This is a genomic window from Paenibacillus sp. O199, assembly GCF_001636635.1.
Lineage (GTDB): Bacteria > Bacillota > Bacilli > Paenibacillales > Paenibacillaceae > Paenibacillus > Paenibacillus marchantiae.
This window is the reverse complement of record NZ_LGRP01000007.1, coordinates 293,789-351,459: the sequence shown is the minus strand read 5'-3', so window position 1 is coordinate 351,459 and position 57,671 is coordinate 293,789. Positions and strand designations below refer to the sequence as shown.

Here is a 57,671-nt window from a genome sequence, read left to right as displayed (position 1 = left end):
ACATTTTTACAGAAAAAGTTATCGCTTCAACGATTAAAGAAGTAAATACGATCATTTCGGATGTACAGGATAACGGAGTGAAAATGACGGTATCTTTACCGCGTTTGAACGATGGATATACATTAACGATTCAAGATGTTCTGAACCAAGGACTACTTGGTAAGGTGACTTATGTTCGTGTGCGTTTATCGCATAACGGTGCGATTGGCAATTGGCTGCCTGAGCATTTTTATCATCTGGAAGATTGTCAGGGCGGGGCATTAATTGACCTCGGTTGTCATCCGATGTATCTGACGAATCTGTTCCTAGGTCAAGAAGTGACTGGGGTTAATGCTAATTTCGGATATGTTACTGGAAAAGAAGTGGAAGATAACGCGGTTGCTACGTTATTTACGGATTCCGGAGCAATCGGTGTAGTCGAGGCTGGGTTTGTGAACAGTCATTCGCCGTTTGCGATAGAGGTTCATGGTACGGAAGGCACACTTTTATACGGAACACCAGAGGATAAGCTGCTAATCCGCACGAATGTTGGTTCAGATCAACAGAAGGAATGGACAGAGATTCCTTTGCTGGACAGAAGAGAAAGCGCATTCAGCCAGTGGGTATCCCATATTCAGAATGATACGATTGCTACCGAGAATTTGCAGACGGCTACTCAATTGACTCGCCTGATGGAGGCTGCCAACCTTTCTGCGAAGGAAGGGCGCAAAATCTCCTTGAAAGAGTTACAGGGATAGGGTTTGGGAGGTGCCGCATTGAGCCGATATCCTTTTGAGAAGATGCTTGAACGACAGGATATCCTGGAAAGACTGGATGTCTCGATCCTGTGGGGACACTACGAGATACGAGTTCTGCGATTTCATCTGACTTCTTTTCCAGCAGGCAGAATCGTTGATTTTCATAACCATGCGGAATTCGAGTTACATTTCATCCCGAGAGGGAAAGGAAAAGTCATTCTGGGGGATGAGATGCATCCGCTCTCTGAAGGCATGCTGTATTTAACGGGTCCGGGTCTTGTTCATTATCAGGAGGCGGATTCCCAAGAGGCCATGGATGAACTATGCCTGCATGTGGATATCATTGAACATCCCAGAGAGGGTGTAGATCCGTGGGAGGCAGCAGAGTCAGAGGAAACGATCGAAAAGCTTAGAACACTTCCTCTTGCTCCGGTACATGATTATCATCGCGCCATGAACTGTTTCCTGGAAGCTTATGAGGCTTGTGACCGTAAACTGATTGGATATTACACGTCCATTAAGCAGCAGGTGATCAGTATTCTGCTGAAAACCGTCCGAGCCTACGATATCGGGGGGAATCGGGCGGAGGCTCCTGTGCGAGACATGTCTGTGTACAGGTACGATTATGCCATTCAGTATATGGAGGCAAATCATCCCTCAGCAGTAACGCTGGAGAATGTAGCGGAGAAGCTACATATTAGCAGCAGACAACTGCAACGAATCTTTTATCAGGTTCAGCCGGAAATGCCTTTCAGCCGTGTGTTGGAGGATATCCGCCTGCGCGCGGTGTGCCGCAATCTGGAAGAAAGTCATGTTTCCATCGAACAAATTGCCCTGGCTTCAGGGTTTACCAATGCTAATTATTTACATGCTGTTTTTCGCAAGCGTCTGGGGATGACCCCATCGGCTTTCCGTAAAATGAAACAACCAAACCAAAAGTGAGGGTGATTAGATATGAGTAAAACGTATCGTGTAGGGATTATTGGCTGTGGCGGGATTGCAAACGGCAAACATCTGCCAAGTTTGAGCAAGCTTGATAATGTAGAACTGGTTGCTTTCTGTGATATCGTTCAGGAACGTGCAGAAGAAGCCAAAGAAAAGTATGGTAGTTCCGAAGCACAGGTATACACGGATTATCAAGAATTACTTCAGGATGAAACGATTGATATTGTTCATGTTCTTACGCCAAATATCTCTCACGCAGAGATTTCTATTGCTGCACTGGAAGCCGGAAAACACGTCATGTGTGAAAAACCAATGGCCAAGACATCTGCTGAAGCGCAAAAAATGCTTGAAGCAGCCGAGCGTACTGGTAAAAAACTGACCATCGGATACAATAACCGTTTCAGAGAAGACAGCTTGTACCTGAAGCAGCTGTGTGAAGCTGGCGAACTGGGTTCGATTTACTTTGCCAAAGCACATGCGATCAGAAGAAGAGCGGTACCTACTTGGGGTGTTTTCCTTGATGAGGAGAAACAAGGTGGCGGACCGTTGATTGACATCGGTACACATGCACTTGACCTGACGCTGTGGATGATGGATAACTATCAACCAAAGGTTGTTCTGGGCACAACTCATCACGAGCTTTCACAAAGAGAAAATGCAGCGAATGCATGGGGCCCGTGGGACCCGAAAAAATTCTCGGTTGAAGATTCCGCTTTTGGTATGATTGTAATGGAGAATGGCGCGACGATCATGCTGGAATCCAGCTGGGCGCTCAATTCACTGGACGTGGATGAAGCGAAATGCAGCTTGAGCGGAAGCGAAGCGGGCGCTGATATGAAGAATGGCCTGCGCATCAATGGAGAGAAATTCAGCCGTTTGTACACCAACGAAATTGAACTGAGTGCAGGCGGGGTCGCTTTCTACGATGGAAAAAGTGAAAGTGCACCGGATGTAGAGATGAGAAAATGGATTGAAGCGATCGATAAAGATCTGGAGCCAGTTGTAACTCCTAAACAGGCTTTGGTGGTTTCACAGATCCTGGAGGCACTCTATGAGTCCGCTCGTACAGGTAAAGCCGTTTACATGAACGAATCCAATTAAGCCTAAAATACATTCCAGAAACCTTTATCCTCATCAGGAGGATAAAGGTTTTTGTTCTTTTATACGCTATCCATTTGTCTATACCGTGCCTTACTTCTGTACGTATATAGAGAGAATAATCCAAATTAAAAAGATGTTTCTGTCTAATGCAGATGCATCTTTTTTTATTTGGAAAACGGGTCGAGTTGAAAACTATTTTTAAATATATTCAAAAAAGTATTGCATATCTGTTTAGTCGGAATTATATTAATGGTATAAGGTCTAGACCATTTACAGATCGGAGTGTTTGCATGTCCAGTACGTTTTCATTTCGTTTTGAAAAAGTATCTACCAAAAAGGTCAGTGAATTTATTAGAGAACAACTGGAAGAAGCCATCATACTCAAAGAATTAATGAGTGAAGAACAGCTTCCGTCGGAACGAGAACTGGCCGAGATTTTTAATGCAAGTCGCATTACGGTACGTGAGGCGTTATCTACGTTGGAAGACAAAGGTCTGATAGAGAAGCGCGTGGGGGCTAAGGGTGGAACGTTTGTCTTGCCTCTGACAGCCAATTCTCATAAACGCACAAGAGAAGAAATTAAAAGGGATTGGGAACAGATGCTGAAAGTGTTTGAATACCGGACCATTATTGAGCCGGAAGCGGCTTTTCTGGCTGCTGAGCGGATTACCGCAGGCGAGCTGGAGCTGCTGGAAGCTTATATGGAGCAAAGCATTGAACCTCATTGTACAAGGGAATGGTTTCGGGCTCTGGATGTGAAGTTCCATCTAACCATTGCCAAGGCATCCGGGAATCCATACTGCGAGGCGGCCGTGAGACAGATCCGAACAAAAATTAATCCGGCATTGGACCTAATGCCATATGATGACCGAATCCGCTCCGTCAATCATGGGATACATATGGAGATTCTTGCAGCACTGAAAGCACATGACAGCATCAAGTCCCGGGAGACTATGAAAAGACACATCGAATTCTCGGCTGATGCGATCTATGCCCGACTGGTATCAGAATCGGATGACAAAGAAGGGAATGAGAACTAATGGACCAATCACAACTATATCAACGTGCACAAGCATTGCAGCCCCAACTCATTGCCTGGCGGAGAGATTTCCATCGCCATCCGGAAATCGGCTATGAAGAATTCAGAACGTCAGAGATCGTAGCCAAACACTTGGAAAGTCTGGGTCTTGAAGTGACGCGTAATGTCGGAAAAACCGGAGTTGTAGGCTTGTTGAGAGGAGAGACAGAGGGCCCCACTTTTGCACTTCGGGCAGATATGGACGCATTGCCTATACAAGATCAGAAGTCGGCTGAGTACAGTTCGCAAGTAGAAGGCAAGGCGCATCTGTGCGGGCATGATGCACATACAACCATTCTGATGGGAGCGGCGGAGCTGCTAACGAGCCTCGGCCGACCGAAAGCGGGCAACATCAAATTTGTGTTTCAGCCTGCGGAGGAAGGATTGGCAGGTGCACGTGCCATGATTCAGGATGGGGTACTGGAGAATCCGAAAGTGGACGCGATTGCAGGATTGCATATGACTCCGGGACAAGATACGGGTACCGTCGGGGTAAGCAAAGGTGTGGCGTTTGCCTCGGCAGATCGTCTGGTGATTCGGGTACTTGGCAAGGGTGGACATGCTGCGAGGCCGCATGAAGGTATCGATGCCATTGCCGTATCTGCTCAGGTCATCACTGCACTACAGAACCTGGCTAGTCGTATGGTAGACCCGCTGGAGCCGGTTGTGGTAACGATCGGTAAAATAACTGGAGGCTACATGGGAACCGCCATTGCACCAGAGGTTGAGATGATCGGCACGGTTCGAACACTCTCCCCTGCCATTCGTGAACGCATGCCAGCCTTGATTGAACAGGTCGTAAGTGGTGTGTGCAGTTCGTTCGGGGCGGGCCATGAAGTCATCTATGGTGATGGCTACCCCGTTGTGGTTAACGATCTGGGCATGGTGGACCTGCTTGCGGAGACCGTTGATGGACTCGAATGGGCGAAGGGATGGAGTAGTATTCCGCCATCTACGGGTGGCGAAGATTTCGCATTCTATTGTGAACAGATTCCGGGTGTTTTCTTCCGATTGGGTTCAGGGAACGAGGAAGAGCGAACCCGTTACCCGCTTCACCATCCGATGTTCGATCTGGATGAGACGGTCATGCCTTATGGTGTAGGCATGCTGTCCGCCGTAGCGCTTGAATATTTGGCAAGACATACAACTTCTTAGGGGGAGCATGGAAAATGAAAAAAAGACAATGGACTAGCATGTGGATCACATTATTGGCTGTAGTACTGGTACTGAGCGCTTGCGGTGGTAAGAGTACGGATAGCAATTCGGCATCCAGTGAATCTGGCAGCGGTACTGTTGCCAGCACTACACTTACAATCGCAGCTGCTACGGATATTGAGAGCTTTGACCCGCACAACAACAATAATACATCCAGTGAAGCAGTACTGGTCAACGTATATGATTATCTGATCAAAAATGATAGTGAACAGAAGAAGGTTCCAGGTCTCGCGACTTCATGGGAGCAAGTGAATGACACCACATGGCGCTTTAAGCTCCGTGAAGGCGTGACCTTCCATAACGGTGATCCATTCACATCAGCAGATGTGAAGTATACACTGGAGCGCGTAGCTAAAGACAGCACACTGAAACAAAACAGCTACTTCAAAAACATTGTTGAAGTGAAAGCGATCGATGAACATACGGTAGATATTATTACAGACGGACCAGATCCGTTGCTGCTTAACCGTCTGTCCAAAATGGGGGCAGGCATCTTGCCAGCAAAATATATTAAGGACAATGGGTTCGATAAATTCCTGAAACAACCGGTTGGCACAGGTCCATACAAATTCAGCAAATGGACAAAAGATGATCGCGTTGAAGTGGTGAAAAATGAAAATTACTTCGATGGTGAACCGAAATGGAATGAGGTTGTATTCCGTGTCATCCCGGAAGCTTCCACACGTGTATCGGAACTGCTGGCTGGTGGTGTTGATATCGCAGCATCCATACCGTCGACAGATATTGCTCGCATTGAAGGCGAAGCAGACAAAAAGATCGTCAAAGCACCGATTCAGCGTGTACTTCAGTTGATTTTCCGCCAAACAGAGGGCAGCGTCACAGCTGATCCGAAGGTTCGGGAGGCCATTGATCTGGCGATTGACAAGCAGGGCATTGTAGACAGCATTGCCGGAGGTGCAGGTATTGTGACTCGCACATCCGTAACGCCTGGCAACTTTGGGGCAGATCCTTCGTTGTACAAAACATCGCTTTATGATCAAGAGAAGGCGAAGCAACTGTTGCAGGAAGCAGGTTATGCAGAAGGTGAAGCGGAGATGACCATCTCGGTATCCTCTCAATACAAAGAGCCTGCCGAAGTCGTGGCAGCGATGCTGGAGCAAGTGGGCTTCAAAATTAACCTGGACGTGCTGGAACCAAGTGCTTTCAGTGAACGTTACAGTTCCAAGTCATTCAAGGAAATCTTCATGATCGGAATTGGTAATTCCCTCTTTGATGCTTCAAATAACTACAATCGTTACATGTTGGAAGAGGCCAAAGGTGAGTCGGACTATAACAATCCGGAAGTGGAGAAATTGCTCCAGTCTGCGCTGATCAACATGGACCCGGCTTCCAGGGAGAAAGAGTACCAGCAAGTACAGCAAATTCTTGCTGAAGATCGCCCAGCTGTGTATCTGTACCAGATGGAAGGGGTTTATGGTACCGATAGCCGTGTGAACTTCAAGCCGCGTAGTGATGAAATGTTCTATGCTGACGAGATTACACCTGCACAGTAACTTCAGACAGAACAACCTGTTATGACAACGATAAGCCGAGAACGGCAGGGACTGCACCACGTTCCTGTCGTTCTTTTTTAAAAGGAGGTGGACAGAGAAATGGGCAAATATGTACTGAAGTCACTACTGCAGGTTATACCGGTTCTGTTCATTGTTTCGTTAATCGTATTTATATTGGTCCGCGTCACGGGTGATCCGGTAGCTCTGATGCTGCCCGAAACAGCTACTGCAGAAGACCGCGCTGTATTAACGCAGGCACTCGGACTGGACCAGCCGTTATACACGCAGTATATGAAGTTCCTTGGCAGCGCCTTGCAGGGAGACTTTGGTCAATCCTTCCGTTATGGAGAACCGGCTTTACAGCTTGTACTGGAACGATTGCCGGCCAGCTTTGAACTGGCTGTTGCAGCGATGTTTTTTGCCATTGTTATGGCTGTACCGCTTGGAGTTGCCTCAGCAGTCAAACGAAATACGTTTACCGATCTGATCATCTCCGGGATATCGGTCATTGGTAAAGCTATGCCGAATTTTTGGATGGGTATCATGCTCATTTTGTTATTTTCCGTGATGTGGGGAGTTTTACCTGTATCCGGCCGCGGCGGAGTATCACATCTGATATTGCCAGCCTTTACGCTAGGGGTAGGGCTTGCTGCACAAATGACTCGTCTGATTCGCTCCAGCATGCTGGAAATTCTGAGTCAGGATTACATCCGTACAGCACGGAGCAAAGGGCTTGGCCGGATGGTCGTGATTGGCAAACATGCGTTTCGCAACGGATTGATTCCGGTCGTGACGATTATGAGTTTGCAGTTCACAAGCTTAATTGGTGGAACATTGATTACGGAGACGGTATTCTCCTGGCCCGGGCTAGGTCAGTTGCTGGTTGTTGCAGTCAACACCCATGACATGGCGATTGTACAGGCCGCCGTTTTTGTCATTGCGTTTATCGTCGTTGTAACCAATATTTTGACAGATGTGGCCTACCGACTGCTTGATCCACGCATTAAATACGATTAGAAGGAGGTGCAATCGATGACAGGCAGCAATGAAATGCCAATGCCGGGTGCAGAACAGGAACAAGAGAATGTACGTACACCAACAGGACTTCGCTATATCTGGAGACAACTGATCATCAGCAAGACCGGAATATTTGGCGCTGTGCTCGTATTGTTGGTTGTGTTAATCGCCATATGTGCACCTCTGTTAACGAGTCATGATCCTGGTGCAGTGAATCCTCTCAATCGTCTTAAACCGCCAGCTTGGCTTGATGGGGGAACGGCTGAATACTGGCTGGGTACGGATAATCTGGGCAGGGACATGTGGAGCCGAATCGTATATGGTGCGCGGGTTTCATTAATTGTAGGTATGGGAGCAGTCATCGTGTCCGGAATCATTGGTGCTATTCTTGGTCTCTTGTCCGGATTTTACGGAAAATGGCTGGATGCGGTTATTATGCGCGTGGGTGATGCATTCATGGCTATCCCTACGATTCTGTTTATGCTCGTTGTGATGGCTATTGTAGGACCAGGGATTACGACGCTGATTTTGGTTATCGGTGTGACGAACTGGGTGCCTTTCACCCGTGTGGTCCGCAGTGAAGTGTTGAGTATCAAGGAACGGGACTTTGTACACGCTGCCAGATCAATCGGTGCCAAGAATGGGAGATTGATTCTAAAACATATTCTGCCGAATATTTTATCTTCCTTTATCGTGATCTGCGGTATGAATGTTGGGACCACGATTATTATGGAAGCTTCGCTCAGTTTCCTGGGCCTGGGCATTAAACCACCTGACATTTCCTGGGGAGGCATGCTCAGTGATGGAAGACAATATGTTGCAACAAGCTGGTGGGTGGCAACTTTCCCTGGACTAGCAATTACGCTGACGGTTCTTGGTGTCATTTTCCTGGGAGATTGGCTGCGCGATGTACTTGATCCACGTACGGATACAAACAAGAAATAAGATGAACGGAGAAGGGAGCCATGCACATGAACAAAAGACCGATCTTGCCAGAGGACTTAGTTCAATACCGCTGGGTTAGCGAGCCTGTAATCAATCAAGATGGTCAGGTGGCATACGTTGAACAGACGATTGATCAGCAGAAAAATGAGTATATTACGCAAATTCGTGGCGTTTCACTTGATGGTAGTGGGGACAAGCCGCTTACAGACGGCGTAAAGGATTCATCTCCTTCTTGGTCACCAGATGGAACACAACTCGCTTTTTTACGATTGGAAAGTGGGGGTAAAGGGTTATGGGCCCTTGCGTCAGGTGATACAAAGGCTATAAATCTCATCTCCCCTGAGCGCAAGCTTTTACAATTTGTCTGGTCCCCGGATGGGCAATATATTGCGTTTACAAGCAAAGTTGAAGCGATAACTGACAAAACATCAAAGACAAACGAATCACCTAAAGTTAAAGTAACTCCCCTGAGAGGCAAGGTCTTTGAGCGCACGACACCCAAGGCAGAAGGCTCCGGCTGGTGGGATGGTCTGTATAGCCATCTGTTTGTATATGAGATCGGAAATGGAACCATTACACAGGTAACAACCGGATCATGGAATGTTGCTGCTCCGGTATGGTCGCCAGACGGTCAGGCTATTTCCTTTATTTCTAAGCAGGTACAGGATGAGGGGCTGGATGCCGATCTGTTGTACTTTGTGGATGTACATACCGTGAATCTGGCAAGCGGTGAGCAGCGCAGAGTAACGGATTCCAGTCTTCAGGTGAGCCAGTTCGCATATTCACCCGATGGAGAGCAACTGATTCTGATTGCCAGCGACCGAGAGTACGGAAGTGGCAGTCACAACAGACTATATGAAGTGCCGAGTAGTGGAGGTATTCCAAAGCAGCTGGCACCTGATGTTGATATGCAGTTGGGGAACGCAGCACTTGGGGATATGAAATCGGCAAGCCCATCTCCGTCGCCACTGATAGATGACCATCATGCGCAACGTACGACATATGTACTGGGCACCCAGGGTGGAAATGTGGACCTGTATCAAATCACCGAGGATGGGTATTGCCAAGCCGTGACGGGAAGCGGGGAGAAGGATGTATACCAATATACCCTGTCACCTGATGGTAAGACGCTGGTCATTGGCGCATTGACTGAGGATCACCCTGGAGAACTGTACCGTGTGGATATTAACAGTAGTGATATGTTCAGACTCACTCGGCGAAACGATGAATTTTTGGCAGGCTTGGAAGTCAATGTACCTGAGCGTGTCGAGTTTACATCGTCGGACGGATGGCCCATTCAAGGTTGGTTGATGAAGCCGGTTATGCAGAAATCGGACACGAAAGTGCCGATGATATTACAGATTCATGGTGGACCGCACGCCATGTATACAGGCATCTTCAGCCACGAAATGCAGACACTTGCTGCACAGGGATATGCCGTTCTATGGGTAAATCCCCGGGGAAGTATGGGATACGGGCAGGAATTCGCCAGAGCTTGCCGAGGAGATTTTGCCGGGGGAGACTGTCGTGATCTGCTTGAGGCGATGGACTATGCACTGGCAACATATGATTTTCTGGATGAAACACGTCTTGGTATTGGTGGAGGCAGTTACGGAGGCGTCATGACTAACTGGATCGTAGCTCATACCCATCGATTTAAGGCGGCAGTAACGCAGCGTTGTATATCCAATTGGTTGTCCCTGTATGGAACCAGTGATATTGGAATCTCCTATGTGGAGGGGGTAATTGGCGGCAATCCGACAGAACATGCAGACATGTTATGGGCCCGTTCTCCCCTTGCTCATGCGCACAAGATTGAAACGCCACTTCTGATTATGCATGGAGAGCAGGATTATCGTACACCGATCGCACAGGCGGAGGAGTTATATACTACGTTAAAACGATATGGAAAAACGACCAAACTGATTCGATATCCAGGCTCCAATCACACGTTGATCAAAAGCGGAAAACCCTCGCTGCGCGTGGATAGCTTTGAACAGGTCAATGCCTGGTTTAATCAATATCTCAAAGATGGAGAGGGCGGAGCATGAGCCGTGTTCAGTTATCCATTCCTGTAGCTCTGCTAGTCGAAAATGTTCTGACGAGCGGTGAACCGAGCGAATTAATCATTGATCGTTTACAGAGAAAAGAGTTCTCTTCGTTGTTATCCAAGATCAAGGAACCAACGATGGATCTGGTGGAGAGACTGGACACAGCAGCTGAAGTGGGAGACAACTGGGAAGAGGCCATACGCAGCAGGGTTTATGAATTCAAATTTTTGCATATTAACGCCCTGAAAAGACTGCTCTATTTCCGGTTCGATCTCAAGGCAGATCAGGATTATATCCAGGAAGATCTGACACTGAAAGATATTCATTTGACCTTGCAAGAGACCGAGTTGCTGCAATTGTTAGTTGGCAGACAGTGGATTGTGCAAGAAGAACAAGGTAAAGACCAGAGAGACAAGGACAGAGACACATCGTTAAGTATCCCTGTTCATATCCGATTAAAGTACTAGCTAAACACATTTATGGAGCCAAAAGCCGCGATTTTCGCGGTTTTTTTATTTGAAGCAGCTCCGTTTTCTATAAAAAAGTGACTTGACTTTTGCAGACGTTTAAGCAGGTACTTGACATCCGTATGGTATATTATAAAAAGCTCTTTTAATGGTGAACACATGATAATCATACAAGATGGGGTGTACGTGATGTATCAATATAAGGATCAGGAATATGAAGCTGTACATTTTGAGGGACGTGATTTGCGTTATGGAGAACTAATCAGCTGTGTTTTCAAACAGTGTACCTTTATGAACGCTTCGATGGAAGAAATCGAGACAAGCAACTGCCGTTTTATCGAATGTGACTTTAAAGGTGCTTCCATGAATGGCTCCATTCATAGAGAATCGGCGTTTGAAAACTGCTTATTTGGTGGTGCTAATCTATTTGCTTCCAAATTCACCTCCTGCAAGATGACGGGATCGGACTTTTCCGGTGCACAAATGGATGGTATTACACTAAGTCAGGGTGATTGGTCTTATACGAATCTGAGACATACCCGATTGGGCAAACAGGATTTGCGAGGAATTCGTTTCTTTGAAGCCGACTTTACGGACACGGATTTTACCAAAGCGGATCTGAGAGACTGTGATCTCACAAGAGCAGTTTTAAGCAGAGCCAAGCTGCAAGGGGCCGATCTTAGAGGCGCTAATCTGGAAGGAATCGATCTGAAATCATTGGATATTAAAGGCGTACGTTTGGATCGCGAACAAGCTGTTCTGTTTGTACGCTCTTATGGTGCGAAAGTAGATTAAGTTGAACATATACTGCTACAGTTTAGGCCAGTATTATAGAAACTTCAAAACTTTAAAAACGTCATAAACTGTATGAAGCCACCAAAAAGGTGGCTTTTTTGGCATGAATGATTTCCATTTAAAACAAATTTTGAAGGAATAAGAGATATAACCAAGGAATAGTAAACATAAGTTTCAAATAAAAGGAGGCCATTATGACGACTGCATTAATTACTATTGTTGCTGTTATTGGTTTTGGGATTATAACAGGCACAATCACTATGGTTATGATATTTAAACTGCTTCGTAACAATAAACACAAACAGCATTTTCAAAAAAGCATTTTAACGGAGGGAATTCCCGCAGAGGCGGTTATTCATGATATTACACAAACTTCATCCAGTATGGATGGAAGGCCTGGAGTGCGACTGGATTTGACCGTAACCCAAGTTGACGGCCGTACCTTTCCCACGATTGTAGAGACATATATCCCGGTTACACATATTCCCCAATTTCAGAAAGGAAATGTCATTCACGTAAGATACATTGTAAACGGAAATGAACGAAAGGTTGAGGTAGAGGATGCCTATGTTCCGTGAATTTGACTGTTGAACGCAGCGTTGGGATAAATACTTTCATTAAAATGATTCAGGTTCTACATTGACTAGAAGTATGAACTGGTTTAGAATTAATTTATCTTGATAATCTAGATACTTTATTTTCGAGATAAATTGATAGAAGAATCGAGGCAGTTCATATGAAAATTAATCACTTAAACTTAACGGTAACTGACGTTATTGAGGTTCAACATTTTCTCGAAACATATTTTGGATTAACCTGTTACGTCAATGCAGGTAAAGCATTTGCGGCTATGACCGACGACGATGGATTTTTATTAAACTTAATGTATGGCAAGGATATCAAATATCCAGAAACTTTCCATGTAGGGTTCCCACAAGACAGTAAGGAAGAGGTGGATAACTTGAACCAACGTCTCAAGAACGATGGAATTCAGGTAGAAAGCCCGGCTATTGTTCATGGTTCCTACACCTTTTATCTTCAGGCGCCAGGTGGAATCACACTTGAAGCATACTGTCTCATCGAAGGGGAAGATCCAACCAAAGGACCTCGTCCATCATTTGGAAAACTATAAAAATGAATTCCACTGAAGCCACGCAATTTCGTGGCTTTTTTTGTATTCTACGATAATCTGATTATAAAATGAATTTGTTGAAAAATGACAAAGTGATAAATTTTATTTATCGAAATGAAATTGAATTTCATTCATGAAAGTTTCATGAGTTCGTTTACATACCATAGAAAATATTTTATAATTGTCATCGGAAGAACAATAACTAACTAAAAGTTATTAAGTGTTAAAAATATATTAAAAAGACGTAACGTCAAGAGACATCATGAAAGAAGGCAATCAGTAAATGAACTCATTTTTTGTAGATTCCAATGGAAACTTAAAAACCTCTTTGAAAGGTAAGGATGTTCTGTCCAATCCCATGTTGAACAAGGGTACTGCCTTTAACGAAGAAGAAAGAAGAGAGCTTAACCTGAATGGCATCTTGCCACCGATGGTTTTAAATATTGAAGAACAAGTGACTCGAGTATATCAGCAATTGCAGAATGAATCGGATAATTTGCGGAAAAGCATCATGCTTAGTGATTTGTTCAACCGAAATATTGTACTATTCTACCGTCTAATGAAGGATCACCTTAGTGAAATGCTGCCGATTGTGTACACACCTACGGTCGGACAAGCTATTCAGGAATATAGCCATCAGTACCACAGACCGGGTGGTCTATATTTATCCATTAATGATATGGACGGGCTGGAGGAAGCTTTCCGCAACAGTGGATTACAAGCTGGAGATGTGGATTTGATTGTGGTGACCGACTCGGAAAGTATTCTGGGCATCGGAGACTGGGGCGTTGGCGGCATTAAAATTGCCATTGGTAAACTCGCGGTATACACAGCAGCCGTAGGCGTTGATCCAAGCCGCGTATTACCTGTTGTGCTGGACGTCGGAACCAATAATCCCAAATTGCTGAATGATCCATTGTATGTGGGCAACCGTCATGAACGGATTCGCGGGGAAAAATATGATCAATTTATCGAAGCCTTTGTGAAAGAAACAACAAAGTGGTTCCCGGATATCCTGCTTCACTGGGAAGACCTGGGCAGCGTGAATGCCAGAAATATTATACAGAAATACGGGGAAGAACTGCTTACGTTTAATGATGATATTCAGGGAACGGGTGCGGTTACACTTGCGGCGATTATGTCCGGAGTTCAAGTGACGGGTGTGCCTCTTCGTGAGCATCGTATCCTTGTATTTGGTCCAGGGGCCGCTGGTATTGGTAACGCGGATCAGATTCTTGACGCCATGATGGAAGAAGGACTTGAGAGGGAGGAAGCGGAGAACCGGTTCTGGGCTTTCGATTACCGTGGAATCCTTACTGATGAGACGGAAGGCCTATTTGAATTCCAGAAACCATATGTGCGCAAAGCTGCGGAAGTGGAAGATTGGGCATTGAATGAGCAAGGGCAGGTCAGCTTGCTGGAAGCTGTGAAACAGATCAAACCAACGATTCTGATCGGCACTTCTGGTGTAACAGGTGCCTTTAATGAACAAGTTATCAAAGAAATGGCGAAGCATGTGGAACGTCCAATCATTATGCCAATGTCCAACCCGACCTCACTTGCCGAAGCAGCACCAAGAAGTCTGATTGAATGGACGGATGGCAAAGCATTGATTGCAACAGGTAGTCCATTTGAATCTGTCATGTTTAATGACACTTTATATGAAATTGGTCAATCCAATAATGCTTTTGTGTTCCCTGGTTTGGGCCTGGGAGCGATTGTTGCAAAAGCATCAAAGTTCACCAAAAACATGTTCACCGCAGCTGCAGTAGCCGTAGCTAATTCGGTAGACTCCTCTGCTCCAGGTGCTCCACTTCTGCCAAGAGTGAAAGAGCTGCATGCTGTTTCGTACAAAGTTGCAGTGGCAGTCGCTAAGGCGGCAGTGGAAGATGGCGTTGCGCGTGTAGAGCTGAAAGACGTTGAAGAGGCGGTAAAAGCTGCCATGTGGCATCCAGTGTACAAACCGCTGTATGCGGCCGTTTAATAATTGAAATAAATTGAATACAGCGCATGGTGACTATAAATCCATGAGGGTCGGGTGTAAGATGGAGTTTAAAAGGATCGACATGATTTCTCGCCTTGACCCATGGCTGTATTCCATGTTAAGTTTCTGATATTAAATTGTGGAGCTTTTAAAGGGGGATAGAGCGATGACTGAATTAGAGGTTGTAGATGTTTATGTGAACCTGTCAACGAACATGAACACTGACATGGTTCACAACATAACTAATCAGAATCCGGCACTTTATCCTCCTATGCATAGATCATCTTGGCGTTAAATTTTTGGACGCCAGGTTTCTTTATCGTATAGTCAGGTTGATGTAACGCAAAAAAGCACCGGTGAATGGGGGCTTTTTTGCGTTTTTTCATTTGAGGATATTCTAATCACTATGACAGAAGGAATGTGTCATTCATTCAAGGGCGGACTGAAATTCTGATTATGTTCAAATATAAAGTGAGGGACCATGTCGTGGTAAATACCCCGTCGGTTAACTTTTATATTTCACATAAAAAGGATGATCTTTATGTCTTTAATCAACGTTACCAACCTAACCTTTGCCTATGATGGCAGTTACGATAATATATTTGAAAATGTGAGTTTTCAGCTGGACTCGGATTGGAAATTGGGCTTTACCGGAAGGAACGGCAGAGGTAAAACGACATTCCTCCAACTGCTGCTTGGTAAATATGAATACAGCGGAACTATTTCTGCGAATGTCAGCTTTGAGTACTTTCCTTTTCAGGTTGAGAATAAAGGAGCTATGACCCTCGATATCATTGAAGATGCTTATCCTGAATATTTACAATGGCAGCTTGTGCGTGAGCTTAACCTGTTAAAAGTTTCGGAAGATATCCTGTATCGGCCTTTCGATTCCTTGTCTAACGGAGAACAAACGAAGGTGATGCTGGCTGCCTTGTTTCTGAAGGATAATCGATTTTTGCTCATTGATGAACCTACCAATCATCTCGATATTCATGCCAGAAAACTCGTTAGTAATTATCTTCGCAGCAAAAGTGGATTTATTCTGGTGTCACATGATCGATCCTTTTTGGATAACAGCGTAGACCACATCCTGTCCATTAATAAAAATAACATCGAGATTCAGAAAGGGAACTTCTCCGCTTGGTGGGAAAATAAACAAAGGCAAGATCAGTTTGAACTTGCAAATAATGAAAAATTAATAAAGGACATCAAGCGTTTATCCGATTCTGCCAAACGGACGGGTGGATGGTCGCATGAAGTGGAAAGAACCAAAAATGGTACGAGAAATTCCGGTTCTAAGGTGGATAAAGGCTATATTGGACACAAGGCTGCCAAAATGATGAAACGTTCCAAAAATATCGAGCAGAGACAGCAATCCGCCATTCATGAGAAGTCCAAACTTCTGAAAAATATTGAGAGTGCAGAACGTCTACAGATTCATCAACTGGATTTTCACAAAAAAGAACTTGTCGAATTGGAACATGTGTCGATTGCATACGGCTCCAATATGGTATGTAAGGACGTGAATTTCACAGTTGAACAAGGGGATCGTATTGCGCTTTATGGTAAAAACGGATCGGGGAAATCAAGCATCCTTAAACTGATTTGTGATGAGAATATCCCTTATGCAGGTTATTTTCGAAAGGATCACCAGCTTAAAATCTCGTATGTGTCGCAGGACACTTCGAATCTCGGCGGCCATTTATCTGACTATGCTGTCACGCAGAGAATCGATGAAAGCCTGTTTAAATCCATCCTAAGAAAGCTGGATTTTTCTAGGTTGCAATTGGAGAAGAATATCTCAACGTATAGCGCTGGCCAAAAAAAAGAAAGTGCTGATTGCTAAAAGTCTCAGTGAGCAAGCTCATTTGCACATTTGGGATGAACCTCTCAATTTTGTAGATGTCATCTCTCGCATGCAAATTGAAGACTTGCTGCTGGAGTACTCCCCAACCCTTCTGTTTGTAGAGCATGACAGTGATTTTTGCGCAAATATTGCAACAAGAATTATCGAGCTATAAGCAACAGGGAAAGAAAAAAGATATAAATTCTAAGAGCCGCCGCTTGGCGGCTTTTAATCATCACATCTATCTTTGCAATACATAACCAATCATAGGTGATGCTTGTTAGTGTTCAGACATCGGAATTATGAGCAACTATGCTATAATTTTATAGTCACAACTAATCAAATGATGGATCATTGAATCAATTTATAGAATAAACTCCCCAAGAGGTGTAAACCCGTTGAAAAAAGAAATGACATCGATGAAGCAAACGAGACTTAATTCCATCCTGGACGAAGCAACCAAACTGCTGATTGAAAAGCCCAATGCATCCATGAATGATATCGCAGACTCTGCAAAAATCGGCATTGCGACCCTTCATCGTTACGTGGAGAGTCGCGAACAATTAATGGTTTATCTGGGCTTGCGTGCGATTGAGGTGGTCAGTGAGGCCATGCAAAACATTCAGCTGGATGAGGAAAACTGTGAAACATATATTCCACAGCTGATTGAAGTGCTTATTCCGTTAGGGGATAAAATATTTTTCCTTACTCATGACGCAGCTATACATTATAATCCTGAGATTGAGGGAGCAGATTTGAAGCTGAGAGAGCCTATACTGCATGCGGTCAGCTTGTTGCAGCAAAAGAATTATTTTCGTCAGGATGTCAATAAAAACTGGATTGTAGATGTGCTGTATTCTATCCTGTTTCTGACGTGGCAGCAGGTTGTAAGTGGTGATATTGCGCGTAAATCAGCAGCTTCTCTGGTTGTGGATACGTTCTATCATGGCTTTAGGGCCAGATAAGTAGGCTCTACCTTATAACCACATACAATAATGCAATATAACACCCCATTGTGGAGTCAGTCGTGTCATTGGATACGAGACTCACTGTGGAGGTGTTTTTTTTGCGTGGAGAGATAGCTATGGGCGCTAATTGAAAGGTGCATATTTTCTTTTCAGTACATATTCATATTTTAACAGAGTTCAGAATTTAAGATTTCAAACTTACAAAAAATGATATAAATTTCTAGTAGATTCAAATCATTACCAAATTAAGACAGTGAATTTGCGACAAGGAGGTCGATAATCTGCACTGAACGCGATACCGTTTCAACTCGCTTTAGCACTCATTCCATCATATCCAACAGGAGGGATTCCATGCTTTACACCATTATTGTGCCAGTTAACCAGGACTATAACATTTTGAACCTTTTCACGGACTCATTGCTACGGACAGTAAGCCCGTCCACTCAAATCATTTTTATCAACGATGGTTCCGGTTCCGCTGTTTTACAGCATTTGGAGAAACTGAAACATGAGGTTAGAGAAGGTGTAACGATTGAAATTCTTCAGCATGATTTTCCACTCGGTTGTGCTGTATCAATCAATAGCGCGCTTCGGCGAGCAGAGGGGGATTATATTTTCTTCCTGGATTCCGATACAATCCTTCAACCGAACTGGCAATCAATGATGAAAGAGACGATGGACAGCGACATTACGATTGGTATGATTGGCGGTGTTCTGCTCTATCCGCAAACGGGAGGTGTGCAGCATTGTGGTATTGCATTTGCCGATACAATTGGCCGCCACTTATTTCTGAACGCTTCGCCTGAAGACATTCCGAAGGAAACATTTTCAGTTCAGCTTGTTGTATTCGCCATGTTCGGCATGAAGAGAGAAGTGTATGAAACGGTAGGCGAGCTGGATGAGAAGTTCTTTAACGGATATGAGGATTTTGATTATCAGATGCGAGCACGGGCAGCCGGATATGATACGGTCATTAATCCGAATATTCTCGCCTATCACTGGGAACGGAGCAGTGGCATTCATCGCAACTTTAACCGGAAAAACAATCTTGCACGTTTCTGGAAAAAGTGGGGTGGGGAAATTGAGGCCGATGTTTGGCCATTCGTATTCGGTCATCTGAAAGAACAGCTGGGTAGCCAGAGTGAATATCAGCATCTGCCGATCGTTGGCATTGATCTTGCAGAAGTACGCAGTGACGCGGATACGTTCTGGACCAAGCTGGAGGAAGCTGATATTGCGCCTGTTGCTGAGGTACGTGACTATTCCAACCGCTTTAACTCTAATGGAGCCATCTGGCTACCGCAGGTTCTGGGCAAGGAGCTGATTCATAGCGAGAACCGATTATTGTTTCTGGTGGACAATTTCGCCCGGTTGCTGGAGAACCGTTACTGGATCGAGATGAGACATGCTCATCGGGCTAAAGATCTGATTATTGATCTGTATGGCAATGTTATTACCATGGATCGCATATATGATGGCTGCTGGCCAGGCTCCAAAGTTCGTTAACTCACAAACCAAGTAAACAGGGAGGAACCAAAGGTGAAATCAAAAGAGAGCACGCTGGATCGTGCCGTAAGGTTTACACGGAATCTGGAGTGGTTGGAACATGTCGAAAAGGTTATTCCGAGCGGATGCAGTACGTTAGCCAAAGCACCAGAACGATTATTTCCGGGATATACACCCGTATGCTGCGCAGAGGCACGCAATTCCCGTTTTATAGATATCGATGGAAATGAATGGCTGGATTGTGAAATGGCCATGGGTACGGCGCCATGGGGACATGCACGGCATGAAGTTCAACTAACCGTCATCCATCAGCTGAAAAAAGGGACAAGTTATTCTATTCCTGCTGACATTGAACTTGAATGCGCTGAACTGATTTTGGAACGATTTGAAGGCCGCTACCCCTCATTACGTTTCACCAAAAGCGGCGCCGATGCAGTCAGTGGAGCCGTACGTCTGGCTCGTGCGGGAAGTGGAAAAAGCAGGGTCATCGCGACGGCCTATCATGGCTGGCATGACTGGTCTGCGTATGGATACTATGGCCGCGAAACGAAAGAACGAGGTATCCCCGTGGATATCGAACGCACAACAATCTGGATAGATAAGCCCTCACCAGAGCGTATCGAGGCCCAAATCCAATCCTCTCCCGAGGATATCGCCTGCATTGTCCTTTGTCCAAATGAATGGAAACGTGAGCCGTTGGCGCAAGTTGTATCCCTATGTAGGTCCTTAGATATCATTGTCATATTTGATGAAGTCACCTCCGGCATTCGAATGGGCAAGCAAGCTACAGCTGGGGAGTATGACATCTGGCCGGATCTGCTTTGTATTTCCAAAGGTATGGCAAATGGACTGCCACTCGCAGCCGTAATGGGACCAGAACATCTGATGTCATTATCAGGACAGGTCAGATTCAGCAATGCGCATTCCAGCGAGACCACTGCGCTTGCGGCAGCGATTGCATGTGAGCGATTGATGAAAAGCGCTAAAGTATGGCCTACCTGGCGCGAGGCCACCATTCGAATTATGGATCTGATTGAAGCTGAACTCGTACTTCTTGGATTAACCGATCAATTGGTGTTGAAGGGTACCTATGCGAGCTTCTCCATTAGCTCTATTTCGGAGGAAAACTTTCATACCGATCCGTTCCGTGAGTTTATGGTCAAAAGAATGGCCCACTTCGGAATTTTTACCAAAGGGTACTTTATTTTTTCAGATGCTCATACCCGGGATGAATTATTATGGGTGGAGGAAGCTCTCTTGCAGACACTTTCCGACTGGAAAGAAATGCTGAAACAGGAACACCTTTCGAATTGAGATTTACGAAAACGTTTAAAATTTTATTCAAATAAGAACATCGACTAGGAGGAATATTCAATGAAAGCACTCGTATATCAGGATCTTAAACAGGTGACTTACCAGGATATTGATGAGCCAACCATACAAAAGCCAAACCAAGTAAAAATTAAAATCTATGGTTCAGGCATCTGCGGTACAGACCTGAATATTGTCAAAGGCAAAGTGCCGGCGAATAAAGGAACGATTATTGGTCATGAAGGTGTAGGTACAGTGGTTGAGGTGGGCGACGAAGTTCGTGGCTTCAAGATAGGTGATCGGGTATTGGTTGATCCCACGCAATCTTGCGGTACCTGCTCCTATTGCCGTGAAGGTCTTTTCATCTATTGCGAGAATTTTGATGACTATCAAGTAGGGATGACGACGCACGGTACATTTGCAGAATATTACGTAGGGGATGAGAAGTATATCTATGCCATCCCGGATTCCATGAGCTGGGAAACCGCTATGATGATCGAACCACTGGGATGTGTACTTCAGACGTTCATGAAAGCAGGGACTAAGCCAAGTGACTCTGTACTGGTCCTCGGTTCTGGTGCAATCGGTTCTCTGTGTCAGCTTGTGAGCAAACGATTGGCAAGGCTTACTGTAGGAACGGAAGTTGATCCATTCCGCAAAGAGTTCGCTTCAGAGATCGCGGATCATGTGTTCTATCCTCAGGATCTGACACTGGATAAAGTATACGAGATCAATAATAACAAGAAGTTTGATATTGTAGTGGACGCGGTTGGTAACCAGCTTCATGTGGGATTTGAGATGATTGCCAAAGGCGGCAAGATCATTCCTATGGGTTATGACGACAGCTATGAGGTGACGTTCAAATCAACTGCCGTAATTAATGATGGTATTAGTATCATTGGTGCGGTAGCTAATCACTCGATGATCAGTACAGCATTGAAATTTGCACAAAGTATTCCGGAACTGGAGCAAATGGTTACCTCCAAGGAACTGCTGAGTGATTATGAACAGGCATTCAATGGGACAATTGGGTATCATCTGCGTAGCGGAGAGAAATTGCCCATGAATTCGGTTAAAACAGCTCTAATCTTGTAAGTATGTAGACATTGTCGGGTTTGCCGCTGCGAAAAGAAGGAGTTCGCAGCGGTGAAAACCACCGCAAAAAAGGGGGAGATATCGATTGAAGCTGCTACAGGATTTGCCGAGAAATCCGCGGTACTCCATCTTACTTGAACCTGTATGGGCCATTCCGGGCACGATTGTTCTTTTTTATGCTCCCTTATATATGAAGGAAGCCGGACTTTCGGATATTGAAATTGGTTTGATCAATTCGGTGAATCTTTATTTTGCCTTTATATTTCAGTTATTTGCCGGTTCAATCACGAATAAGCTTGGTCGCAAGCGAACAACACTGATTTTTGATTTGATTGCCTGGAGTGTTCCCATGTTCATCTGGGCTTTCTCCCAGAATTTTTGGTTGTTTCTGATTGCTTACCTGCTGAATGCAACCTCCAAATTTGTGACGGTTTCCTTCAACTGTCTAATTATTGAGGATGTTGAGGAACATAAACGATCCAAGGTATTCGCCATTCTCAACATGATCATTACTGGTGCTGGAGTACTGACACCGATCGCCGGGGTAGTGATTGCTGATGTTGGCATTGTGCCAACACTAGCCAGTATTTATTTTGTCGGTGGCATCCTCATGACCGTCATGTTCTTCATTCGCAACCGATATACGGATGAGACCGCAGTAGGGAAGGAACTTATGGGAATGCATAGCCAGACCCGGGTGATCCAGAGTCTGGCTTCCAGTATGCGACTTTTCGGCAAATCATTCCACAAACGGAGACTTTTACCGATTATTCTCATCACGGTGCTTTCCAATCTGATCCTGCAGCTGAACTTTTTTCAGGTGATTTTTTTCAAGGAACAATTAAAATTCAATGATCAGATTATTTCATTTATCCCGGTCGTCACCGCTGTAACCGTTATGCTCTTGTATTTGGTCATTATCCCGAGTCTGAAACGGCGTTCAGAAGAGAAGTATGTCAGTTTCTCGATCATTTTGAGTACAGTGGGGGCAATACTTTTTCTGTTGATCCCTGCGGGAAATATAGCCATGTTATTTCTGACTCTAATTGTACTGGCGGCAGGCAATTTCATCTTACAAACGTACCGGGACTCACTGCTTATGAACCGATTGGGTACACATGAAAAAGCGGATATGTTCTCGGCAGTGCAGACCGTCATGACGTTAACCGCAATTCCATCAGGTTACCTGACAGGGCTGCTGTATCACTATAATCCTGTGCTGTTATTCAGTGTCATTCTTGTACTTTACATCGTACTCATGGTCATTATGTTATTCCTCCCTGATCCCCAGAAACACTCCCAAGTGATCAGTACTTACAAAAATATGTAGGAGAAGGGGTTTTCTGTATATGAAACGAATATATAATACAGAAAATGAACCTGGGAGGCATAGAAATGACAAACGTATTTGCAACAGAAACAAGAAACCAAATGAACTGGATCAATGAGCCAGAGATCTGGTCTTATACCGATCAAGGCGTTCTAATTGTAGAAGCTCAGGCTGATACGGACTTTTTCCAGGACCCAGCAGGTAAGCACATTCGTGCAACTGCGCCATTTCTGTCGATGCCCGTGCCTAATGATTTCGAAATGACGACCCAGCTAACTGTGGACATGAAAAATCAATATGATTCCGGATGTTTGATGGTGATGGCGGATGAACGAAACTGGTGCAAACTTTGTTTTGAGTATGATGGAAAAGCAGCTACCATTGTGTCGGTAGTAACGAAGGAAGGTTCATCCGACGATTGCAATTCGGTTGAAGTTCCCGTAACCAACCCTTATCTGCGCATACGCAAAGTGGAGGACTGCATTTCATTCTTTTATTCACCCGATGGGGTGGAGTGGAAATTAATTCGATATTTCGGCATGCCGATAGAGGGGGAGATCCGGGCTGGAATTGTTGGACAGTCACCAGCCGGAACGGGATGCACCTGTCACTTTTTATCGATGAATGTTACCCGTCCGGACGTGACTGCACGCTTCTAAGCCCATTTTCCCGCCAAATCGGCTGATCATTGGAGGGAGAAAAGCGTAATGGTAAAAGCCTTTATTTTGGATTTTGATGGACTTATTGTGGACACGGAGACTCCCTGGTTCTATGCTTTTCGCGATATTTATAAAGAGCATGGACTTGAACTTGGGCTGGAGCTTTGGTCGAAAAACGTAGGAACATCGTTTGAAGAATTTCATCCTTTTCTATACCTGGAGCAAGCGCTGCAAAAACCGATCGATCACGATCATATCAAGTTGCTCTCTGAACAGAAATACGAAGCATACCTGGGACAGGCAGCAATTCTTCCAGGCGTGCATGAGTTGCTCCGGTCTGCCCGTAAAAAGGGAATTCAACTTGCCGTTGCTTCCAGCTCTACCCGGGATTGGGTTCATGGTTATTTGCGCACACTCGGCATTTTCGAACTATTCGATGTCATTCATACAGCCGAGGACGTAAAGAGGGTTAAACCGGACCCGGAATTGTATCTGCTCGCCCTGGAGAGTCTCGGGATCGGGGCATCCGAAGCGGTTGTGTTCGAAGACTCGCCGAATGGACTGAAGGCAGCCAAAGCCGCGGGGATTCGCTGTGTCATTGTGCCTAACGAGGTAACGCGTAATCTGGAATTCTCGAAGTATGATCTGCGGTTAACCTCGCTGGCAGAGATCACGATGGAAATCCTTTAACTCTGGTATTGCTTGCGTAACTCGATAGGGGAGATTCCTTCATATTTTTTGAATACGGATCCAAAATAACTGGCGCTGTTGAAACCAACAGCCCGGGCGATCTCGTGGGCCGTTATTCCGGCGTCATGGACGAGCATTTCTTTGGCTTTCAATAACCGATACCGTGTCAGATAATCAAGCGGAGTCATTTGGAATTCCTTTTTGAATATCCGATTCAAATGCTGTTCGGTGACGTCCATTTGCTGAGCCAGCATGGAGAGCGAGATATCCTGATCATAATTTTGCTTGATAAAAGTAACCAGTCCACCCAGCTTTAATCGGGCATCCGAGCGTTCATAAGCACCGTAACGATCTCCATCAATGGTTAACCTGACCAGTAGCATGTATAGCAATGCGGATACGTGCCAGATCTGATCCTTGTGCCGGGACTGTAGCGCCAACGTTATTTCATGCAACAGGATATGAAGCATCCCATCCGGCTTGAAGGCGCGCAGCTCCCCGATCTGCAAGGTATGCAGAAACCGGGGCAATAAATAGCCATTAAAGGACAAACAATCGAACAACAATGAATCACTCAGATTGTCGTAACGGTATGTGACCTCCGGGAACATAATAAGAGCTGTTCCTTTCCGAATCGAAAACTCATGATTTTGGGCTGCAATTTTCCCTGTTCCCCCGATACACTGCACAATACTGTAATCCCGTGAATGGCCGTTCCAATTCATTAATTCATCTACGGTCAGCTGGTTTTGACCTGTAATCATAAGCGGCATATCGGTATCCAGTGAATTCCCCGTACTAGGTTTCGGCATCGTTGTGTTATTCCTCATTTCGTTAAAGGTCGTGTGCGTAAATGGCGCGGATACAGAGTTAAAAGAAACCTGATTTGAATTATATTACATAAATAACATTAATTTAAACGAACTATTTACTTCGATGAACGACTTATCGAAAACCTTTTAGGATTATGTATCATCATGTCGATGCCTTGCCATTATCAGACCAAACAGTATACGCTATAATGGATACAGTGATTTAGGAAAGGGATGCAGTCATGAAGAAAGTCATCGTCGTAGGATCAGGAATTCTTGGGGCTTCCACAGCATATCAATTGGCAAAACGGGGTGCGGAAGTTCTTATTATAGACCGGAAAGATCGAGGGCAGGCTACGGATGCTGCTGCCGGGATCATCTGTCCCTGGTTATCTCAGCGCCGTAATCAGGATTGGTATCAGCTTGCCAAGGCTGGTGCACGTTTTTATCCCGGTTTGATTGAAGAACTCAAGAGTGAAGGGGAAACGGAAACGGGTTACGCTCAAGTGGGTGCTCTTAGTATTCATACGGAAGTAGACAAAATCAACAAGATGCAGGAGCGAGCACACCTTCGTAAAGAAGATGCACCGGAGATTGCCGATATTACCCGTCTGGATGCAAAAGAAACCCATGAGCGTTTTCCACTCCTGGAGGAGAGCTTTCAGTCCGTCTACATCAGCGGAGCCGCGCGTATTGATGGGCGTGCGCTGCGTGATGCCTTAATCCGATCGGCACAGCGAAATGGAGCGGTCCTGATTAATGGGGACGCGACACTTCAATATGAATCGGACCGAGTAACTGGAGTGGTTGTTGACGGTAAAGTCATATCGGCTGACGAGGTTATTGTGTGTGCCGGCGCTTGGGCTAGTGAACTGTTGAAGCCCTTGGGCATTGATTTTAAGGTTCATTATCAGAAGGCGCAAATTATGCATTTGCAGGTTCATGATCGAGAAGACACTGGGAAATGGCCTGTGGTCATGCCTCCTTCGGATCAATATCTGTTAGCCTTTGATCAACAGAAGATTGTGATCGGGGCGACTCACGAAAATGATATTGAAGGCTATGATACAAGAGTAACCGTAGGCGGAATGCAGGAAATTTTGAATAAAGGATTGGAACTGGCTCCCGGTTTAGCCGATAGCACGTTTCAGGAAGTAAGAGTAGGTTTCCGTCCGTTTACACCTGGTTTTCTTCCGGTAATGGGTGCTGTTCCTGGTTGGGAGGGCTTGATCACAGCCAATGGACTTGGAGCGTCCGGTCTCACGATGGGGCCTTTTATTGGAAGTCAACTGGCCAAATTGGCTCTGGGTATGAAATTGGATATCGATATTCAGCCATATGATCTTGGAAAAGTAATGGATCATCAGAAATGAGGTGAACGATGACGTATTCACAGCGCTTAACTCACGGTAACTCATCAGACATTATTTATCTGGAGCACCAGATTGGCATCGCCGAGGAGGAATTAGCAAAAGCCGAGGAAGAGCGGAGGGGTTACGAATCGGATTTAGACAAGTTAAGGACGTCTCCGGCGTATCATGCAACTTCAGCGACGAACGTCTCTAATGAGCAAAAATGGGTAGATGAGTTAAACAAATTGCAAAGTATGATTAAGGATATCCGCACCCGACTTAAGAAGTTGCAAGAAGATTTAGGGGAACTTGAAGATTAATAGGAATGGATTGACATTTGGAAAAACACATGTTGTAATAAACCTGAGCTATTTGCAGGGGGACTGTTCGCAGTTGAGAAGGTTAAAACCTGACCCTTTGAACCTGTTAGTTAATACTGACGTAGGGAGCAAATGACATGTACTCATGTTATTTTGCCCTTGCCGAAAATAGGACAAGGGCTTTTTGGTCTGCATTTTGGATGACAGAACGCGATAGCTGGATGTGAAGCGGGGACATTATAATTTTAATACAAGGAGAAATGATCATGTCATTTTCAAGAACGTTAAAAGATAAGTCCAGAACCGTATGGGAAGATGGATACAACCATCCTTTTTTACACGAAATGGGGAAAGGTACACTGGATCAGGAAGCGTTTAAGTTTTATCTTCTTCAGGACTATACATATCTGATTGAATATGCGAAGATTTTTGCCATGGGTGCGGTCAAGGCGACAGATGAAAAACTGATGACGAACTTTACGGTGATTCAACACGCTATTCTGTACGAAGAAATGGATTTGCATCGAAATTATATGAATGAATTTGGGATTACGCTGGATGAAAATCATGCTGTCAAACCCTCTCTTTACAACAAGGCCTATACGTCGAATATGATGAGTGTTGCACAAACAGGTGGGGTTGCCGAAATCATCGCCGTCATTTTCCCTTGTGCGTGGACGTATTACGACTATGCCACAAGATTAAAAGAACAATATCGAGATTCATTAGAGGGCAATTTCTATCAGACTTGGATCGAAAATTATGCAAGTGATGAATTCCGCGACTCATTCGAATGGTTCTATGATACACTGGATGCATTATGCGAACATAAAACCGAGCAGGAACTGGAGGCCATTGAAGACATATTCAGAAGAAGTGTTGAATTTGAATATTTATTCTGGGATATGGCTTATAAACGGCAACTCTCGTACTTCTGATGAATGCAATCTACTACAACCAGAGATAAGGATGAACATACAGATGGACAATCGTGGAGAACGCATCTATTTACGATTTTTGAACGTGGAAGACGCTGCTGGGCTACTGGATTTGCAGTTCCGTAACCGGGCTATTTTCGAAGAAATATCGGCAAGCGAACGATCGGATACATTCTATACATTGGAGGGCCAAGTAGCCCTTCTCGAAGGTTGGAACAAGGCGAGGGAAGAGGGGAAACGGTACTCTTTCGGGATCTTTCTGAACCATACGCATGAGCTTATTGGGGAGATCTCTCTGTTCGAGCTTGAACTGGATTCCACCACCAAATGGATTGTTGGTTATGTGCTCGATCAGGTGCAGAATGGCAAGGGATATATGAGTGAAGCCCTTCAGCTAGCACTGGATTTTGCTATGAATGAAGCGGGTATAAAACGAGTGGAGGCAGGTGCGCTGCCTGACAATGCCGGATCGATTCGAGTGCTTCGCAAGGCGGGCTTTCAGGAGACGGACCGGCAGAATATTAAAATCAAGGGGATTTGGAAGGAACATATGATGTTTGCAGTGGATTTGCAATAGGTTACTAGATATCGTAACGTGAACCACCTAAATCATCCAGGGGGAACTTATGAATAAGCGGAAACAAATGTTATTGGACTCAGCGCTTGTACTCTTTGGGAAACATGGAGTGACCAACACCTCCATACAAATGATCCTAGACGAGTCAGGTGTGTCCAAAGGAACATTTTATAAATTCTTTGGCTCGAAGGATGATTGTATTCTTGCCATTCTGGAGCAACGTGTACAGGAAGATATGATGATTCGCAAAGATTTGGAGAGCCAAAGCTATGCTTCCGATTTTGATTTACTGGTGGATCAGATTATGGTGCCGATGATTTTGCCAGAAAAAAAGCTTGTTGTGGAGCTATTCTGGACAGGCTTCTACTCTGGAGAATGCGATCTGAAAAACTTGACTCGCATGCAGTTAAATTGGTTATCTGAACGACTGGTACAGGTATTTGGTAAAGAATTAAAACCTTTTGCTTATGAAGGGGCTATTTTTGGTTTTGGCATGATCCATCAAATCTCGAACATGTGGAGAAACTTCCATCTTGACCAACCGGATTGGAACCATCTTGTGCCCAAAATCCTGAACTACATTGAAATCTTGCTTCGTTCCATGCTGGAAAGACAAGAGCATATTATTGATTTTCCAAGTCTTTTGATGATTGCTCCTGATTCCAAAGAAATTGTGTTGGATAAAAATAACCTGATTGCAGGTCTTCAGAAATTCAGTCATTCTATTCTCCAATTGGAAGTACCTATTAAAGCGAAAGAACTGACCAAAGGGCTGCTTGTTTTAGTTGAGCAGAAAGAGATCAATATCTCCATGTTGGAAGTAACGCTACAGGCGTTTCAAACGGAATTTGAATCGTCTTCTCTTCAGTGTGAGGCAAACAGGATTGTCAAAGACTGCAGATCGTATCTCGAACAATTCAGGCAGATCCTCATGGAGAGAACGAGTTAACGTAGCTGTTCTTAACTTAAGTGGGCAGGCAATTGTTCATTTATATTATGTAATACACCACAAAAAAGCGGCAGATTGGACGTAAAGCTTAGTGTCCTGATCTGCCGCTTTTTATATAAGATACAATAGGCTCTACATGATGTAATTCATGTAAATATTGCTCTTAATTTGTATTCATCGAGACTTTTTGTCTTACAGGCTGCTTGGAGTCTTCCTCCGTCGCTTGTTTGGTACGTTTGATGAAGAAGGAAAGTAGCAATCCGAGAACGGCAATGCCAATAATGACAACATAAGCATCATTAATTCCCTGGATCATGGATTCCATTCCCAATTGCTGCTGGGTTAAACCTTTGGCTGCACCCGTTGCCACCATATCCTGTACATGTGCCGTTGTGCGACTGGTCATTACACTTACGAGCAATGAAGTACCCACAGCGCCAGCCACTTGTCTCACGGTGTTGGATATCGCTGTACCGTGTGGCCCAAGTCTTGGAGGCAGTTGATTCAACCCTGCCGTTTGGATAGGCATCATGAGCAAGGCCATACCAATTCTGCGACCTGTTGACATTAACACCAGGTAAGTATAACTGGTAGAATCGGTTAGATCGATGAACCCGATAGTCGTTACAATCGTAATGACCATCCCAATAATCGCCAGCCATTTTGCGCCAAACCGGTCAAACAATCTACCCGTAATCGGCATCAGGAAGCCCATGACAAGCGCCCCCGGAAGCAATAATAATCCGGACTCCAATGCAGTGTAACCCCGTGCATTTTGGAGGTATAAAGGAAGCAACATCATATCAGCATACATGATCATCGTGATCGCGATATTAATGATTGTGGTCAGTGAGAACATATTATACTTGAAAGCCCGCAGATCGAGCAGCGGATTTGCAGACGCGAGTTGTCTCCATGTGAACAGTCCAAGAGCAATGACTCCTGCTGCAATGCATATGATTACTTCTGCGCTTGACCATCCCAGAGTTCCTGCCCGGCTGAAGCCATACAGCAATGCGCCGAACCCAATCGTGGACAGCAACACGCTGAGTGTGTCGAACTTGAGATTGATTCGTTCCGATACATTTTTGAGATATACAAACGCAAAACCAATAACAATAACGGTTAATGGGATCATCCCGTAAAACATCGTTTGCCATGTGTAGTTCTCAAGAATATATCCAGCAAGGGTTGGCCCAATCGCTGGAGCGAAAATGATGGCAAAGCCGACCATCCCCATCGCGGCGCCCCTTTTCTCAGGAGTGAACAAGGTAAGAATGACATGCATTAACAATGGCATGATAATACCAGCACCGGCTGCTTGAACCATACGTCCTGTCAACAGTGTACCAAAATTACTCGCAAGGGCAGATATAATCGTACCGATGAGGAAAATAAACATCGAAGCTTGAAATAATTGCCGTGTCGAAAAGCGTTGCATGAAATAGGCCGTGATAGGAATGAGTACACCATTCACCAGCATGTAGCCTGTCGTAAACCATTGGGCTGTTGCTGCTGAGATATTAAAATCCCCCATCAGCTCCGGAGTTGCCACGCTCATAACGGTTTGGTTCAATGTGGCAAGAAATGCACCCAAAATCATAACAAACAGTATGGGGCCCTTTTTTACGTCATCTCTTTCTTTTAATCTAGCCTGACTCAATCCATTCCATCCTTTCAATCCACACGTGACTAAATTTACAACGTGTTGTATAGTTTACATTGTATTTATTGAATTATATACATATTCCCGTAGATTACAATTTACGATTTTGGGTATTTTCGTTGCTTATTTTACGAAATAATAAAATATGTCGTCTAATTCAGAAATAAACGACTGATCATTTAAAATTGTAATTTTTAAAATTTGAGGAGTGATATTGCATGAAAAATGAAAAGAAGTCTGCTACAGATCCTCGTATACTTCGTACAAGACAGTTGATTCGTGATGCTTTTGTAGATCTGTTGCAGGAAATGGACATCGAGAAACTATCCGTCAATCGAATTGCAGAACGTGCGACGATCAACCGCGTGACTTTCTATCTGCATTATCGTGACATCACAGACATGATGGAGAAAATGGCGGACGAGATGATCGAGCACATTGAACGAATTGTGGACGAATATGCTCCTCAATTTGAAGATGCTGCCAAAGACGATGGTTGGCCAGTGCTTGTAAAATTGCTTGAACACTTTGCTGATCATTCCAAATTCTATCGCGTCGTTCTTGCTTCCAGACGAACCCCCATTTTTACGGAGAGGCTCATGAAATTACTAACGACACTCGTTTCGGCCAAGATCGAAAGCTTGGAGCTGGGAAGCTCTCTTTCACGAGCGGGTATTCATAAGGAGATCGCAATCTGGTACAGTTCCTCAGCTCTGATTGGTACCATTGTATCCTGGCTTCGTAATGACATGCCCTATGCACCGCATTTCCTTGCCAAACAGTTCTCTTTAATTCGTGCTTATTCTTACAATGACTTGATATAACAAAAAAACATCCAGCTTTAGTTAGACTCAACTATACGCAGATGTCTTTTCAACAGATTATAAATGGGCTAATCTCCTGTCGGAGTTCGTAAAATCATATACAGCCCGATGAGTGCTGCCAGAGCACCAAAAATGATGCCGGACAGTCCATTGTAAAAGGTAGGATCTCCTTTGTAAGAAAATGACATGATCGCAGTTTGTGTTAATGAAAGTGAGATCAATGATGAAGAGAAGTTCGTCAGTTTGATGGCTTCAATGACCGGTTCATTATTCCGTCTCGCCATAATGGCGCCCCCAAGAGATACTGCGATTTCGGTAAAAGTAACGGCAGCAATGATGAAGGCGGCATAGTGAGGATAATGCGTTCTGCTGCCTGTAACAAATAATAACTTACTGCAATAAATGATGTACACCGCACTTGAAGCGAGCACAATATTGCCTATAAATCGGTATGCCGCGTATTGTTTTTTTAGGATTTCCTCCGGGCTGGAATCATCAAGATTCGAGTCCTCATGTGCTTTTGCTGCGTAATACTTGGCAACAGCGATGCCAATATTATAAAAGGCGTTAATGCATAAAAAGAAGGAGAGCGTAAAGATTCCTAAAAGTATTTTCCCAACTGCGATAAGGGCATTTAGTGGAATAGATAATTTTGCAAAGTAGATAATGCGATTATTTTTAACTTTAAAGACAGATTCTCCTCTATTCACTGGACGTATCCAATTCACTGTATCCCTCCCGAACGAAACCTCGATGTGCAAAAAATGAGTCTAGTGTTCAAGCATACCATAGTAAACCATATGGTCCACGTATGAGGTTTAGACATGTTCATCCCTACCTATCTGTAATCCCAGATTAATGATGTTTTCATTTCTTGAGCTTGTTTATTTTGCCCAAAAATACATAACCCTTAAGAACTTAATTCTCGTCATTAAATATACGAGCGGTATAAAAATATGCCTTGAATTTTCCATAAAATGAATATAGTTCGAAAGTTTCATTCCAAATAATATACGATTAGTATAAAATTGGTTGTGCGCTGAACTGTCAATTCATGTGCAACAAAGGAGGAATCAAAGGGAGCCGAAGAACTGAAGTGGCGCTGGGGATGATTATCAGAGGCATGGAAGAAATCCCTCTTTCCTTTGGATAAAATAGTTCGAGAGGCGGTGTACTGGATGTACAAAGAAGTGATTCGTGTTCACGATATTACCAATTTCCAGTCCAGATCGGAAGAGTTTTTTCCTCTTCACTGGTTTCGGAAAATGTTGTCAGAGAAACCTGTCTACTATCATGAGGATACGGACACATGGAATGTGTTCAGATATGACGATGTCAAGCAGGTACTAAGCAATCATGAATATTTTTCATCCGAAGGCTCAAGAACTACCATTTCAGTCGGAGCTAAAAACAAGGAAGGCACACCGCCGGACAAAATGAATATTTCGAGCATAGATCCTCCACGTCATCAAAAAAGCCGTTCGTTGCTCTCAGCTGCTTTTACACCCCGCAGTCTGAAAAACTGGGAGCCACGGATTCGGAACATTGCGAAGCAACTGGTGGAGGATATCGAGCTGAATACAACAATCGACATTGTGCAAGCACTGGCAGCACCATTGCCTTCCATGGTTATGTCTGATTTGTTGGGCATACCGCTGACGGACAGCCACCGCTTCAAAAGTTGGGTAGATATTCTGTTTCAACCCGCCAATAGAGAAAATGCAGAGGCAATGGAAAAGAAAAAGCAGGTCGCAGCGCAGGAGTATTACGAATTCCTGTACCCTATTGTCGTTCAGAAACGGACTCAGCCTGGCGATGATATCATTACAGATCTGTTGAAAGTGGATGTAGACGGTGAGAAGTTTTCCGATGATGAGATTGTTCGAACCACAATGCTTTTGCTCGGGGCCGGTATCGAAACAACCAGTCACATGGTATCTAATACATTTTATTCTTTTCTCTATGATGACCCCAACCTGTATGTGCAATTACGAGAGAACCCTGAGCTGATCCCACTTGCTGTGGAAGAGATGCTTCGTTATCGCTTCCATAACGCCAAGCGACACCGGACCGTTAAGAAGGATAATAATCTGTTGGGTGTAGAATTGAAAAAAGGGGATGTCGTCATTTCCTGGATGAGTGCGGCGAATATGGATGAAACTATATTTGAAAATCCGTTCGACTTGAACATTCACCGTCCCAATAACAAAAAACACCTTACCTTTGGAAATGGTCCACATTTCTGTCTGGGTGCTCCGCTGGCGAGAATGGAGTTGATTGTTGCTTTGACAGCATTCGTAGAAAGGGTACCTTTCATCGAATCGGTTGAATCATTTGATTTGGAAAACAACCTTACTGTCTCGGCTCCAGGTCAGTCGCTGACGTACTTGCCTATGAAGGTTGTGCATTAGGATATAGATTAAAATCATACAGTCAAAATAACAAAAGCCGTAGATTGGATGTTTAACAACATCTGATCAACGGCTTTTATAACGTTCAAGGCTTTTTTCTGTCAGGAAAGAATGGAAAAATAAAACAAGACTGATCAGAACGATGTAGTCGACTCTTACGGTGAGTGAGTAAGCCTTTGATTTAAAAGAGGGGAAGGGTCATCTCACACATAAGACAAATGAGAAGATCACATTAGAGGAGGTTGCGATGAAGACTCGAAGTGGTCTTCTTTGTGCATCATGTCTCTGTTTCCGTTGGGAACGGAGAACTGCTGAGCTAGAAGCTGCTGTTCCTTGATGAGTAGATCGACTTTATGGTGCAAATGGTCCAATTGTTTGTTGTAATGTTTGTAGGTGTAGAATCCGATTACAGCCTTAATCGCGAAGAAAATAACAGCTGCCGTAATAATCAATATATAGTTAGAAGCAATATGCCTGATCCAGCTATTGAGTTCACTTATCACGTATAACTCTTCCTTTCACAAGAAATGCAGATTACTTCTATTCATTGCCTTCGTTATAGGAAAGATTACGTGGAAAATGTTCTCAGATGGATTCCTCCGAAAGCAGGATGGAGCATAGCAACATTGTGTTTATTCCTGTTATTCAGTAGAATTATTTTAATTAATATTTTCCAAAGGAGAGCAAATACGTGCTGGAACTCAGCTTTAACGACCCGGAAAAACTGGTAACTGTAACCCACGCCTTGTCGACTCGTTCCCGGATTGACATTCTCCAGCTTCTTAATGCCAACAAATTAAACATTATTGAAATTGCCGAAGCACTTAACCTGCCCGTGTCAACGGTAGCCAACCATATTAAAGTGCTGGAGGCAGCCCATTTAATACATACGGAGATGCTCCCAGCCTCTCGTGGGGCCATGAAGGTTTGCAGCCGCAATTATGATGATATTCATATCGCCCTGGATCGAGTGAGTTCCTTTCCCACACGGGATACGAATGTCTATGAAGTACAGATGCCGATAGGGCATTACAGCGACTGTGAAGTTGCGCCAACATGCGGCATGGCGAGCACGGAGGAGATGATTCTGAAGGAAGACGACCCGGCAAGCTTCTATCATCCTAAGCATATTGATGCTCAGATCATTTGGCTGGCAAAAGGTTATCTGGAATATTTGCTTCCAATGGATATTCCGCAAGGTGCAACGATTGAATCTTTGGAATTGTCCATGGAAATCTGTTCTGAAGTAGCAACTTATAACAATGATTGGCCCTCGGATATTTCCATTTGGGTGAATGGCACTGAGATCGGGATGTGGACTAGTCCAGGAGATTTGGGCGACCGCCGAGGTAAACTGAATCCGGCATGGTGGTCTGATGGTTCTACACAATACGGCATTCTCAAAAAATGGCGTGTGGACGACAACATGACCATGCTGGACAAGGAGAAAATTTCGGATGTGTCCCTGTCAGATCTTCATCTTGAGGATAAACACAAGTTAAGATTACGCATTGGAATTCATCCGGATGCTAGGCATCAGGGAGGCATGAACCTGTTTGGCAATGAGTTCGGAGATCATGAACAGAACATTATTATGCAGGTAAGGTATACGATGAATGCGGGTGATCAGGATGCGAGATATGCCAAATAACGGTACCTCATGTATCGTGAGTATCGAGCGTTTTAAACCGAACTTGTTTCATCTGGAGCAGGGTGAAGGTTTATTCAAATCCCATTCACATGCTGCACTGCTACTGTTTCAGCGGAATTGCTCAGTCGAAGCTCCTCATACTGTCAACGATCCAACGGTTCAATGCATCGTTCAGGAAGTCCTGAAAGAGATCCATTCGTCTTACTACACGCCGATTACGGTTAGTGAATTGGCCTCTCGACATTTCCTGTCAGAAAGCAATCTGCGAAAGAAATTCACGGAATCGGTGGGGGTTTCTCCGAAGCAATACATTATCAATCTTCGTCTAATGGAAGCCAAACGGATGTTACAACAAACCAACAAGGCAGTCGAAATGATATCTTCGGAAGTAGGGTTTACTTCGTCCAGCCGATTTTATGATTATTTTGTCAGATCTGTCGGGGTTACCCCACTGGAATGGCGGATGCAAAGCATTCAGTAAAGCTTCAACAGGAAAAAACCGTCTCCAGGACGGTTTTTTTCGACCGACGAAATCGCTTGAAGGTTGTCTTTTTTTACAACTTAATAAAAGCGTTTTCGCAATTGTCTCCAAACAAATTCTGCCAGATAATAAGAAAATAGCACGATATGAAGGGAGAGAAAAGAGATGACAACCAGTACATTTTGTAATCCGGTGGCATTGCAATCCGCAGACCCTTGGGTCTACAGGCACTCCGATGGTTATTATTATTTTATGCGTTTACGGGCAACGCGCATTCAAAAATTTGGATGGAATAGGGATGGAACACCTGATTTTGGTGTGCCTTTCAGCGATGATCATGCGCTCCAAGTTCCATCGGGAGATTAAAACAGAAGACTCGAGAATAGCGGCTGAGTATGCGTATAGTTACAACTATTTTGTAATTAATGGCGGAGTAGATAAATGATTTGGTGAAAACGAATGCTCTCATTAGACGAAGAAAGTAATAATTATTTTGGCTTGAACTGGATTTTTCCGCATTGGAACAGTATTTTAATGGTGTTATTCGGTGGATAATTAACTTTCCCATGCTGTTTGAAGGAAATCTAAGCAATAATACCAGACAAATTTTATTACAAGAAAATAGATTGAAAACGTTGACATCTAATTATTGTGTAATTATACTTTGATTCAAATACAGAACAAATATTGCCCCATTGTTGTGTCCACCGGTCCAATACTGATGGTATACCCTTTCCTGCAAAAGTACTTTGTAAAAGGATTATATATCGGTTCAATCAAAGGCTAATAGGAGTGATTTTCGTATGAATAAAGACAAGATGACATTAACACCACGCCCGGAATACCCTCGCCCTCAGTGGGTGCGTAACCATTGGATCAATCTGAACGGAACTTGGCAGTTCGAAATGGATCATGGCAAAAGTGGAAAAGAACGAGGTTATGAACAGTCCGAACATCATCTCTCTGGGACAATCACTGTTCCGTTCTGTCCAGAGAGTAAACTGTCCGGGGTGGCCTATACCGATTTTATGGCAGCAGTATGGTACAAACGGGAATTCTCTATCCCGGATGCCTGGATGAATGGGCGCATTTTGCTTCATTTTGGCGCTGTTGATTACGAAGCCGAGATCTGGGTCAATGGAAAAGCGGTTGGCAAACATCGGGGAGGCTATTCGCCATTCCATTTTGATATCACATCTCATGTTTCGTCAGGAACGAATATAGTCACGGTTTATGCGGAAGATGATGTGCGTTCTGGACTTCAGCCGCGAGGCAAGCAGAGCGAACGATTCCACTCACATGGCTGCGATTACACGCGGACGACCGGCATTTGGCAAACGGTGTGGCTGGAGCAAGTGCCAGAGATGTATCTCTCCGACATGAAAGTCGCAGCTGATCCGGATAATGCATGTGTGCACCTTGAAGTGAAAATATGCGGTAACGCTGCTGGAGGAGAGCTGGCTGCAACTGCCCACTTTGACGGCAAGAATGTTGGATCGGCAATGGCGGTTGTTCATGGACCTGCTGTGAAGCTTACCGTCCCATTATCCGAAATCCATTTATGGGAGCTGGGGAATGCCAAATTGTATGATCTGGAGTTGAAGCTGCATGGGCAGGATCAGACCATCGATACGGTAGACTCGTATTTCGGACTGCGGACGGTAAGGCTGGATGGCATGGCATTTCGTATCAATGAGAAGTCCGTTTTTCAGCGGCTTGTACTAGATCAGGGCTTTTACCCGGATGGCATCTACACGGCACCTAGCGACGAAGATCTGCGCAAGGACATCGAGATCTCCATGGGGCTTGGCTTTAATGGAGCGAGATTGCACGAAAAGATGTTTGAGCCACGTTTCCTATATTGGGCTGACCAGCTTGGTTACCTGGTATGGGGAGAACATGCCAACTGGGGACAGGATATTACAACGACCGAAAGCCTTGCCCGGTTCCTACCGGAATGGATGGAAGGTATGGAACGTGACTTTAATCATCCCTCGCTTATCGGCTGGTGTCCGTTCAACGAAACGTGGGATCGCGATGGAACCCGGCAGGATAACGACGTGCTGCGCATTGTCTATGAGATGACTAAACGTATGGACCCGACACGTCCTGTCATTGATACCAGCGGTAACTTTCATGTGGTGACGGATATCTTCGATTTGCATGACTATGATCAGAACCCGGATACGTTCCGGGCCAGATATGAACCGATGAAAAGCGGTGGGGAAGTATTTAATACCTTTCCAGAGCGGCAGACGTATGAAGGGCAGCCATATTTTATCAGTGAGTATGGCGGTATCTGGTGGAATCCGGATCAGCAAGATGAGAAAGCTTGGGGTTACGGGGACAGACCACAATCCGAAGAAGCTTTCATTGCACGTTATGAGGGACTAACCAATGTCCTGCTGGACCATCCGAAGATGTTCGGGTTTTGTTATACCCAGCTATATGATGTGGAACAGGAAGTGAATGGACTGTACACGTATGACCGCCGTCCGAAATTCGACCCGGAAACGATTCGTCGCATTAATTCCCGCAAGGCTGCCATCGAAGATTGAACGTTGCAGGTCAGGTACGCGCATGATTCATAATCCTATAGGGAGCGTGACTGTAGATGAAAATAATGAATTACAGGAACAAATTGTTGCTGGCCTTATGTGCATTTCTTATTTTCCCGATGGGACAGACGACGCATGCAGCGACCGTTCAGAATAATTTCTATAATGTCGTAATGCAGGATGGAGCTGATCCATGGGTCTACAAACACACTGACGGATTCTATTATTTCACCAAAACAACAGGTGGTAACGTTACCATCTGGAAGTCAGCTCAATTAACAACCATTGATGCGGCTCCAACCACTGTGGTGAATACCGGCTGCTGCGGCATCTGGGCTCCAGAGCTTCATTACATCAACGGTGCATGGTACATCTATTATGCGAAGGATGATGGAGACAACGTCAATCACCGCATGTATGTTATGGAAAACACGTCAGCTGACCCGACACAGGGAATCTGGCAATACAAAGGGCAGATTACGGATCCCACCAACAAGTGGGCTATCGACGGGACGGTATTACAGGTAAACGGACAGCTCTACTTCATCTGGTCGGGCTGGGAAGCAGATACGAATGTAAGGCAGAATCTGTACATTGCCCATATGAGTAATCCCTGGACGATCGATTCAAATCGCGTGGAAATTGCGCGACCAACCTACGCCTGGGAAACCAATCATTCCCCGAATGTAAATGAGGGACCGCAGGTGATCGTTCGAAACGGAGTTATCAGTCTAGTCTACTCGGCAAGTGGTAGTTGGACCAACGACTATTGTCTGGGGCTTATTACCGCTAACGCCTCAAGCAACTTGCTGAATCCGGCATCCTGGAGCAAGCGCAGTCAGCCTATCTTCCAATCGGGGAACGGCTTGTATGGTCCGGGTCATCATTCTTTTACGAAATCGCCTGACGGGACTGAGGACTGGATCATGTACCACACAGCGAAATCCAATAATTCCGGATGGAATCGTGAGATTCGCTTACAGAAGTTCACCTGGAATGCCGACAATACCCCGAATTTGGGTACACCGGTGAATCCCAACGTACCTATTGCTCTACCTTCGGGAGAAAAGTCAATCGTTCGATATGAAGGAGAAGAGGGAACCTTTGGTGGGATCGCTTATGCATCCCAGAGTCCTTCTGGTTCAGGCGGCATGAAAGCTGGTCATATCGATACGGCGGACAGCTATGTAGAATTTAACGTCAATGCAGCAACTGCGGGCACATATATTCTCCTGGCGAGGACAGCGAATGGCACAGCAGGTGGCAACTGGTCCAACCTGCTGCTGAGTGTGAATGGAGGCACAGCCAGTCCTTTCTACATTACGAACAAGGGATGGGAGAACTGGGGACTGTCCACAGCGAGAGTTCAGCTAAAGGCTGGTGTGAACAAAATTCGTTTCTCCAAAGGTGAAGGATATGGAGAACTGGACTTCTTTGATATCAAACCTGCAAATTAGAGTATTATAATCGCATCCGAACCCTGCCGGTGTCCATTTGGACCTTGGCGGGGTTTTGTGATTTGAAATTGAAAACTTTCCGATTCCATTCATATTCAGTTCATAAAAGTACGATATTCTTCCCCTATAAACGATATGGGAGGAACCACAATTGACAAACATACAGCAAAGAGCAACAGGTAATGAACTTGGAGATTGGGCCATTGAGGCTGAGGGGCTTGTGAAAATTTTTGGAGATAAACGTGCAGTGGATGGTGTGAATCTGAACGTGAAGGCAGGTACGATCTATGGCGTACTGGGCCCGAATGGAGCAGGGAAAACAACAACCATTCGGATGCTGGGCACGCTGCTTCGGCCCGATGGAGGATCAGCCAAAATATTTGGACATGATGTGGTGAAGGAGTCACATATCGTACGCCAGCTAATTGGACTTACAGGACAATACGCATCCGTTGACGAGTCACTGAGTGCCAACGAAAATTTGATGATATTTTCACGGCTGCTGGGTCTTGGCCGCGCAGAAGCGAAACGCAAAACAGCCGATTTGCTCGAAGAGTTCGGCTTGACGGAGGCGGCGAAACGTCCAATCAAAGGGTTCTCCGGAGGCATGCGCCGCCGTCTCGATCTCGCAGCAAGCCTTATTGCTCAGCCGCCGCTGATCTTTTTGGACGAACCGACAACTGGACTTGACCCACGGACACGTGCACAGATGTGGAATACGATTCGCCAGTTGGTCAAGACTGGTTCAACCGTGCTTCTTACAACACAATATCTTGATGAAGCGGATCAACTGGCCGACCGTGTTGCCGTAATTGATCAGGGCCATGTTGTGGCCGAAGGTACGGTGGATGATTTGAAAGCCTCCGTTGGCACTGCATCACTTCAACTGCGCATCCAGGAACCGACACGGATTGAACACGCCCGTCAGATTGTAGAGCAGATCCTTCGAACAGAATCCAGCGTATCAGCGGAAGCGGGGAAGATTACTGCACCGATGGCAAATGCTAATATTGCAGCAGATCTACTGATTGCCTTTCGTTCCGCAGGCATTGATCTGGCAGAGATGAGTGTCCAGAAACCTACACTTGATGAAGTATTTCTCACCATTACGGGCCAAGATGCGAGTGGCAATGCGTCTCATACGTCTCAAGAATCAAAAGCAGTGGAGGAGTTGCAAGTATGAACAGTACAATAGCGAAACAAAATCCAAGCCGTAAGCTGAGAAAATACACAAGCTTTGGGCAAACCGTCCGGAATTCCTTAACGATGGCTTATCGCGGGATATTGAAGGTTAGACGAACACCAGAGCAATTATTCGATGTTACCCTACAGCCGATCATTTTCACATTGATGTTTACGTACATTTTTGGTGGTGCGATCTCGGGAAATATTCAAGCTTATTTGTTGGTCATTATTCCGGGTATACTTGTGCAGACGGTAATTACAAGCTCCGTCGTGACTGGTGTGCAATTGCGTGAGGATATGGATAAAGGGGTATTCGACCGATTCAAATCATTGCCTATAGCACGTATTGCGCCACTGGCCGGAGCATTGCTGGCAGACACGATACGCTATACCATTGCAACGTTCCTTACCTTTACGATTGGATATTTATTGGGATATAGCCCTGCAGGTGGATTGGGTCATGTTGCCTTGGCAGGATTGCTAGTTATTATTTGCGCTTGGGCCATCAGTTGGATTTTTGCTTTTCTTGGTGTTATTGCACGTACAGCGTCCAGTGTACAAGGGATTTCCATGCTCGTATTGTTTCCGCTCACCTTTGCTTCAAACGCTTTCGTTCCGGTAGATACGATGCCGAATTGGCTTCAGTGGGTAGTTAATGTCAATCCGATATCCCATTTGGTTTCAGCTGTACGCGAATTGGCGAATCAAGGGACAATGGGCACAGATCTGGTGACCAGCCTTGCCGGAGCAGCGGTTATTGTAGCCATTTTTGCACCATTGACAGTGCGAGCATATATGCGCAGAACGTAATTGGAAATCATCAAATATTGTTAAACAAGTGTAGCGTGTCAGGAAAGAGATGTTATGCCTTCATGGTATAAGGTCTTTTTCTTGACAGAATGTGGAGTATAAGGCAAGGTTGAAAAAATGGAGGTGGTCACTTTGACAAGCGTATTGGTCGTTGATGACGACCCGCATATCCGAGAGCTGGTAGGACATTTTTTACAGCAGGAGGGTTTGCACGTAATCGAGGCTGTTGACGGTTTGGATGCACTGCGATTACTCGCTGACCATAAGGTAGATCTGGTCGTTCTCGATATTATGATGCCAGGCATGGACGGATGGGAACTATGCCGCCAGTTGCGGCAGCAGACGGATCTGCCGCTCCTGATGTTAACGGCCAAAGGGGAAACCTCGCAGATCATCAAAGGATTCACCCTGGGGACGGATGATTATCTGGTGAAGCCTTTTGATCCGCTGGTGCTGGTTGCTCGGGTGAAGGCTTTATTGAAACGATATCGGATTATGACTTCACAAGTGATCCTGCTTGGTGAACTGGTCCTGCGGGGTGATACGTTTGAGTGCAAGAAAGGTGATCAGGATATTGTGTTGCCACGCAAGGAATTTGAACTGCTATTCACCCTTGCGAGTTACCCTGGCAAAACCTTTACCCGTGATCAGTTAATCGAAAAGATCTGGGGGTATGATTACGAAGGGGACGAGAGAACGATTGATGTGCATATCAAGCGACTTCGTGAACGGTTTCCGGAGGAAGAGCATGCTTTCGTCATTCGTACTATGCGGGGTTTGGGCTATCGCCTAGAGGTAAGGCAATGAAGCAGGAGGGTGGATTTCTTCATGTTTCCAGAAACGTCATTCTGGTATCTCTGGCCCTGTTTGCCTGCTGGACAACAGCTTTCTACCTTACGAGATATGTGTATTCCTTTGTCCCATGGGAACCGCATGAATTGCTTGCTTTTCTGATTAATGCCATGCTGGGGTTCATTTTTTTTGGATTATGCATTACAATGATCGGTCCGCTGGTTAAAGGCAGGCAATATGAATTTTTTAATGAGATGATTCAGGCTTTGAAAAGCATTTCCCGGGGGGATTTTCGTGTGAATCTGGATGCGGAATTTGCCAATAGAAACGGGAGACAGAGAAATCCCCATCCGTTTGTGCAGTTGGTTGAAAGCATCAATGACATGGCGGCAAATCTCAAAGCGATGGAAGATTTGCGTCAGGAATTCATCTCCAATGTATCACATGAGATTGGATCGCCGCTCACGTCAATCAGCGGTTTCGCCAGGGCGCTGAAAAATAAAGATATGGACCAGGAAAAACGGGAAAAGTATCTGACGATCATTGAGACGGAATGTGTTCGTTTGTCCAGACTGAGTGATAATTTAATGAAGCTCGCCGTTCTGGATTCATCCGAGCATGCATCACATAAAACATCTTACCGCTTGGATCGGCAGCTGGTAACTCTGGTTCTAGCCTGTGAACCCCAATGGGATGACAAAAAAATTGATATGAACGTAGAGCTGGAAGAAGTTGAAATCTTTGCTGATGAGGACTTGATGATTCAGTTGTGGATCAACCTTATTCATAATGCAATCAAGTTCACGCCAGAAGGCGGAAAAATTGATGTTTTCCTTACACAAAGTGATGGCAAGATCAGTGTACGTATTTCTGACAGTGGACCCGGCATCACCAAGCAGGATCAGCTTCGCATATTCGAACGTTTTTACAAAGCGGATCAATCCCGCACACGTGCCTTGGGTGGTGGACTGGGCCTCTCCATCGTGCATAAAATTGTGGAGATGCATGAGGGTACTGTCTCCGTGTTCAGTGAACCAGGAGCAGGTGCGACATTTATTGTACAGCTACCTGTCCATTTATAATAATAAAAAGGGTAATCGATGGATGTTGTCCGTCAATTACCCTTTTTATTTCAATTAATTCGGCTGTTATTGTACAAAATAAGGTATATAAGCGATAATCTGCAGGGTAGCCAATACATAAAGGCCCGTAAGGAGTGAGCAATCTGCTGATATCTCCCACTCAACAACAGTGTCTGATTGACGTGGTGAAATCATTCCCGATACAACCCAAGTACTCCAAAGCACAGCTGCTGATTAATGAGCTGAAATTAAGCTCTTCAGGAGAGGTGGAGATGTTCTATTCCCCACATAATGAATATATCAATGCAGCCGCAAAAGTCATGCTTGTGGGCATCACACCAGGTTGGCAGCAAATGGAGATTGCTTATAGAACGGCTATCCAAGCTTTGAAAGCACACAAATCATATGAGCAAGCCTGTAAAGAAGCCAAAATAGCGGCAAGAATGGCCGGCTCTATGCGTACCAATTTGATTTTAATGCTCCAGGAAATAGGCTTGCATGAATATATAAGAGTGCCCCATGTACAAAGGTTATTTGAAGCAGACTGTACATTGTTACATACAACTTCTCTGATTCGATATCCAGTCTTGGTGAATAAGCAAAATTACAATGGACATCAGCCTTCCATTCCTCAAAGTGAATTTTTGTATCAAGCTGTACTTGAGTCATTTCTGCCTGAATTGGAACAGTTAAAGCATCCTCTTATTATTCCATTAGGAAAGTCGGTGGAGGCTGTACTACATCAATTGCTTGATGAACATCGGGTAGATGAAGAGAAGATTTTATGGGGATTTCCTCATCCATCTGGTGCCAATGGCTCTCGTGTGAAACAGTTTCTTCATACCAAGTCGGGGATGCAGAACATTCTGAGGGAATGGCGAGATTAAACTTCTTACTTGCTTTTTACAAATTCAATAATAGTATAATGATTACGACTACATGACATGGAAACAGGAAAAGAGGAAACAAATGCCTACAATACTGGTTGCTGACGATGATCCGAATATTCGTGAACTCGTCTGTTTATTTTTGAGAAATGACGGATTTGAAACGGCTGAAGCTGCGGATGGCAAGGAGGCACTGACCGTTTACGGCTCAACACATGTCGATCTTGTTGTGCTTGATATCATGATGCCTGTCATGGATGGCTGGACGTTATGTAAGGAGCTGCGAAGAGCCAATCCTGATCTTCCGCTGCTCATGCTGACGGCGAGAGGTGAGACCTGGGAAAAGGTGAAAGGATTCGAACTGGGGACCGATGATTATCTAACGAAACCGTTTGATCCGTTGGAGCTCACGGCTCGCGTCCGAGCATTACTCAAACGATACAAAATCGGCTCCACACAGACGATCCATTTCGGCAACGTCATCCTGGATCGACAAACCTACAAGGTGACGAGCGGAACAGAGTCGCTTACGTTGCCGCTGAAGGAGTTCGAATTGCTCTATAAACTCGCTGGAACACCCGGACAAGTCTATACACGTGAGCAATTGATCGATCAAATCTGGGGTATTGATTACGCCGGTGATGATCGAACGATAGACGTACATATTAAACGCCTGCGTGAACGGTTCGCATCAACACCCGATTTTCGGATCGAAACGGTGCGAGGCCTGGGGTACCGGCTTGAGGTTTACGAATGATTAGATCGTTATATATTCGTGTGGTCCTGACATTTCTGGTTTCCGTCATCGCCGGCACGGTCATTTCTTTTTTCATGTCCACGATGATATTCGAAGATCAATTGAATGAAAATGCTCAAATTAACATACGTAACTTCGGCCAAGATGTCGTGCAGATTTACAAGACCCTTCCATTAAGTGAAGCAGAATCGTTTGTTAGTGAAATGAAGCTACTGAATTCATATCATATTCGAATTTACGATGCAACGGGTCAGTTCCAGTCGTATGGAAAGCTTAACGGACATAAATCGGCCGCGGTGACGAAAGAGCAACTAAAGAAAGTGTTAGATGGAGGCGTAGTCCAGGACAATCCGAACGGTATTGCTACAGTTCTTTTAGGGTTGCCGGTGAAAACGGAAGTGGGAACGAAAGCAATGTTTTTGGAGACGCTCGCTCCACCTTCTTCCTCGTTTGTCGTCAAATGGGCTTCGATCTTTGCAACCTGTTCATTGGTTGCAGGAAGTATTATCATTCTGATTGCTTCCATATTCTTGGTTAGACCGATTAAAAAACTGACAAAAGCAACGAAGCGGATCGCTGCTGGAGATTTTAACGTCAAGCTGAATATCAAGCAAACCGGAGAACTGGGCACACTGGCGCGCAGCTTCGAAGAAATGATGCATGATTTGCAGCAGTTGGAACAGATGCGCAGGGAATTTGTAACGAATGTGTCGCACGAGGTTCAATCTCCGCTGACTTCGATATCCGGTTATGCTCAAGCACTGAAACAAGTAAACCTCTCAGAGCAAGAACGAAGCCGATATCTTGAGATTATTATCGCCGAGGCGAAGCGGATGTCCAAAATGAGTGATAATCTGCTCAAGTTGAGTATGCTTGAATCACAGTCACAGCAACCGCGACTTAGCACACTCAGCCTGGATGAACAGATCAGGCGGGTTATTGTAACTCTCCAGCCACAATGGTCTGCTCGCAACATTCACTTTGAGCTTGATCTCCAAGGCGTTAAAGTCTTGGCTGATCACGATCAGTTGAACCAGGTATGGACGAATATTCTCAGCAACGGTATCAAATTTTCCAAGGATGGCGGCGTAATTCACGTCAGCACCAAGCAGGATATCAAGAACGTGACTATTCGAATCTCCGACACAGGTATCGGTATCCCTCTTGAAGACCAGAAGCGTATATTCGAACGATTTTTCAAGTCGGATCGTTCTCACAGTCGCAAGTATGACGGCAGTGGTATGGGGCTTGCTATTGTTAAACAGATTGTATCGCTTCATCAAGGGGATATTAGAGTAGAAAGTGAACCTGGTCAGGGAACAACCTTTATTGTCACGTTGCCAATCACTCCACCAACGGAGTAGTTAGGCTTACAGGATAAGGTGGATGTATAGAATATTCATCCGATTGTCTAAATCGTATGTTCAGGCCACGTTTCACATGCAAGCTTCTTTGCATGTGAAACGTGGCTTTTTTTGTTAGTTCATAATTCGTTCATATTGTCGTCATGATGAGGACATCTTGGTTGGTTAGGCTTGATTTAACGGCTTGTTACGGCCATTAAACAGATGAGAACAGGAGCAGATGAGTGTGACACATGAAACAGAGAAGAAACAGTGGGGCGTTCCCTGTGAATCTCCTCTTCTTTTCTTTATTCAAAAGAATCATCCGGCAACAGACAGGTGGATCCCTGAGCACGAGAAGTTAATAAAGGATTCTGTACATGGTGAAGTGGTACTGCTGGAGGCAAATCATTATTTGTATCGTTCCCATGCCAAAGAAATTGCTGAAAAATTCAGAGGATTTATGACGTCCCAGTAAATATTAATTTATTTAGTTGTTCATATTCAGTTCATATTGACGTCACGGGGAGTACATTTTCATTGGTTAAGATTACATCAGTAGCACAGAAGAAAGCCGAACAAACAGTTCAAGACAGGAGAAGATGAGAGTGACACAACCAGAGGAAAAGAAAGCGAAGAATGGCTCGAGGGCCAAAAAGGTAAGAAACAATATACTTAAAGTACTAGGAGCAATCGTAATCGTCATTGTTCTGTTTCTAGGTATTGTTTATATCACGAATGTGATCAGTACCAATTCAGAGGCGAAAAAGATAGAGACTTACGGCCAGCACGTATCTGTAGACGGGAAAAATATGAATGTGTTAATTCAAGGCGAAGGCAAGGAAACGATCGTGCTTCTGCCAGGTTATGGAACAGCTGCGCCAGCGCTTGATTTTAAGCTGCTCATCGATGAGCTATCTCCATATTACAAAGTTGTGGCGGTTGAACCTTTCGGTTATGGATTAAGTGATGGAACTGAAAAAGAACGAACCGCAGAAAATATCGTAACTGAAGTTCATGAAGCTTTACAACAGCTTAACATTAACCAGTATATCCTCATGGGCCACTCCATTGCAGGCATTTACGGCATTGAGTATGTGAACAAATATCCAAACGAGGTGACTGCATTTGTCGGAATCGACAGCAGTGTTTCAACACAACCGGGTATGGATGCCAAATTACCTACAAAAATGTTCGGATTCCTTAAAAAATCAGGTCTCCAAAGATTAGTAGTCAAATTTGGTGGTGACCCTTATGCTGGACTCGCATTTGATGAGCACACCGTAGAGCAGATGAAAATGCTGTCGAATAAAAACTCGAATAGTTCCACGATGTTAAATGAGATGGACCATATTGCTTCCAATTTTAAAGATGCTCAAGGTTTAACCTTCCCCAAAGACCTTCCACTTCTTCTCTTTATTCAAGCGAATAATGAAGGTGTAAAAGGTTGGATACCTTTGCATGAAGGTCAGATCAAAGATTCGGTACACGGAAAAGTAATCACAATGGATGGCGAACATTATTTACACCATACGTTATTTAAAGAAATAGCTGAGGACTTTAGAGCATTCATGAACGAAGCAAAGTAAATATCCTGTATAAGTCTACTCGAGATTTTACAGATGTGTATAAATGAATATGAAAAAACCGTCCTGTGGGGCGGTTTTTCCATAGTATATCCAATTCGGCCGATGTCCGTGATGAAAGAGAGGAATTCAAATGAGATTATTTGAAATACTTTTAGTTTTATCCTGTTTCGCTTTACTGGTAGATCTATTGTTTATTAAAAGAAGTGTAAAGAAAATAGGCTTGGGTTTGGGTATAGGAAGTAGCGTTATATTATTAGTTCAATTATTTGTTGAGGGATACAGATGGCAGCTGCTTTTGGTATATATCATGACGGCGCTATTCATACTCATCGTTTTATTCAGACATTCCGAAAAGATGGTGAATCTAAAAATAGGGAAGTTCTTGAAATATAGTTTATCTTCCCTAATCGTCATTCTGCTGGTTGTTTCTACTGCCTTGTCTGTATACCTACCTGTTTTTAATTTGCCGAAGCCGGATGGTCCAGAGAAAGTGGGTACTCAAACATTTCATTTTACAGACCAGAATAGAGCTGAAGTCTTAACTGAAGATCAAAGCGACAAGAGGGAGTTAATGGTCCAATTCTGGTATCCTACTGAGAACATGAATAACAACAAGCGTGACACGCTGTTTCCAAATGATAAAGAAATGTTCAAAACGTATATTCAGAGCTTCTCTGCTTCTTTAAAACTGCCCGAATTTTTGCTCGACTACTTGAAGTATAGTCAAACCAACTCTTATGAAAATGTAGAAATATTACCTTCCACAAGTCCTTATCCCGTGGTACTGCTATCTCATGGTATGGGAACCAGTAGAGTTCTACAAGCATCACAGGCCGAGAATCTTGCCAGTCATGGTTTTATCGTGGTCACAATCGATCATACGTACAGCACCTTTGCTACCCTTTTTCCGGATGGCCGTGTAACGGGCTATACAACAAAAATGACAACCATAGATGACCGCAGTGAAGTTGGGGATATATGGACAAAAGACGTTGAGTTTGTTATCGATCAAATCGAAAAGTTAAATTCAGGTGTAATTGAAAGTCAATTTAAAGGGAAGATCGATTTAAATAACATAGGCGCGATGGGACATTCTTTTGGGGGAGCAACGGCGTTTAATGCAACGTATTTAGATCAACGAATCAAGGCCGGGGTTAATATGGATGGGTCACTGAATGAAGTAGAAGATAGAGATGATATAAACAAGCCGTTTATGTTTATCAGATCGGGAAATTTTGAAGACTGGTTAGCCAATTTTGAAAGTGATAGAAATTCGGATGACGAAGTAACTAAGTTTCTTTCAGATGAGCTGCACATTATGAAAACGGTTATCAATCAGGGGGGGAATGTGATTTATATAGAAGGAACCCAGCACTTCAATTTCACGGATCTTCAATTCTATTCGGAGCTGATTAAACTGTCCGGAATTACAGGAGACATCAATGGTAAAAGAGGGTCAAACATCGTAAATCAATATGTACTTGATTTCTTTAATAAGCAATTGAAAGGATCGGGCGGAACTCTAATTCAGGGGCCGAGCGACTTGTATCCAGAGGTGAAATTTATAGATCCAAAAGAACTCTAATCAACCAAAACATTTAAATCAGGAGATGATGTGAATGGGACGACAAAAGGGAAAAAGAACTTCAATCACCGCCTTAACTCTGGCGTTAATGATGTTATCTCCAATGTCAGTACTGGCCGCACCAGCTACGAGTAACAACAGCGATCTGACGTATGAACCAACCAAGAAAACAGTAGCGGAGAAAGCCAAGATCCTTACCGAGACGTACGGTACGACCAGTGTACAATATGCATTAATCGATGGTGGAGAGATTGTGGTGTCCGGTCAAACGGGCAAAAACGATATCAATAACAAGGTGCCTCTTACTTCGAACACGATCTATGGCATTGGTTCAACCAGTAAAATGGTACTTACCACTGCTGTAATGAAACTGGTTGACGATGGCAAGATGGATTTGGATGTGCCTGTTGTGAACTATATCCCTGACTTTAAAATGAAAGATAATCGCTACAAACAAATCACACCACGCATGCTATTAAATCATTCTTCCGGTCTGCTGGGCAGCACTGGCAGCAATGCTACATTGTACGGAGATAATGATACGAATTCACATGATACGTTTCTAGATCAATTGGCGAATCAAAACCTGAAAGCCGATCCAGGAGAATACTCCGTATATTGTAACGATGGTTTTACATTAGCGGAGATTCTAGTCGAAAGAGTTAGTGGCATGGGCTTTACTGCTTTTATACACAAGTATATTACAGAGCCTCTGGACATGAATCATACCAAAACACCACAGGATGTGGTTGGGCCAGCAGAAATGGCGGGAATCTATTCTCCTTTATATGAAGGCCAGCTTCCACAAGAGAATTATAATATCATCGCTACTGGAGGTATTTATTCTACCGCTGAAGATCTTGTGAAATTTTCACAAATCTTCACGGGAGAGGTCGAAGGTATTCTTTCCAGTAAGTCGGTAGAAGCCATGGCGCAAGAAGAATACAAAAGAGGCATGTGGCCAGAGGACAGCGATTCATCTATTTCGTACGGGTTAGGTTGGGATAGTGTGAACTTATACCCATTCAGTGAATACGGCATCAAGGCCGTTACGAAAGGTGGAGATACCATATCGTATCACTCATCATTAATCGTACTGCCGGAATACAATCTAGCTGCAGCCGTTACCTCATCCGGTGGGACGAGTGCCAAAGATCAGTTTATTGCAAGTGAATTATTACTCAGCGCACTTGAGGAAAAGGGTATTATTACAGAACGGAAGCCAGAAAAGTCATTTGGGGTGCCAGTAAAAGCAGATATACCTAAAGAAATATCCGCGTATGCAGGTATGTATGGCGCCAATAATTCGGTTAAGAAGATCGAAATGAATCATGCTGGACAAATGACTGTATCCACACTCGCAGCTCCGAGTGATTCGGCTCAAAAATACACATATACAGCTGATGGTACTTTTGTTAACGATAAAGGCACAGAAAAGTTGAAATTCGTTACGGAGAAGAATGGAAGTACTTATCTGTGGTCTCGATCTTATATATCCTTGCCAGGACTTGGGCAGTTGGCTTTCTCAGAATATACAGCGGAGAAGCTGGAAGCCAATGAATTATCCCAGGATGTTACCGCCTCGTGGGAAAAGCGTGAAGGTAAAAGATATTACGTGGTGAATCAGAAATATACATCAACGGTTTATCTCCATTCATCACCAATCATTCCTATTCATTCGAATAAAGAGACACCAGGGTATATGTCTAATAATAAGATTATTGGAGCAAACGAAGCAGTCACTGAGCTGCAAATCCCTGGCATGGCTGGACGTGATACAAAGGAAATTTATTTCTCCAAAAAGAACGGAGTGGAGTACATTACAGCTGTAGGTAGCGTATTCGCAAGTGAGGAAATTGTACAACCACTCTATTCCGGTAAACAATCCGCTACAACCATTCAAGCAGATGGATATGCAAAATGGTTTTCGGTACCCGCATCTGTGAAAGGAAAAGTTATGACGGTTAAGATGCCTGCAAATGGAGCCTTTGCCGTATATGACCAGACGGGTATTTGTATTAATCACACCGTGGTCAGCGGTAAGAATGAGGTTGTCTTACCCAAAAACGGCCGTATTGTATTTGCAGGTGAGGTCGGTTCCACATTTGAAATTTCATTGAAATAGACAAAGTCTTTATCCCCTTTAAGTGTCTACTTAAAGGGGATATTTTTATGACGTAAAAAGGAAGGATCAAGGATCGTGAATCATCATGTACTCAAATTATTTTGCCTATTCATACTCGGTTCATATAGACGTCACGAAGAGTACATTTCTATTGGTTAAGCTTATTTTAGTACCAAAGCTAGGATACTCTAATAAAGAGATACTGACAGGAGAAGATGCAAATGATACAACAAGAGAAAATGAAAGTGCTCAAGAGAACAGTCAAAAAACGAACTTCAATTGCAGCTTTAACGCTAGCGTTAACCATGTTAGCCCCATTATCTGCAATGGCCACACCGGCTGCCATGAACAACAGCAACCTTACGTATGGGGCAACGAAGAAAACCGTGATGGAAAAAGCCAAATTACTGACTGAGACGTATGGTACGACGAGTCTGCAATATGCGCTCATCGATGGTGGAGAGATTGTGGTGTCCGGTCAAACGGGCAAGAACGATATAAACGACAAGGTACGTCTTACTTCGAACACGATCTATGGTATTGGTTCAACCAGCAAAATGATGCTTGCAGCCGCTGTAATGAAGCTGGTTGACGAAGGCAAGATCGATTTGGATGTGCCGGTTGTGAACTATATGCCCGATTTTAAAATGAAAGATAACCGATACAAACAGATCACACCCCGTATGTTGCTGAATCATTCTTCCGGTCTACTGGGCAGCTCATTCAGCAATGCCACCTTGTACGGAGATAATGACACGTATTCACATGATACGTTTCTGGAGCAATTGGCAGGTCAAAACCTGAAAGCAGAACCCGGCGCATACTCAGTCTACAGCAACGATGGTTTTACGTTAGCCGAGATTCTGGTCGAAAGAGTTAGCGGCTTCGATTATACCGCATTCATACACAAGTTTTTCACGGAGCCTTTGGATATGAAACATACGAAAACACCACAGGATGTGGTTAACCCGGCAGAAATGGCGGCAATCTATTCCCCATTTTATGAGGGACAACTTCCAAAAGAGAATTATAATATCATTGCTACTGGAGGTCTGTATTCCACCGCTGAAGATCTGGTCAAATTTTCACAAATCTTCACGAGACAGGTCGAAGGCATTCTTTCCAGTAAGTCTGTAGAAGCTATGGCGCAAGAAGAGTATAAAAGAGGCATGTGGCCAGAGGATAGCGATACGCTTATGTCTTACGGGTTAGGTTGGGATAGTGTGAACTTGTTCCCATTCAACGAATACGGCATTAAGGCCGTTATGAAAGGTGGAGATACGTTATCTTATCAGTCCTCATTAGTGGTACTCCCGGAATACAACATGGCTGCAGCCGTTATCTCCTCAGGCGGGTCAAGCTTAACCAATCATTTCATTGCCAATGAATTATTACTCAGCGCACTTGAGGAAAAGGGCGTTATTAAAGAACGGAAGCCGGAAAAAACATTTGGCGTACCCGTGAAGGCCGATATGCCTAAGGAAATCTCCAAGTTTGCAGGTATGTATGGTGGCAATAATTCTGTTACGAAGATCAACATCAATACGGCTGGACAAATGACGGTATCTTCACTTACAGCTCCGAGTAATCCGGCTCAAGAATACACATATACAGCAGATGGTACTTTTGTTAACAACGAAGGTACAGATAAGTTGAAATTCGTTGTCGAGAAAAATGGGAATACCTACTTGTGGTCACGGTCTTATATAACCGTTCCAGGACTCGGACAGCTGGCTTTCTCAGAATATAATGCAGAGAAGCTGGAAGCCAATAAATTATCAAAGGAGATTAACGCCGCATGGGCAAAGCGCGATGGTAAAAAATATTATCTGGTGAATGAGAAATACACATCAATGGTCTATCTCAATGCTTCATCGATCCTGCCTATTCATATGAATAAAGAGAATCCAGGGTATATGTCCAATAATAAGATTATTGGAGCTAACGAAGCAGCCAATCCTTTGCAAATTCCGGGTACTGCCGGACGTGATACGATGGACATTCATTTCTCCCAAAAGAACGGAGGAGAGTATCTTACAGCTTCGGGTTATGTATACGCCAGTGAGGAACTTGTAAAACCCATCTATCCGGGTAAACAATCCGCAACAACCATTCAAGCAGATGGATATGCTAAATGGTTCTCTGTACCAGCGACTGCGAAAGGAAAAGTCATGACGGTGAAAATACCCGCAAATAGCGCCTTTGCCGTATACGACCAGACGGGAATTTGTATTAATTACACCGGGGTCAGCGGTAAGAATGAAGTTGTCTTACCAGAAAACGGTCGTATTGTATTTGCAGGTGAGGTTGGCTCCCGATTTGAAATTTCATTAAAGAAGTAAAATGAATGGAGTTTCAAATGGCTGTACAATAAACGAACTCAACAGGAGAGAACCATCATGATGAAAAAAATATTTATCATTTTGCTCAAAATATTTGGTGCCATAGTTATCGCTTTTGCATTATTTATAGCCACTGTTTTTATTGTAAATGTAATTAGCAACAAATCGGAGGCAGGGAAAATAAAAGCCTATGGTCAGTCCGTAGCGGTTGACGGGAAAAACATGAATGTGTTGATCCAAGGAAAAGGTGAAGAAACCGTGGTATTGCTTCCGGGGTACGGAACACCTGCCCCAGCTCTCGATTTTAAACCGCTCATCGATGAGCTAACCCCATTTTACAAAGTCGTTGTCATTGAGCCTTTCGGTTATGGATTAAGTGACATAACTGAAAAAGAGCGTACCACGGAAAATATGGTTAGTGAAATTCATGAATCGTTACAGCAGCTTAATATTCATCGTTACACGCTCATGGGTCACTCTATTTCAGGAATTTATGGACTGGACTATGTGAACAAATATCCAAACGAAGTAACTGCCTTCGTCGGGATTGAAAGCAGCGTTCCAACGCAGGGAGGTAACGATGATCCATTTCCAACCGAAACGTACAAACTGCTTAAAAAATCAGGATTCTACCGATTGTTAATGAAACTGGCCCCTGATCAACTGATTGCACCCGATGTTGATGATGAAATCAGAGAACAGATTAGAATGCTCTCACTCAAAAATACGTTTAATCCGAATAATTTAAATGAAGGCGAAAATTTTGGTCCCAATTTCAAAGCTGCTGAAAACTTGAGCTTCCCTAGAGATCTGCCTGTCATTTTCTTTTTACAAGCGAATGATACCGAAACGGAAGGTTGGATACCTTTGCATGAAGAGCAAGTCAAAAATTCAGTACATGGTAAAGTGATGACATTCGAAGGTGGACATTATTTACACCATACCCGGTCCAAAGAAATAACCGAAAACTTCAGGAAGTTTATGAACGAAGTAAAATAAACTTAGAACAAACGTAGTATCTTTCAGAATGGATTTCAGAAAGAATGAAACGCCCGTTCCCCAGTAGAACAAAGGGGAACGGGCGTATTTTCCATACTCATTATTATTGATTTGTTAACGAAATTTCGAACCTTGAACCAGCTTCACCAGCAAATACAATCGTACCATTTTCAGGCAATGTAACTTCATTTTCACTACTAACCACGGTATGATTCGTACTGATACCCGTCTGGTCATATACAGTGAAAGCACCTTTCGAAGGCATCTTCACTGTCATCACTTTACCTGCGGCTGCTGCCGGTACCGAATACCACGTCGCATAACCATTCGTTTGAATCGTTGTCTTCGATTGTTTCCCCGAATAGAGCGGTCTCACAAGTTCTTGACTGACGTAGACCTTTCCTCCTGCTGAGACGTATTCTACGCCGTTTCTCTCGAAGAACTTATACTCCATCGTATCCCGGCCAGCCAAGCCTGGAATTTGCAGTTGATTCACGGCCGAATTTGCATCAATAATTTTATTAGTATACACATAACCTGGTGCTTCATCGAACATATGAATGGGGATGATCGGCGTTGCACTGTCATATACCGTTGAGGTGTATTTTTCATTCACCAGGTAATAAATGTTGCCTTCACGCTTCTGCCAAGCGGCTGTTACATCTTCGGATAATGAATTGGTTTCGAGCTTTTCTGCCTTGTATTCCGAGGAGGCGATCTGTCCAAGCCCTGGCACCGACTGGTACGAACGGGACCACAAGTATGTATTCCCGTTATCCTCTTGAGTGAATTTCAACTTTTCTGTACCTTGCTCATTCACGAAAGAGCCATCTTCAGTATACGTATACTTTTGTTCGGTACTGTTCGGCGACAATAGCTGGGACATCGTCAACTGTCCTTCATCATTCACTTCCAACTTCAATAACGAGCTGCCAACCGCCCCATAAATGCCAGCATACTGCGTTAGCTCTTTCGGCATGGTTGTTTTTACAGGGGCGCCAAATGATTTTTCCGGCTTCCGTCCTTCAATAATATCCTTTTCCTCAAGTGCGCTAAGCAACAGCTCGCTCGCAATCAATTGGTCGGTTGTGCTTGATCCACCTGAAGAGGTAACGGCTGCAGCCATGTTGTATTCCGGAAGCACAATTAATGACGAATGATAAGCAATCGTATTGCCACCTTTGGTAACTGCCTTGATGCCGTATTCGCTAAATGGGAACAAGTCTACACTATCCCAACCTAACCCGTACGAAATCGATGAATCGCTATCCTCTGGCCACAGGCCACTTTTGTATTCTTCCTGCGTCATGGCTTCTGCTGACTCACTGGAAAGAATACCTGTGACCTCTCCCGTAAAGATTTGCGAAAATTTGACCAGGTCTTCTGCGGTAGAGTAAATGCCTCCAGAGCCAATCATATTCGTGTTCTCTAGTGGAAGTTGTTCCTTATTCAGCTGCGAATAAGTTACCGCCATTTGGTCAGGATCAATCAGATCCTGCGGCGTTTTGGTATGGCTCATACCCAAGGGTTCGGTGAAATTCTGTTGGATGAAATGGCTAAAGCTCATGCCACTAACCTTTTCGACCAGAATTTCAGCTAACGTAAAGCTATCGTTACTATACACCGAGTAGGCTCCCGGATCTGCCTTCAAATTTTGCTCGGCCAATTGATCCAAAAATGTATCATGTGCATAGGTATCATTGTCCCCATACAGTATGGCACTACCGCTTGAGGTTCCAAGAATCCCGGATGAATGATTCAGCAACATACGAGGTGTGATCTGTTTGTAACGG

Annotated in this window: 51 protein-coding genes, 2 pseudogenes and 1 riboswitch (1 of these 54 cut by a window edge); of the genes and pseudogenes, 48 read left to right on the top strand and 5 right to left on the bottom strand. The window is 44.3% G+C overall.

The window, feature by feature from the left end:
- From A6049_RS13910 to A6049_RS13805, 22 genes and pseudogenes are all read left to right on the top strand, one after another.
- Nucleotides 1–737: the 3' portion of a Gfo/Idh/MocA family protein gene (locus A6049_RS13910; RefSeq protein ID WP_240321393.1), read on the top strand. The gene continues 268 nt to the left of window position 1, outside the view; only the last 737 of its 1,005 coding nucleotides appear in the window; its start codon lies beyond the left edge, outside the window; the stop codon is at nucleotides 735–737.
- Nucleotides 738–755: 18 nt separating this feature from the next.
- A complete protein-coding gene (locus tag A6049_RS13905) occupies nucleotides 756–1,679 on the top strand; it encodes an AraC family transcriptional regulator (protein WP_024634223.1) in 924 nt (307 codons plus the stop codon).
- Between the two features lie 12 nt (nucleotides 1,680–1,691).
- The gene (locus A6049_RS13900; protein ID WP_063565210.1) at nucleotides 1,692–2,783 is read left to right on the top strand and encodes a Gfo/Idh/MocA family protein; all 1,092 of its coding nucleotides are present in this window, start codon (nucleotides 1,692–1,694) and stop codon (nucleotides 2,781–2,783) included.
- Nucleotides 2,784–3,073: 290 nt separating this feature from the next.
- Entirely contained in the window at nucleotides 3,074–3,823 is a 750-nt protein-coding gene (locus A6049_RS13895; protein ID WP_063565209.1) for a FadR/GntR family transcriptional regulator, read from the top strand.
- Nucleotides 3,823–5,016 (top strand): M20 metallopeptidase family protein, encoded by a 1,194-nt coding sequence (locus tag A6049_RS13890; protein ID WP_063565208.1) that lies wholly within the window; start codon nucleotides 3,823–3,825, stop codon nucleotides 5,014–5,016. The genes A6049_RS13895 and A6049_RS13890 overlap by 1 nt, the downstream gene beginning before the upstream one ends.
- Nucleotides 5,017–5,030: 14 nt before the next feature.
- Nucleotides 5,031–6,590 (top strand): ABC transporter substrate-binding protein, encoded by a 1,560-nt coding sequence (locus A6049_RS13885; RefSeq protein ID WP_063565207.1) that lies wholly within the window; start codon nucleotides 5,031–5,033, stop codon nucleotides 6,588–6,590.
- A 99-nt stretch (nucleotides 6,591–6,689) separates the two neighbouring features.
- On the top strand, nucleotides 6,690–7,607 hold the full coding sequence (locus tag A6049_RS13880; protein ID WP_063565206.1) for an ABC transporter permease: 918 nt from the start codon (nucleotides 6,690–6,692) through the stop codon (nucleotides 7,605–7,607).
- Between the two features lie 39 nt (nucleotides 7,608–7,646).
- Nucleotides 7,647–8,552: an ABC transporter permease gene (locus A6049_RS13875; RefSeq protein ID WP_371121424.1), complete on the top strand. Its 906-nt coding sequence runs from the start codon at nucleotides 7,647–7,649 to the stop codon at nucleotides 8,550–8,552.
- Between the two features lie 26 nt (nucleotides 8,553–8,578).
- The gene (locus tag A6049_RS13870; RefSeq protein WP_063565245.1) at nucleotides 8,579–10,603 is read left to right on the top strand and encodes a S9 family peptidase; all 2,025 of its coding nucleotides are present in this window, start codon (nucleotides 8,579–8,581) and stop codon (nucleotides 10,601–10,603) included.
- Nucleotides 10,600–11,070 carry a hypothetical protein gene (locus tag A6049_RS13865; protein ID WP_063565204.1) on the top strand — a complete coding sequence of 157 codons (471 nt, stop codon included), beginning with the start codon at nucleotides 10,600–10,602 and terminating at the stop codon, nucleotides 11,068–11,070. Before A6049_RS13870 ends, A6049_RS13865 begins: the two co-directional genes overlap by 4 nt.
- 189 nt (nucleotides 11,071–11,259) lie before the next feature.
- Nucleotides 11,260–11,865, top strand: a complete 606-nt coding sequence (locus tag A6049_RS13860) for a pentapeptide repeat-containing protein (protein WP_063565203.1) — start codon at nucleotides 11,260–11,262, stop codon at nucleotides 11,863–11,865.
- A 194-nt stretch (nucleotides 11,866–12,059) separates the two neighbouring features.
- The gene (locus tag A6049_RS13855; RefSeq protein ID WP_063565202.1) at nucleotides 12,060–12,443 is read left to right on the top strand and encodes a hypothetical protein; all 384 of its coding nucleotides are present in this window, start codon (nucleotides 12,060–12,062) and stop codon (nucleotides 12,441–12,443) included.
- Nucleotides 12,444–12,601: 158 nt separating this feature from the next.
- On the top strand, nucleotides 12,602–12,997 hold the full coding sequence (locus tag A6049_RS13850) for a VOC family protein (protein ID WP_063565201.1): 396 nt from the start codon (nucleotides 12,602–12,604) through the stop codon (nucleotides 12,995–12,997).
- A gap of 283 nt (nucleotides 12,998–13,280) precedes the next feature.
- Nucleotides 13,281–14,981 (top strand): NAD-dependent malic enzyme, encoded by a 1,701-nt coding sequence (locus A6049_RS13845; protein ID WP_063565200.1) that lies wholly within the window; start codon nucleotides 13,281–13,283, stop codon nucleotides 14,979–14,981.
- 541 nt (nucleotides 14,982–15,522) lie between these two features.
- A pseudogene (locus A6049_RS13840) lies at nucleotides 15,523–17,002 on the top strand (Lsa family ABC-F type ribosomal protection protein).
- Between the two features lie 223 nt (nucleotides 17,003–17,225).
- Nucleotides 17,226–17,792, top strand: a complete 567-nt coding sequence (locus A6049_RS13835; RefSeq protein ID WP_063565199.1) for a TetR/AcrR family transcriptional regulator — start codon at nucleotides 17,226–17,228, stop codon at nucleotides 17,790–17,792.
- A 354-nt stretch (nucleotides 17,793–18,146) separates the two neighbouring features.
- Entirely contained in the window at nucleotides 18,147–19,301 is a 1,155-nt protein-coding gene (locus A6049_RS13830) for a glycosyltransferase family 2 protein (protein ID WP_063565198.1), read from the top strand.
- A 33-nt stretch (nucleotides 19,302–19,334) separates the two neighbouring features.
- A complete protein-coding gene (locus A6049_RS13825) occupies nucleotides 19,335–20,615 on the top strand; it encodes an aminotransferase class III-fold pyridoxal phosphate-dependent enzyme (protein ID WP_063565197.1) in 1,281 nt (426 codons plus the stop codon).
- Nucleotides 20,616–20,675: 60 nt separating this feature from the next.
- A complete protein-coding gene (locus tag A6049_RS13820; protein ID WP_063565196.1) occupies nucleotides 20,676–21,707 on the top strand; it encodes a zinc-dependent alcohol dehydrogenase in 1,032 nt (343 codons plus the stop codon).
- A gap of 85 nt (nucleotides 21,708–21,792) precedes the next feature.
- Nucleotides 21,793–23,037, top strand: a complete 1,245-nt coding sequence (locus A6049_RS13815) for an MFS transporter (protein WP_063565195.1) — start codon at nucleotides 21,793–21,795, stop codon at nucleotides 23,035–23,037.
- A gap of 65 nt (nucleotides 23,038–23,102) precedes the next feature.
- Entirely contained in the window at nucleotides 23,103–23,696 is a 594-nt protein-coding gene (locus A6049_RS13810; protein WP_063565194.1) for a DUF1349 domain-containing protein, read from the top strand.
- Between the two features lie 48 nt (nucleotides 23,697–23,744).
- Entirely contained in the window at nucleotides 23,745–24,386 is a 642-nt protein-coding gene (locus A6049_RS13805) for an HAD family hydrolase (RefSeq protein ID WP_063565193.1), read from the top strand.
- Here A6049_RS13805 and A6049_RS13800 read toward each other — a convergent pair.
- A complete protein-coding gene (locus A6049_RS13800) occupies nucleotides 24,383–25,198 on the bottom strand; it encodes an AraC family transcriptional regulator (protein ID WP_063565192.1) in 816 nt (271 codons plus the stop codon). The two genes, A6049_RS13805 and A6049_RS13800, sit on opposite strands and share 4 nt — an antisense overlap.
- Nucleotides 25,199–25,440: 242 nt before the next feature.
- Here A6049_RS13800 and A6049_RS13795 point away from each other — a divergent pair, with 242 nt between their 5' ends.
- The 5 genes from A6049_RS13795 to A6049_RS13775 all read left to right on the top strand — a co-directional run bounded on the left by A6049_RS13795 (nucleotide 25,441) and on the right by A6049_RS13775 (nucleotide 29,334).
- Nucleotides 25,441–26,571, top strand: coding sequence for an NAD(P)/FAD-dependent oxidoreductase (locus tag A6049_RS13795; RefSeq protein WP_063565191.1), 1,131 nt, complete (start codon nucleotides 25,441–25,443; stop codon nucleotides 26,569–26,571).
- Nucleotides 26,572–26,579: 8 nt separating this feature from the next.
- A complete protein-coding gene (locus A6049_RS13790; protein ID WP_063565190.1) occupies nucleotides 26,580–26,870 on the top strand; it encodes a hypothetical protein in 291 nt (96 codons plus the stop codon).
- Between the two features lie 46 nt (nucleotides 26,871–26,916).
- Nucleotides 26,917–27,015: riboswitch (TPP riboswitch) on the top strand.
- A gap of 121 nt (nucleotides 27,016–27,136) precedes the next feature.
- On the top strand, nucleotides 27,137–27,808 hold the full coding sequence (gene tenA / locus A6049_RS13785) for a thiaminase II (RefSeq protein ID WP_063565189.1): 672 nt from the start codon (nucleotides 27,137–27,139) through the stop codon (nucleotides 27,806–27,808).
- Nucleotides 27,809–27,851: 43 nt separating this feature from the next.
- On the top strand, nucleotides 27,852–28,385 hold the full coding sequence (locus A6049_RS13780) for a GNAT family N-acetyltransferase (protein WP_063565188.1): 534 nt from the start codon (nucleotides 27,852–27,854) through the stop codon (nucleotides 28,383–28,385).
- Nucleotides 28,386–28,434: 49 nt separating this feature from the next.
- Nucleotides 28,435–29,334, top strand: coding sequence for a TetR/AcrR family transcriptional regulator (locus tag A6049_RS13775; protein ID WP_063565187.1), 900 nt, complete (start codon nucleotides 28,435–28,437; stop codon nucleotides 29,332–29,334).
- 163 nt (nucleotides 29,335–29,497) lie between these two features.
- Here A6049_RS13775 and A6049_RS13770 read toward each other — a convergent pair whose 3' ends face one another.
- On the bottom strand, nucleotides 29,498–30,937 hold the full coding sequence (locus tag A6049_RS13770) for a DHA2 family efflux MFS transporter permease subunit (RefSeq protein ID WP_063565244.1): 1,440 nt from the start codon (nucleotides 30,935–30,937) through the stop codon (nucleotides 29,498–29,500).
- Nucleotides 30,938–31,218: 281 nt separating this feature from the next.
- Between A6049_RS13770 and A6049_RS13765 the strand changes: the two genes are divergently transcribed.
- A complete protein-coding gene (locus A6049_RS13765; RefSeq protein WP_063565186.1) occupies nucleotides 31,219–31,824 on the top strand; it encodes a TetR/AcrR family transcriptional regulator in 606 nt (201 codons plus the stop codon).
- Nucleotides 31,825–31,892: 68 nt separating this feature from the next.
- On the opposite strand, the gene A6049_RS13760 is transcribed toward A6049_RS13765, so the two are convergent.
- Entirely contained in the window at nucleotides 31,893–32,552 is a 660-nt protein-coding gene (locus A6049_RS13760) for a hypothetical protein (RefSeq protein ID WP_063565185.1), read from the bottom strand.
- 450 nt (nucleotides 32,553–33,002) lie between these two features.
- Between A6049_RS13760 and A6049_RS13755 the strand changes: the two genes are divergently transcribed.
- Nucleotides 33,003–34,235 carry a cytochrome P450 gene (locus A6049_RS13755; RefSeq protein WP_063565184.1) on the top strand — a complete coding sequence of 411 codons (1,233 nt, stop codon included), beginning with the start codon at nucleotides 33,003–33,005 and terminating at the stop codon, nucleotides 34,233–34,235.
- A 227-nt stretch (nucleotides 34,236–34,462) separates the two neighbouring features.
- Here A6049_RS13755 and A6049_RS13750 read toward each other — a convergent pair whose 3' ends face one another.
- Nucleotides 34,463–34,738 carry a hypothetical protein gene (locus A6049_RS13750; RefSeq protein ID WP_063565183.1) on the bottom strand — a complete coding sequence of 92 codons (276 nt, stop codon included), beginning with the start codon at nucleotides 34,736–34,738 and terminating at the stop codon, nucleotides 34,463–34,465.
- A 188-nt stretch (nucleotides 34,739–34,926) separates the two neighbouring features.
- Here A6049_RS13750 and A6049_RS13745 point away from each other — a divergent pair, with 188 nt between their 5' ends.
- From A6049_RS13745 to A6049_RS13660, 19 genes and pseudogenes are all read left to right on the top strand, one after another.
- Nucleotides 34,927–35,886: an ArsR/SmtB family transcription factor gene (locus tag A6049_RS13745; protein ID WP_063565182.1), complete on the top strand. Its 960-nt coding sequence runs from the start codon at nucleotides 34,927–34,929 to the stop codon at nucleotides 35,884–35,886.
- On the top strand, nucleotides 35,876–36,367 hold the full coding sequence (locus A6049_RS13740) for a helix-turn-helix transcriptional regulator (protein WP_063565181.1): 492 nt from the start codon (nucleotides 35,876–35,878) through the stop codon (nucleotides 36,365–36,367). Before A6049_RS13745 ends, A6049_RS13740 begins: the two co-directional genes overlap by 11 nt.
- Nucleotides 36,368–36,532: 165 nt before the next feature.
- Nucleotides 36,533–36,733: a hypothetical protein gene (locus tag A6049_RS34055; RefSeq protein ID WP_063565180.1), complete on the top strand. Its 201-nt coding sequence runs from the start codon at nucleotides 36,533–36,535 to the stop codon at nucleotides 36,731–36,733.
- A 316-nt stretch (nucleotides 36,734–37,049) separates the two neighbouring features.
- A pseudogene (locus A6049_RS34050) lies at nucleotides 37,050–37,154 on the top strand (carbohydrate ABC transporter permease); the annotation flags it as partial.
- Between the two features lie 16 nt (nucleotides 37,155–37,170).
- The gene (locus A6049_RS13730) at nucleotides 37,171–38,925 is read left to right on the top strand and encodes a glycoside hydrolase family 2 protein (RefSeq protein ID WP_063565179.1); all 1,755 of its coding nucleotides are present in this window, start codon (nucleotides 37,171–37,173) and stop codon (nucleotides 38,923–38,925) included.
- A 56-nt stretch (nucleotides 38,926–38,981) separates the two neighbouring features.
- Nucleotides 38,982–40,382 carry a family 43 glycosylhydrolase gene (locus A6049_RS13725; RefSeq protein WP_063565178.1) on the top strand — a complete coding sequence of 467 codons (1,401 nt, stop codon included), beginning with the start codon at nucleotides 38,982–38,984 and terminating at the stop codon, nucleotides 40,380–40,382.
- Between the two features lie 160 nt (nucleotides 40,383–40,542).
- Nucleotides 40,543–41,565, top strand: coding sequence for an ATP-binding cassette domain-containing protein (locus A6049_RS13720; RefSeq protein WP_063565243.1), 1,023 nt, complete (start codon nucleotides 40,543–40,545; stop codon nucleotides 41,563–41,565).
- The gene (locus A6049_RS13715; RefSeq protein WP_063565177.1) at nucleotides 41,562–42,377 is read left to right on the top strand and encodes an ABC transporter permease; all 816 of its coding nucleotides are present in this window, start codon (nucleotides 41,562–41,564) and stop codon (nucleotides 42,375–42,377) included. Before A6049_RS13720 ends, A6049_RS13715 begins: the two co-directional genes overlap by 4 nt.
- A gap of 132 nt (nucleotides 42,378–42,509) precedes the next feature.
- Nucleotides 42,510–43,184, top strand: coding sequence for a response regulator transcription factor (locus A6049_RS13710; RefSeq protein ID WP_090806109.1), 675 nt, complete (start codon nucleotides 42,510–42,512; stop codon nucleotides 43,182–43,184).
- Nucleotides 43,181–44,251, top strand: coding sequence for a sensor histidine kinase (locus A6049_RS13705; protein WP_063565175.1), 1,071 nt, complete (start codon nucleotides 43,181–43,183; stop codon nucleotides 44,249–44,251). Before A6049_RS13710 ends, A6049_RS13705 begins: the two co-directional genes overlap by 4 nt.
- 272 nt (nucleotides 44,252–44,523) lie before the next feature.
- Nucleotides 44,524–45,138, top strand: a complete 615-nt coding sequence (locus tag A6049_RS13700) for a hypothetical protein (RefSeq protein WP_090949717.1) — start codon at nucleotides 44,524–44,526, stop codon at nucleotides 45,136–45,138.
- A gap of 82 nt (nucleotides 45,139–45,220) precedes the next feature.
- The gene (locus tag A6049_RS13695) at nucleotides 45,221–45,895 is read left to right on the top strand and encodes a response regulator transcription factor (protein WP_063565174.1); all 675 of its coding nucleotides are present in this window, start codon (nucleotides 45,221–45,223) and stop codon (nucleotides 45,893–45,895) included.
- Complete coding sequence (locus tag A6049_RS13690) at nucleotides 45,892–47,259, top strand: sensor histidine kinase (RefSeq protein ID WP_063565173.1); 1,368 nt, start codon at nucleotides 45,892–45,894, stop codon at nucleotides 47,257–47,259. Before A6049_RS13695 ends, A6049_RS13690 begins: the two co-directional genes overlap by 4 nt.
- A gap of 226 nt (nucleotides 47,260–47,485) precedes the next feature.
- Nucleotides 47,486–47,716, top strand: coding sequence for a hypothetical protein (locus A6049_RS13685; RefSeq protein WP_063565172.1), 231 nt, complete (start codon nucleotides 47,486–47,488; stop codon nucleotides 47,714–47,716).
- A gap of 130 nt (nucleotides 47,717–47,846) precedes the next feature.
- Nucleotides 47,847–48,827: an alpha/beta fold hydrolase gene (locus A6049_RS13680; protein ID WP_063565171.1), complete on the top strand. Its 981-nt coding sequence runs from the start codon at nucleotides 47,847–47,849 to the stop codon at nucleotides 48,825–48,827.
- Between the two features lie 130 nt (nucleotides 48,828–48,957).
- Nucleotides 48,958–50,412 carry an alpha/beta hydrolase family protein gene (locus tag A6049_RS13675; protein ID WP_063565170.1) on the top strand — a complete coding sequence of 485 codons (1,455 nt, stop codon included), beginning with the start codon at nucleotides 48,958–48,960 and terminating at the stop codon, nucleotides 50,410–50,412.
- 34 nt (nucleotides 50,413–50,446) lie between these two features.
- Entirely contained in the window at nucleotides 50,447–52,537 is a 2,091-nt protein-coding gene (locus tag A6049_RS13670; RefSeq protein WP_063565169.1) for a serine hydrolase domain-containing protein, read from the top strand.
- A gap of 221 nt (nucleotides 52,538–52,758) precedes the next feature.
- Nucleotides 52,759–54,879: a serine hydrolase domain-containing protein gene (locus A6049_RS13665; protein WP_063565168.1), complete on the top strand. Its 2,121-nt coding sequence runs from the start codon at nucleotides 52,759–52,761 to the stop codon at nucleotides 54,877–54,879.
- 57 nt (nucleotides 54,880–54,936) lie between these two features.
- Complete coding sequence (locus A6049_RS13660) at nucleotides 54,937–55,878, top strand: alpha/beta hydrolase (RefSeq protein WP_063565167.1); 942 nt, start codon at nucleotides 54,937–54,939, stop codon at nucleotides 55,876–55,878.
- Nucleotides 55,879–55,981: 103 nt separating this feature from the next.
- Here the strand turns inward: A6049_RS13660 and A6049_RS13655 are convergent.
- A partial coding sequence (locus A6049_RS13655; RefSeq protein ID WP_240321392.1) for a serine hydrolase domain-containing protein occupies nucleotides 55,982–57,671 on the bottom strand: 1,690 nt, incomplete at its 5' end.

Coding starts and splice junctions, on each gene's coding strand:
- A6049_RS13765 (WP_063565186.1), top strand. CDS start 31,219: ATGAAAAATGAAAAGAAGTCTGCTACAGATCCTCGTATACTTCGTACA.
- A6049_RS13895 (WP_063565209.1), top strand. CDS start 3,074: ATGTCCAGTACGTTTTCATTTCGTTTTGAAAAAGTATCTACCAAAAAG.
- A6049_RS13830 (WP_063565198.1), top strand. CDS start 18,147: ATGCTTTACACCATTATTGTGCCAGTTAACCAGGACTATAACATTTTG.
- A6049_RS13740 (WP_063565181.1), top strand. CDS start 35,876: ATGCCAAATAACGGTACCTCATGTATCGTGAGTATCGAGCGTTTTAAA.
- A6049_RS13855 (WP_063565202.1), top strand. CDS start 12,060: ATGACGACTGCATTAATTACTATTGTTGCTGTTATTGGTTTTGGGATT.
- A6049_RS13790 (WP_063565190.1), top strand. CDS start 26,580: ATGACGTATTCACAGCGCTTAACTCACGGTAACTCATCAGACATTATT.
- A6049_RS13670 (WP_063565169.1), top strand. CDS start 50,447: ATGGGACGACAAAAGGGAAAAAGAACTTCAATCACCGCCTTAACTCTG.
- A6049_RS13675 (WP_063565170.1), top strand. CDS start 48,958: ATGAGATTATTTGAAATACTTTTAGTTTTATCCTGTTTCGCTTTACTG.
- A6049_RS13885 (WP_063565207.1), top strand. CDS start 5,031: ATGAAAAAAAGACAATGGACTAGCATGTGGATCACATTATTGGCTGTA.
- A6049_RS13890 (WP_063565208.1), top strand. CDS start 3,823: ATGGACCAATCACAACTATATCAACGTGCACAAGCATTGCAGCCCCAA.
- A6049_RS13845 (WP_063565200.1), top strand. CDS start 13,281: ATGAACTCATTTTTTGTAGATTCCAATGGAAACTTAAAAACCTCTTTG.
- A6049_RS13900 (WP_063565210.1), top strand. CDS start 1,692: ATGAGTAAAACGTATCGTGTAGGGATTATTGGCTGTGGCGGGATTGCA.
- A6049_RS13725 (WP_063565178.1), top strand. CDS start 38,982: ATGAAAATAATGAATTACAGGAACAAATTGTTGCTGGCCTTATGTGCA.
- A6049_RS13805 (WP_063565193.1), top strand. CDS start 23,745: ATGGTAAAAGCCTTTATTTTGGATTTTGATGGACTTATTGTGGACACG.
- A6049_RS13880 (WP_063565206.1), top strand. CDS start 6,690: ATGGGCAAATATGTACTGAAGTCACTACTGCAGGTTATACCGGTTCTG.
- A6049_RS13700 (WP_090949717.1), top strand. CDS start 44,524: ATGTTCTATTCCCCACATAATGAATATATCAATGCAGCCGCAAAAGTC.
- A6049_RS13695 (WP_063565174.1), top strand. CDS start 45,221: ATGCCTACAATACTGGTTGCTGACGATGATCCGAATATTCGTGAACTC.
- A6049_RS13795 (WP_063565191.1), top strand. CDS start 25,441: ATGAAGAAAGTCATCGTCGTAGGATCAGGAATTCTTGGGGCTTCCACA.
- A6049_RS13690 (WP_063565173.1), top strand. CDS start 45,892: ATGATTAGATCGTTATATATTCGTGTGGTCCTGACATTTCTGGTTTCC.
- A6049_RS13800 (WP_063565192.1), bottom strand. CDS start 25,198: ATGCCGAAACCTAGTACGGGGAATTCACTGGATACCGATATGCCGCTT.
- A6049_RS13850 (WP_063565201.1), top strand. CDS start 12,602: ATGAAAATTAATCACTTAAACTTAACGGTAACTGACGTTATTGAGGTT.
- A6049_RS13860 (WP_063565203.1), top strand. CDS start 11,260: ATGTATCAATATAAGGATCAGGAATATGAAGCTGTACATTTTGAGGGA.
- A6049_RS13770 (WP_063565244.1), bottom strand. CDS start 30,937: ATGATTTTGGGTGCATTTCTTGCCACATTGAACCAAACCGTTATGAGC.
- A6049_RS13810 (WP_063565194.1), top strand. CDS start 23,103: ATGACAAACGTATTTGCAACAGAAACAAGAAACCAAATGAACTGGATC.
- A6049_RS13755 (WP_063565184.1), top strand. CDS start 33,003: ATGTACAAAGAAGTGATTCGTGTTCACGATATTACCAATTTCCAGTCC.
- A6049_RS13665 (WP_063565168.1), top strand. CDS start 52,759: ATGATACAACAAGAGAAAATGAAAGTGCTCAAGAGAACAGTCAAAAAA.
- A6049_RS13780 (WP_063565188.1), top strand. CDS start 27,852: ATGGACAATCGTGGAGAACGCATCTATTTACGATTTTTGAACGTGGAA.
- tenA (WP_063565189.1), top strand. CDS start 27,137: ATGTCATTTTCAAGAACGTTAAAAGATAAGTCCAGAACCGTATGGGAA.
- A6049_RS13820 (WP_063565196.1), top strand. CDS start 20,676: ATGAAAGCACTCGTATATCAGGATCTTAAACAGGTGACTTACCAGGAT.
- A6049_RS13715 (WP_063565177.1), top strand. CDS start 41,562: ATGAACAGTACAATAGCGAAACAAAATCCAAGCCGTAAGCTGAGAAAA.
- A6049_RS34055 (WP_063565180.1), top strand. CDS start 36,533: ATGACAACCAGTACATTTTGTAATCCGGTGGCATTGCAATCCGCAGAC.
- A6049_RS13660 (WP_063565167.1), top strand. CDS start 54,937: ATGATGAAAAAAATATTTATCATTTTGCTCAAAATATTTGGTGCCATA.
- A6049_RS13870 (WP_063565245.1), top strand. CDS start 8,579: ATGAACAAAAGACCGATCTTGCCAGAGGACTTAGTTCAATACCGCTGG.
- A6049_RS13730 (WP_063565179.1), top strand. CDS start 37,171: ATGAATAAAGACAAGATGACATTAACACCACGCCCGGAATACCCTCGC.
- A6049_RS13775 (WP_063565187.1), top strand. CDS start 28,435: ATGAATAAGCGGAAACAAATGTTATTGGACTCAGCGCTTGTACTCTTT.
- A6049_RS13865 (WP_063565204.1), top strand. CDS start 10,600: ATGAGCCGTGTTCAGTTATCCATTCCTGTAGCTCTGCTAGTCGAAAAT.
- A6049_RS13705 (WP_063565175.1), top strand. CDS start 43,181: ATGAAGCAGGAGGGTGGATTTCTTCATGTTTCCAGAAACGTCATTCTG.
- A6049_RS13875 (WP_371121424.1), top strand. CDS start 7,647: ATGCCGGGTGCAGAACAGGAACAAGAGAATGTACGTACACCAACAGGA.